Annotated in this window: 42 protein-coding genes (2 of these 42 only partly in view); 21 read left to right on the top strand and 21 right to left on the bottom strand. The window is 71.8% G+C overall.

Going from position 1 to position 42,172, the window contains the following annotated elements:
• Nucleotides 1–102 precede the first annotated feature (102 nt).
• Nucleotides 103–3,123, bottom strand: coding sequence for an excinuclease ABC subunit UvrA (uvrA, locus tag ABZ948_RS20805; protein WP_359761573.1), 3,021 nt, complete (start codon nucleotides 3,121–3,123; stop codon nucleotides 103–105).
• A 222-nt stretch (nucleotides 3,124–3,345) separates the two neighbouring features.
• Between uvrA and ABZ948_RS20800 the strand changes: the two genes are divergently transcribed.
• The 5 genes from ABZ948_RS20800 to ABZ948_RS20780 all read left to right on the top strand — a co-directional run bounded on the left by ABZ948_RS20800 (nucleotide 3,346) and on the right by ABZ948_RS20780 (nucleotide 7,565).
• Nucleotides 3,346–4,035: a maleylpyruvate isomerase family mycothiol-dependent enzyme gene (locus tag ABZ948_RS20800; RefSeq protein ID WP_359761572.1), complete on the top strand. Its 690-nt coding sequence runs from the start codon at nucleotides 3,346–3,348 to the stop codon at nucleotides 4,033–4,035.
• Nucleotides 4,036–4,070: 35 nt separating this feature from the next.
• Nucleotides 4,071–4,727, top strand: a complete 657-nt coding sequence (locus ABZ948_RS20795; RefSeq protein ID WP_359761570.1) for an MBL fold metallo-hydrolase — start codon at nucleotides 4,071–4,073, stop codon at nucleotides 4,725–4,727.
• 323 nt (nucleotides 4,728–5,050) lie between these two features.
• Nucleotides 5,051–5,926 carry an ABC transporter substrate-binding protein gene (locus ABZ948_RS20790; RefSeq protein ID WP_359761568.1) on the top strand — a complete coding sequence of 292 codons (876 nt, stop codon included), beginning with the start codon at nucleotides 5,051–5,053 and terminating at the stop codon, nucleotides 5,924–5,926.
• Entirely contained in the window at nucleotides 5,923–6,816 is an 894-nt protein-coding gene (locus ABZ948_RS20785) for an amino acid ABC transporter permease (protein ID WP_359761566.1), read from the top strand. The genes ABZ948_RS20790 and ABZ948_RS20785 overlap by 4 nt, the downstream gene beginning before the upstream one ends.
• Nucleotides 6,813–7,565 carry an amino acid ABC transporter ATP-binding protein gene (locus tag ABZ948_RS20780; RefSeq protein ID WP_359761564.1) on the top strand — a complete coding sequence of 251 codons (753 nt, stop codon included), beginning with the start codon at nucleotides 6,813–6,815 and terminating at the stop codon, nucleotides 7,563–7,565. The genes ABZ948_RS20785 and ABZ948_RS20780 overlap by 4 nt, the downstream gene beginning before the upstream one ends.
• Nucleotides 7,566–7,655: 90 nt before the next feature.
• Here the strand turns inward: ABZ948_RS20780 and aroQ are convergent, their stop codons facing one another.
• The gene (gene aroQ / locus ABZ948_RS20775) at nucleotides 7,656–8,129 is read right to left on the bottom strand and encodes a type II 3-dehydroquinate dehydratase (protein WP_359761562.1); all 474 of its coding nucleotides are present in this window, start codon (nucleotides 8,127–8,129) and stop codon (nucleotides 7,656–7,658) included.
• 103 nt (nucleotides 8,130–8,232) lie between these two features.
• On the opposite strand from aroQ, the gene ABZ948_RS20770 reads away from it, so the two are divergent.
• Together ABZ948_RS20770 and ABZ948_RS20765 are read left to right on the top strand one after the other, a co-directional pair.
• Complete coding sequence (locus ABZ948_RS20770; RefSeq protein WP_359761560.1) at nucleotides 8,233–9,279, top strand: S66 family peptidase; 1,047 nt, start codon at nucleotides 8,233–8,235, stop codon at nucleotides 9,277–9,279.
• A gap of 94 nt (nucleotides 9,280–9,373) precedes the next feature.
• The gene (locus ABZ948_RS20765) at nucleotides 9,374–10,648 is read left to right on the top strand and encodes an MFS transporter (protein WP_359761558.1); all 1,275 of its coding nucleotides are present in this window, start codon (nucleotides 9,374–9,376) and stop codon (nucleotides 10,646–10,648) included.
• A 52-nt stretch (nucleotides 10,649–10,700) separates the two neighbouring features.
• Here the strand turns inward: ABZ948_RS20765 and ABZ948_RS20760 are convergent, their stop codons facing one another.
• The 7 genes from ABZ948_RS20760 to ABZ948_RS20730 all read right to left on the bottom strand — a co-directional run bounded on the left by ABZ948_RS20760 (nucleotide 10,701) and on the right by ABZ948_RS20730 (nucleotide 19,417).
• Complete coding sequence (locus tag ABZ948_RS20760; protein ID WP_359761556.1) at nucleotides 10,701–11,801, bottom strand: calcium:cation antiporter; 1,101 nt, start codon at nucleotides 11,799–11,801, stop codon at nucleotides 10,701–10,703.
• A gap of 73 nt (nucleotides 11,802–11,874) precedes the next feature.
• Complete coding sequence (locus ABZ948_RS20755; RefSeq protein WP_359761554.1) at nucleotides 11,875–12,177, bottom strand: hypothetical protein; 303 nt, start codon at nucleotides 12,175–12,177, stop codon at nucleotides 11,875–11,877.
• A 130-nt stretch (nucleotides 12,178–12,307) separates the two neighbouring features.
• A complete protein-coding gene (locus tag ABZ948_RS20750) occupies nucleotides 12,308–13,309 on the bottom strand; it encodes a TerC/Alx family metal homeostasis membrane protein (protein WP_359761552.1) in 1,002 nt (333 codons plus the stop codon).
• A 231-nt stretch (nucleotides 13,310–13,540) separates the two neighbouring features.
• Complete coding sequence (locus ABZ948_RS20745; protein WP_359761551.1) at nucleotides 13,541–15,565, bottom strand: TerD family protein; 2,025 nt, start codon at nucleotides 15,563–15,565, stop codon at nucleotides 13,541–13,543.
• A gap of 76 nt (nucleotides 15,566–15,641) precedes the next feature.
• Nucleotides 15,642–16,220, bottom strand: a complete 579-nt coding sequence (locus tag ABZ948_RS20740; RefSeq protein WP_031115582.1) for a TerD family protein — start codon at nucleotides 16,218–16,220, stop codon at nucleotides 15,642–15,644.
• A 139-nt stretch (nucleotides 16,221–16,359) separates the two neighbouring features.
• On the bottom strand, nucleotides 16,360–18,504 hold the full coding sequence (uvrB, locus tag ABZ948_RS20735; protein WP_359761548.1) for an excinuclease ABC subunit UvrB: 2,145 nt from the start codon (nucleotides 18,502–18,504) through the stop codon (nucleotides 16,360–16,362).
• 40 nt (nucleotides 18,505–18,544) lie between these two features.
• Complete coding sequence (locus ABZ948_RS20730) at nucleotides 18,545–19,417, bottom strand: MHYT domain-containing protein (RefSeq protein ID WP_359761546.1); 873 nt, start codon at nucleotides 19,415–19,417, stop codon at nucleotides 18,545–18,547.
• A 287-nt stretch (nucleotides 19,418–19,704) separates the two neighbouring features.
• Between ABZ948_RS20730 and ABZ948_RS20725 the strand changes: the two genes are divergently transcribed.
• Together ABZ948_RS20725 and ABZ948_RS20720 are read left to right on the top strand one after the other, a co-directional pair.
• Complete coding sequence (locus ABZ948_RS20725; RefSeq protein WP_359761545.1) at nucleotides 19,705–20,577, top strand: glycerophosphodiester phosphodiesterase; 873 nt, start codon at nucleotides 19,705–19,707, stop codon at nucleotides 20,575–20,577.
• Between the two features lie 52 nt (nucleotides 20,578–20,629).
• Complete coding sequence (locus ABZ948_RS20720; RefSeq protein WP_359761543.1) at nucleotides 20,630–21,184, top strand: methylated-DNA--[protein]-cysteine S-methyltransferase; 555 nt, start codon at nucleotides 20,630–20,632, stop codon at nucleotides 21,182–21,184.
• 41 nt (nucleotides 21,185–21,225) lie between these two features.
• On the opposite strand, the gene ABZ948_RS20715 is transcribed toward ABZ948_RS20720, so the two are convergent.
• Nucleotides 21,226–21,654: a VOC family protein gene (locus tag ABZ948_RS20715; RefSeq protein ID WP_359761541.1), complete on the bottom strand. Its 429-nt coding sequence runs from the start codon at nucleotides 21,652–21,654 to the stop codon at nucleotides 21,226–21,228.
• Between the two features lie 106 nt (nucleotides 21,655–21,760).
• On the opposite strand from ABZ948_RS20715, the gene ABZ948_RS20710 reads away from it, so the two are divergent.
• Both ABZ948_RS20710 and ABZ948_RS20705 read left to right on the top strand, forming a co-directional pair.
• Nucleotides 21,761–22,669 (top strand): pseudouridine-5'-phosphate glycosidase, encoded by a 909-nt coding sequence (locus tag ABZ948_RS20710; protein WP_359761539.1) that lies wholly within the window; start codon nucleotides 21,761–21,763, stop codon nucleotides 22,667–22,669.
• Nucleotides 22,666–23,697 carry a carbohydrate kinase family protein gene (locus ABZ948_RS20705; RefSeq protein ID WP_435857543.1) on the top strand — a complete coding sequence of 344 codons (1,032 nt, stop codon included), beginning with the start codon at nucleotides 22,666–22,668 and terminating at the stop codon, nucleotides 23,695–23,697. Before ABZ948_RS20710 ends, ABZ948_RS20705 begins: the two co-directional genes overlap by 4 nt.
• Before the next feature lie 195 nt (nucleotides 23,698–23,892).
• On the opposite strand, the gene ABZ948_RS20700 is transcribed toward ABZ948_RS20705, so the two are convergent.
• Entirely contained in the window at nucleotides 23,893–24,684 is a 792-nt protein-coding gene (locus tag ABZ948_RS20700) for a methyltransferase (protein WP_359761535.1), read from the bottom strand.
• A 265-nt stretch (nucleotides 24,685–24,949) separates the two neighbouring features.
• Between ABZ948_RS20700 and ABZ948_RS20695 the strand changes: the two genes are divergently transcribed.
• The gene (locus tag ABZ948_RS20695; RefSeq protein WP_359761533.1) at nucleotides 24,950–26,077 is read left to right on the top strand and encodes a magnesium and cobalt transport protein CorA; all 1,128 of its coding nucleotides are present in this window, start codon (nucleotides 24,950–24,952) and stop codon (nucleotides 26,075–26,077) included.
• A 40-nt stretch (nucleotides 26,078–26,117) separates the two neighbouring features.
• Here the strand turns inward: ABZ948_RS20695 and ABZ948_RS20690 are convergent, their stop codons facing one another.
• Together ABZ948_RS20690 and ABZ948_RS20685 are read right to left on the bottom strand one after the other, a co-directional pair.
• The gene (locus ABZ948_RS20690; protein WP_359761531.1) at nucleotides 26,118–26,543 is read right to left on the bottom strand and encodes a CBS domain-containing protein; all 426 of its coding nucleotides are present in this window, start codon (nucleotides 26,541–26,543) and stop codon (nucleotides 26,118–26,120) included.
• A gap of 146 nt (nucleotides 26,544–26,689) precedes the next feature.
• Complete coding sequence (locus ABZ948_RS20685) at nucleotides 26,690–27,331, bottom strand: nucleoside/nucleotide kinase family protein (RefSeq protein WP_359761529.1); 642 nt, start codon at nucleotides 27,329–27,331, stop codon at nucleotides 26,690–26,692.
• A gap of 93 nt (nucleotides 27,332–27,424) precedes the next feature.
• Between ABZ948_RS20685 and ABZ948_RS20680 the strand changes: the two genes are divergently transcribed.
• The 3 genes from ABZ948_RS20680 to ABZ948_RS20670 all read left to right on the top strand — a co-directional run bounded on the left by ABZ948_RS20680 (nucleotide 27,425) and on the right by ABZ948_RS20670 (nucleotide 30,307).
• Nucleotides 27,425–28,123 (top strand): DUF2293 domain-containing protein, encoded by a 699-nt coding sequence (locus tag ABZ948_RS20680; RefSeq protein ID WP_359761527.1) that lies wholly within the window; start codon nucleotides 27,425–27,427, stop codon nucleotides 28,121–28,123.
• Nucleotides 28,124–28,218: 95 nt separating this feature from the next.
• Nucleotides 28,219–28,698, top strand: coding sequence for an anthrone oxygenase family protein (locus ABZ948_RS20675; protein ID WP_359761526.1), 480 nt, complete (start codon nucleotides 28,219–28,221; stop codon nucleotides 28,696–28,698).
• A 118-nt stretch (nucleotides 28,699–28,816) separates the two neighbouring features.
• Nucleotides 28,817–30,307: a glutamate synthase subunit beta gene (locus tag ABZ948_RS20670; RefSeq protein ID WP_359761524.1), complete on the top strand. Its 1,491-nt coding sequence runs from the start codon at nucleotides 28,817–28,819 to the stop codon at nucleotides 30,305–30,307.
• Nucleotides 30,308–30,472: 165 nt separating this feature from the next.
• Here ABZ948_RS20670 and ABZ948_RS20665 read toward each other — a convergent pair whose 3' ends face one another.
• Nucleotides 30,473–30,958, bottom strand: coding sequence for a carboxymuconolactone decarboxylase family protein (locus ABZ948_RS20665; RefSeq protein ID WP_359761523.1), 486 nt, complete (start codon nucleotides 30,956–30,958; stop codon nucleotides 30,473–30,475).
• Between the two features lie 47 nt (nucleotides 30,959–31,005).
• Here ABZ948_RS20665 and pdxR point away from each other — a divergent pair, with 47 nt between their 5' ends.
• Nucleotides 31,006–32,430: a MocR-like pyridoxine biosynthesis transcription factor PdxR gene (gene pdxR / locus ABZ948_RS20660; RefSeq protein WP_359761521.1), complete on the top strand. Its 1,425-nt coding sequence runs from the start codon at nucleotides 31,006–31,008 to the stop codon at nucleotides 32,428–32,430.
• Between the two features lie 58 nt (nucleotides 32,431–32,488).
• Here the strand turns inward: pdxR and ABZ948_RS20655 are convergent, their stop codons facing one another.
• From ABZ948_RS20655 to ABZ948_RS20645, 3 genes are all read right to left on the bottom strand, one after another.
• Entirely contained in the window at nucleotides 32,489–33,301 is an 813-nt protein-coding gene (locus ABZ948_RS20655; protein ID WP_359761519.1) for an SAM-dependent methyltransferase, read from the bottom strand.
• Between the two features lie 106 nt (nucleotides 33,302–33,407).
• Complete coding sequence (locus ABZ948_RS20650; protein WP_030246665.1) at nucleotides 33,408–33,662, bottom strand: DUF397 domain-containing protein; 255 nt, start codon at nucleotides 33,660–33,662, stop codon at nucleotides 33,408–33,410.
• A complete protein-coding gene (locus ABZ948_RS20645; RefSeq protein WP_359761517.1) occupies nucleotides 33,663–34,523 on the bottom strand; it encodes a Sco1979 family transcriptional regulator in 861 nt (286 codons plus the stop codon).
• A gap of 252 nt (nucleotides 34,524–34,775) precedes the next feature.
• Here ABZ948_RS20645 and ABZ948_RS20640 point away from each other — a divergent pair, with 252 nt between their 5' ends.
• The 3 genes from ABZ948_RS20640 (at nucleotide 34,776) to ABZ948_RS20630 (ending at nucleotide 38,014) form a co-directional block, all read left to right on the top strand.
• Nucleotides 34,776–35,432 (top strand): ATP-binding protein, encoded by a 657-nt coding sequence (locus tag ABZ948_RS20640; RefSeq protein WP_389613883.1) that lies wholly within the window; start codon nucleotides 34,776–34,778, stop codon nucleotides 35,430–35,432.
• On the top strand, nucleotides 35,429–35,863 hold the full coding sequence (locus tag ABZ948_RS20635) for a hypothetical protein (protein WP_359761514.1): 435 nt from the start codon (nucleotides 35,429–35,431) through the stop codon (nucleotides 35,861–35,863). The genes ABZ948_RS20640 and ABZ948_RS20635 overlap by 4 nt, the downstream gene beginning before the upstream one ends.
• 144 nt (nucleotides 35,864–36,007) lie before the next feature.
• The gene (locus ABZ948_RS20630) at nucleotides 36,008–38,014 is read left to right on the top strand and encodes an ABC transporter ATP-binding protein (protein WP_359761512.1); all 2,007 of its coding nucleotides are present in this window, start codon (nucleotides 36,008–36,010) and stop codon (nucleotides 38,012–38,014) included.
• A gap of 9 nt (nucleotides 38,015–38,023) precedes the next feature.
• On the opposite strand, the gene ABZ948_RS20625 is transcribed toward ABZ948_RS20630, so the two are convergent.
• The 3 genes from ABZ948_RS20625 to ABZ948_RS20615 all read right to left on the bottom strand — a co-directional run bounded on the left by ABZ948_RS20625 (nucleotide 38,024) and on the right by ABZ948_RS20615 (nucleotide 40,529).
• On the bottom strand, nucleotides 38,024–38,206 hold the full coding sequence (locus tag ABZ948_RS20625; protein WP_003989511.1) for a DUF8839 family protein: 183 nt from the start codon (nucleotides 38,204–38,206) through the stop codon (nucleotides 38,024–38,026).
• A 155-nt stretch (nucleotides 38,207–38,361) separates the two neighbouring features.
• Entirely contained in the window at nucleotides 38,362–39,051 is a 690-nt protein-coding gene (locus tag ABZ948_RS20620; protein WP_359761510.1) for a DUF899 domain-containing protein, read from the bottom strand.
• A gap of 113 nt (nucleotides 39,052–39,164) precedes the next feature.
• Nucleotides 39,165–40,529, bottom strand: a complete 1,365-nt coding sequence (locus tag ABZ948_RS20615) for an amidohydrolase (RefSeq protein ID WP_359761508.1) — start codon at nucleotides 40,527–40,529, stop codon at nucleotides 39,165–39,167.
• Between the two features lie 133 nt (nucleotides 40,530–40,662).
• Between ABZ948_RS20615 and ABZ948_RS20610 the strand changes: the two genes are divergently transcribed.
• Nucleotides 40,663–41,640, top strand: coding sequence for an endonuclease/exonuclease/phosphatase family protein (locus ABZ948_RS20610; protein WP_359761507.1), 978 nt, complete (start codon nucleotides 40,663–40,665; stop codon nucleotides 41,638–41,640).
• On the top strand, nucleotides 41,619–42,172 hold the 5' portion of the coding sequence (locus ABZ948_RS20605) for a class I SAM-dependent methyltransferase (protein WP_359761506.1). The gene runs 1 nt beyond the window's last position; the window shows 554 of its 555 coding nt (coding positions 1–554); it begins with the start codon at nucleotides 41,619–41,621; only part of the stop codon is in view: it crosses the right edge, with 2 bases visible at nucleotides 42,171–42,172. The genes ABZ948_RS20610 and ABZ948_RS20605 overlap by 22 nt, the downstream gene beginning before the upstream one ends.
• Nucleotides 42,141–42,172 carry the 3' end of an FUSC family protein gene (locus tag ABZ948_RS20600; protein ID WP_359761504.1) on the bottom strand. Its footprint extends 1,915 nt past the window's final position, so 32 of the gene's 1,947 nt are visible here — the last part of the coding sequence; its start codon lies off the right edge, out of view; its stop codon occupies nucleotides 42,141–42,143. The genes ABZ948_RS20605 and ABZ948_RS20600 overlap by 33 nt on opposite strands.

The raw sequence follows: 42,172 nt of genomic DNA, 5'->3' as shown, positions 1-42,172 counted from the left end.
CCTCGTCTGGGAGCACCTGCTGCCCGCCTTCGGGCCCGGGCCGCTGCCCGGCCGGGCCCCACGGGAGCTTCCGTGGGGGCGCGGCGCGTTCGGTGAGAGCCCTCAGCCCTTGGTCGTCCGCGTGGTCTTCTTCGCGGCGGCCTTCGTGGTCTTGGTGGCTGTCTTCTTGGCGGCGGTGCCGCTGACCGTCTTGGTGGCGGTCCTGCCCGCCCTGGCCTGCGCGGGGACCGTCTTCTTCGCCGCCCTGCGCGGTGCCTTCACCGAGGAGGCGTCGCTGATGCGGTCGGCGCCGAGGATCTCCCGGAGGAACTTGCCGGTGTGGCTGGCGGGGACCCCGGCGACCTGCTCGGGTGTGCCCTCGGCGACGACCAGGCCGCCGCCGGCGCCGCCCTCGGGGCCCATGTCGACGATCCAGTCGGCGGTCTTGATCACGTCGAGGTTGTGCTCGATGACGATGACCGTGTTGCCCTTGTCGACCAGGCCGGACAGGACCTTCAGCAGCTTGCTGATGTCCTCGAAGTGCAGACCGGTGGTCGGCTCGTCCAGGACGTAGACCGTGCGGCCGGTGGAGCGCTTCTGCAACTCGCTGGCGAGCTTCACGCGCTGCGCCTCGCCGCCGGACAGGGTGGTCGCGGCCTGGCCGAGCCGGACGTAGCCGAGGCCGACGTCCTTGAGCGTGTTGAGGTGCCGGGCGATGGCGGGGACGGCCTCGAAGAACTCGGTGGCCTCCTCGATCGGCATGTTCAGGACCTCGGCGATGGACTTGCCCTTGTAGTGGACCTCCAGGGTCTCCCGGTTGTACCGGGCGCCGTGGCAGACCTCGCACGGGACGTAGACGTCCGGGAGGAAGTTCATCTCGATCTTGATGGTGCCGTCGCCCGCGCAGTTCTCGCAGCGGCCGCCCTTGACGTTGAAGGAGAAGCGGCCGGGCATGTAGCCGCGGACCTTCGCCTCGGTGGTCTCGGCGAACAGCTTGCGGATGTGGTCGAAGACGCCGGTGTACGTGGCCGGGTTGGAGCGGGGGGTGCGGCCGATGGGCGACTGGTCCACGTGCACGACCTTGTCGACGAGGTCGTCGCCGTCCACGCGCGTGTGCCGCCCGGGCACGCTCCTCGCGCCGTTCAGCTCGCGGGCCAGGTGCGTGTACAGGATGTCGTTGACCAGGGTCGACTTGCCGGAGCCCGAGACGCCGGTGACGGCCGTGAACACGCCCAGCGGGAAGGAGACGTCGATGTCCTGGAGGTTGTTCTCCCGGGCGCCGTGCACCGTGAGCTGCCGGGACGGGTCCAGCGGACGCCGGATGTCGGGCAGCGGGATGGCCTTCCGGCCGGACAGGTACTGGCCGGTCTGCGACTCCTCGTTGGCGAGCAGCTCCTTCAGGGAGCCGCTGTGCACGACCTTGCCGCCGTGCTCACCGGCGCCGGGGCCGATGTCGACGACCCAGTCGGCGGTCTTGATGGTGTCCTCGTCGTGCTCGACGACGATGAGCGTGTTGCCCATGTCCCGGAGCCGGACCAGGGTCTCGATCAGCCGGTGGTTGTCGCGCTGGTGCAGGCCGATGGACGGCTCGTCCAGGACGTACAGGACGCCGACGAGGCCGGAGCCGATCTGCGTGGCCAGGCGGATGCGCTGGGCCTCGCCACCGGAGAGCGTGCCGGCGGCGCGGTTGAGGGAGAGGTAGTCCAGGCCGACGTCGACCAGGAACCGCAGCCGCTCGTTGACCTCCTTCAGCACGCGTTCGGCGATCTTCTTGTCGCGGGCGGTGAGCTTCAGCTCGCCCAGGAAGTCCGCGCAGTCGCTGATGGACATCGCGGATACCTCGGCGATGGACTTGTCCATGATCGTGACCGCGAGGACGATCGGCTTAAGGCGCGTGCCCTCACAGGTGGGGCAGGGCACCTCGCGCATGTAGCCCTCGAAGCGCTCGCGGCTGGCGTCGGACTCGGCCTCGCTGTGCCGGCGCTTGACGAAGGGGACGGCGCCCTCGAAGGCCGTGGTGTACCGGCGCTCACGGCCGTAGCGGTTGCGGTAGCGGACCTCGACCTGGGTCTTGTGGCCGTGGAGCAGGGCCTTCTTGGCGCGCTGCGGCAGGCCGGCGAAGGGGATGTCCGTACGGAAGCCCAGCGCGTCGGCCAGGGCGCCGATGAGGCGGCCGAAGTAGTCCTTGGTGTGGCCGTGCGACCAGGGGTGGATGGCGCCCTCGTCGAGGCTCTTGTCCTCGTCCGGGACGATCAGCTCCGGGTCGACCTCCATGCGCGTGCCGATGCCGGTGCAGTCCGGGCAGGCGCCGAAGGGCGAGTTGAAGGAGAAGGAGCGGGGCTCCAGCTCCTCGAAGGACAGGTCGTCGTACGGGCAGTAGAGGTGCTCCGAGAACATGCGCTCGCGCTCGGGGTCGTCCTCGGGGAGGTCGACGAAGTCGAGCACGACCATGCCGCCGGAGAGGCCGAGGGCGGTCTCCACGGAGTCGGTGAGGCGGCGCTTGGCGCCGTCCTTGACCGTGAGGCGGTCGACGACCACCTCGATGGTGTGCTTCTCCTGCTTCTTCAGCGTCGGCGGGTTGGACAGCTGGATCGTCTCGCCGTCCACGCGCGCGCGGGAGTAGCCCTTGGTCTGGAGGTCGGCGAAGAGATCGACGAACTCGCCCTTGCGCTCGCGCACCAGCGGCGACAGCACCTGGAAGCGGCTGCCCTCGGGCAGCTCCAGGACACGGTCGACGATGGCCTGCGGCGACTGGCGTGAGATCGGGCGGCGGCACTCGGGGCAGTGCGGCTTGCCGATGCGCGCGAAGAGCAGGCGCAGGTAGTCGTAGACCTCGGTGATGGTGCCGACCGTGGAGCGCGGGTTGCGGGAGGTCGACTTCTGGTCGATGGAGACCGCCGGGGAGAGGCCCTCGATGAAGTCGACGTCCGGCTTGTCCATCTGGCCGAGGAACTGCCGGGCGTACGAGGAGAGCGACTCGACGTAGCGCCGCTGCCCCTCGGCGAAGATGGTGTCGAAGGCCAGCGAGGACTTGCCCGACCCCGACAGGCCCGTGAAGACGATGAGCGAGTCGCGCGGGAGGTCGAGCGAGACGTTCTTGAGGTTGTGCTCGCGCGCTCCACGAACGATGAGACGGTCGGCCACGCCGGTCCGCACCTTTCTTGAGAGAAGAGACAGGGGCGGGGCCCCCGTCCTTCTCAGACTAGGGGGAGCCACTGACAACGCCGGTCGGATTCACGGGTTGCCAACAAACCCCGGCTCTCCAGCATGCCCGACGCCACGTCCGACCATATAGCACGTGCTTTCGATTTACGGCACTCCTTCACCACCTTCACCCGAAGGAGTGGCGGAGCTAGGGTCAGCACCATGATTGATCACGCTCATGACCTGGCGTCTGTACGTGACGCGACGGAGCGGCTGCTGACCGCAGTCGGCAAACTGGACAACGCGGCTGTGACGGAGCCGTCACGGCTGCCCGGCTGGAGTCGTGGCCACGTGCTGGCCCACCTCGCCCGCAACGCGGACGCTCTCGTGAACGTCCTGGAGGGCCGCCCCATGTACGTCTCCGGCGAGGCCCGGGACGCCGACATCGAGCGGGACGCCCCGCGCGCCCTCGACGTGCAGCTCGCGGACCTGCGGGAGAGCGCGGCCCGCTTCCAGGCGGCCGGGGACGCCCCGGCGGACTGGTCGCGCACGGTGGAGCTGCGGGGCGGGGTCACCGACTCCGCGGCCCGGGTGCCGTTCCGGCGGTGGGTGGAGGTGGAGCTGCACCACGTGGACCTCGGGATCGGGTACGAGCTGGAGGATCTGCCGGCGGAGTTCGCCGAGCGGGAGATCGACTTCCTCGCCGACCGGTTCTCCGGGCACCCCGACGTGCCGTCCACACGCCTCACGGACGGCACGCGCGCGTGGAGCACGGGACGGGAGGCGGACGACGGGCCCGAGGTGACCGTCACCGGTCCCCCCGCGGACCTGCTGGGCTGGCTCGCGGGCCGGCGCAGCGGAGGCGCTCTGACCGTGACCGGCGGCCCGCTCCCGGCGCTGCCCCCGCTGTAGGACCCGGGCCGCTCCCCCGCTATAGGCTGGCGGACATGACGTACAGCGGACAGGTGACGGTCGGCGGACCTGCCGACGTGCACGAGCTCAAGGACCTGATGATCACCAAGATCGCGGTGGGTCCGATGAACAACAACGCCTATCTGCTGCGCTGCCGCGCCACCGACGAGCAGCTGCTGATCGACGCCGCGAACGAGGCGGCCACGCTGCTCGGCATGATCGGCGACGACGGCATCGCGTCGGTCGTCACGACCCATCGGCACGGCGACCACTGGCAGGCGCTCGCCGAGGTCGTGGCGGCCACCGGCGCCCGCACCTACGCGGGCCGGGACGACGCCGAGGGCATCCCCGTGCGGACCGACGTGCTGGTCGACGACGGCGACACCATCCGGGTCGGGCGCGTGGACCTCACCGCGCGCCACCTGGTCGGTCACACGCCCGGCTCGATCGCCCTCGTCTACGACGACCCGCACGGGCACCCCCATGTGTTCACCGGGGACTGCCTCTTCCCCGGCGGTGTGGGCAACACCCACAAGGACCCGAAGGCGTTCGCCAGTCTCATCCACGACGTCGAGACGAAGATCTTCGATGTCCTCCCGGACGAGACATGGGTCTATCCGGGGCACGGCAACGACACGAGCCTGGGCGCCGAGCGCCCGCAGCTGCCGGAGTGGCACGCGCGCGGGTGGTGAGCCACTGCGCGGGGCGCACGCGTAGGGAGCGGTAGGCCGCGCACGCGCCCCGTGTGAATCATTCGCACACGCCGGGGCCGTACGTACGCTCCCCCCTAGGGGTAGTTGCGCAGTCAACTGGTAGGAGCCCCGCGCAGGATGACGGCTCCTGGGCGGATGGGCCGCCGGCCTGTCGATCCCCGCCCTCGGCCGGCGGCCCCGGCGCCCGCCGAACTCGCGGGTCTGCGGGGCCCGTTCACACGACTGCAACACCCGTTCCCATCATGCGGACATCTGTTGCCGTGACCTCGACAAACGGGAGCGTCGGCTGCCAGTCTCCCGCCATGCATCCTGCCCCGCGTGCCCTGTGCCGCGCTGCCGCCGCCGTCGCCCTCCTCGCCGCCGCCGTGAGCTGCGCCCCGCAGCCGGAGACGTCCTCGGGCAAGCCCTCGGCATCGGCCGGAAACGCCTGTGCTCCGGGCAAGTTGGCCACCGAGACCCCGGGCAAGCTCACGGTCGCCACGGACGAACCCGCCTACGAGCCCTGGTTCCGGGACGACGACCCGGCGAACGGCAAGGGCTTCGAGTCGGCGGTCGCGTACGCCGTCGCCGAGAAGCTCGGGTACGGCGAGGACCGGGTCATCTGGCAGACCGTCCCCTTCAACAAGGCCTTCGCGCCGGGCGAGAAGACGTTCGACTTCGACATCAACCAGGTGTCCGTCAGCGAGGAACGCAGGAAGGCCGTCGACTTCTCCTCCGGCTACTACGACGTCCGGCAGGCCGTCGTCGCGCTGAAGGGCTCCAAGGCCGCGAAGGCGAAGAGCATCGCCGACCTGAAGGGCGTGAAACTGGGCGCCCAGGTGGGCACCACCAGCCTCGACTACATCGACGACGTGGTGCGGCCCACCCGGGAGGCCGCCGTCTACGCCAAGAACGACCAGGCCAAGTCCGCCCTGAAGAACGGCCAGGTCGACGCGATCGTCGTCGACCTGCCCACCGCCTTCTACATCACCGGGGCCGAGATCACCGACGCGACGATCGTCGGTCAGTTCGAGAACCAGGGCGGTACGCCCGAGCAGTTCGGACTCGTGCTCGACAAGGGCAGCCCGCTCACCTCCTGCGTCTCCCGGGCCGTGGACGCGCTGCGCGCGGACGGCACGCTGAAGAAGATCGAGCAGCAGTGGCTCTCGGACGCCGTCGACGCGCCGGTGCTCAAGTGACGGTGGACAAGGAGGAGCTCGCCGAGCGCTCCGACGGGCCCTACGCTTACGTCCCGTCCCGGCGGCGCCTGGACCGTGAGCGCTACCGGCGCGCCCGCGCCCGGCGCGCCACCGCGATCGGCGCGCTGTCGACGCTCGTCACCGGAGCCGTCCTCTACCTGGTCGTCGTCAACGCCCCGGGGTGGCCGCGCACCAAGGAGACCTTCTTCGACTGGGGGTACGCGCGCGAGGCGTTCCCCAAGGTGCTCGAAGGGCTGTGGCTGAACGTCCGGCTGCTGCTGATCTGCGGAGCCGCGGTGCTGGTCCTCGGCATGCTGATCGCCGTCGCCCGGACGCTGCGCGGTCCGGTGTTCTTCCCGCTGCGCGTCCTGGCCGCCGCGTACACGGACTTCTTCCGGGGGCTGCCGCTCATCATCAACCTGATGATCGTCGTCCTCGGCGTCCCGGCGCTGCGGCTCCAGGGCGTGACCGTCGATCCGGTGCTCCTCGGCGGCACCGCGCTCACCCTGACCTACTCGGCGTACGTCGCCGAGGTGTTCCGCGCCGGCATCGAGTCCGTGCACCCCTCGCAGCGCGCCGCGGCCCGGTCGCTCGGCCTCAGCAACCGGCAGGCGCTGCGGCACGTGGTGCTGCCCCAGGCGGTGCGCCGCCAGGTGCCGCCGCTGCTGAACGACCTGGTGTCCCTGCAGAAGGACACCGGGCTCGTCTCGATCGGGGGTGCGGTGGACGCCGTGCGGGCCGCCGACATCATCGTCGGCCGCAGCCTCAACTACACGCCGTACATCGTCGCGGGCCTGGTCTTCGTCGCGCTGACCATCCCCATGACCCGTTTCACGGACTGGGTGACGGCACGCATGGACCGGCGGCGGGCCCAGGGAGGAGCCACATGAGCGAGACGCCCGTGCTGCGGATGGAGTCCGTCCGCAAGACCTTCGGCGGCTCGGTCGTCCTGCGGGACGTGGACCTGGAGGTCGCCCCGCACACGGTCACCGCCCTGATCGGCGCCTCCGGCTCCGGCAAGTCCACGCTGCTGCGGTGCGCGAACCTGCTGGAGGAGATCGACGACGGGGCGATCTGGCTGGACGGCGAGGAGATCACCGACCCGCGCGCCGACCAGGACGCCGTGCGCCGCCGGATCGGCGTGGTCTTCCAGGCGTACAACCTGTTCCCGCACATGACCGTCCTGGAGAACATCACGCTCGCCCCGCGCCGGGTGCACGGCGTGCCCCGGGCCGAGGCCGAGGCACGCGCGCGTGAACTGCTGGAGCGGCTGGGGCTCGGCGGCAGGGCGGGCGAGTACCCGGACCGGCTGAGCGGCGGCCAGCAGCAGCGCGTGGCGATCGTCCGTGCCCTGGCCGTGCGCCCCCGGCTGCTGCTGCTCGACGAGATCACCGCCGCCCTCGATCCCGAGCTGGTCGGCGAGGTCCTCACCGTCGTCCGTGACCTCAAGGACGAGGGCATGACCATGGTGCTGGCCACACACGAGATGGGCTTCGCGCGGGACGTCGCCGACCAGGTGTGCTTCCTGGAGGGCGGCGTGGTGCTGGAACGCGGGAGCGCGGAGCAGGTCTTCGGGGACCCGCGGCAGGAGCGCACGCGGCGCTTCCTGCGGCGGATCGTGGAGGCCGGACGGTTGTAGGGGTGGTGGTGAGGGGCGGCCGTGATGGTGAGGGGCGGCCGTGGCTGTAAGGGGCGACCGTCCCGGTCGGCGGGGCTTACCGCCGGCGGCTCACGTGTCCGCCTGGCCCGCCCCTGCCAGCGCCGCGACCCGTTCGACGCCGAACACGTACCCCTGCACCCCGCAGCCCGCGATCACGCCGTCGGCGCGCAGCGAAACGTAGGAGTGGTGCCGGAACGCCTCACGCTGGTGGATGTTGGAGATGTGGACCTCCAACACCGGCATGCCGTCGCAGGTGTTGAGGGCATCGAGGAGGGCGACGGAGGTGTGCGAGTAGGCGCCCGGGTTGATCACGATGCCGCAGTGGTTCAGACGCGCCTCGTGGATCCAGTCGACCAGCTCGCCCTCGTGGTTGGACTGGCGGAAGTCGACCGTGCCGCCGTGCGCGGCAGCCGCCTTGGCGCACAGGGCCTCGACGTCGGCGAGGGTGTCGGAGCCGTAGATCTCCGGCTGGCGCTGGCCGAGCAGGTTCAGATTGGGGCCGTTGAGGATCATGATCGGGGCGTTGGCCAGGGTGCGGGGCACGGTTCCTCCGGTCCGGTCAGGGTCGGGCGGCCCGTGGCGGACCGCTGCTCACAGCCGGTTTATCACGGTGCGCCGACCGCCTGCCGGGCCGTAGCCTCCCGGCATGACGAGCCTCGTGTACCCGCCCAAGCCGTCCCCCGGGGACCGCATCGCCGTGATCTCGGCCTCCGGAGGCCTGCCGGAACTCTTACCGCTCCCCTACGAACTGGGCCTGGAGCGACTGCGCGAGGAGTACGAGCTGGAGCCGGTCGAGTACCCGGCGACCCGCAGGATGGGCTCGACCCCCCAGGAGCGGGCCGACGACATCCACGCCGCCTTCGCCGACCCGGACATCAAGGCGGTCATCGCGTCCATCGGCGGGGACGACCAGATCACCGTGCTGCCGTATCTGGACCGTGAGTTGATCCGCGCGAACCCGAAGCCGTTCTTCGGGATGAGCGACAACACCAACCTGCTCGCGTTCCTGCGCAACAGCGGCATCGTCGCCTTCCACGGCGGCAGTGTCATGGGCGAGCTGGGCCGCCCCGGGGCCATGCACCCACAGACCGCCGACTCCCTGCGCGCGGCCCTGTTCACGCCCGGCCCGTACGAGCTGCGGCCCGCCGAGCGGTGGCGTGACATCGACCGGGACTGGGCCGACCCTGCGACCTTCGACGCGGAGCCGGAGACCCGGCCCGGGACCGGCTGGACGTGGGTGAACCCCGGCCGGGTGGTCGAGGGCCGCACCTGGGGCGGCTGCCTGGAGATCGTCGGCTGGCTGCTGATGGCCGACCGGGAGATCGCGCGCGACCTGTCCGAGTACGAGGGGGGTGTGCTGCTCCTGGAGACCTCGGAGGAGATGCCGAGCCCCGCGGAGGTCCACCGCACCCTGCGGAACATGGGCGAGCGCGGACTGCTCCAGCGCTTCCCGGCGCTGCTGATGGGGCGCCCGAAGACGTGGTTCTTCAACCGCCCCAACACTCCCGAGGAGGCCGCCCGTTACGCCTCCGAGCAGCGTGAGGCCGTCCTGCGCGCCCTGCGGGACTACGCCCCCGACACCATGATCGTCTTCGACGTGGACTTCGGGCACACCGATCCGCAACTGGTGATCCCGTACGGGGGCACCGTGCGTGTGGACGGACCGGCCCAGCGCATCACGGTCACGTACTGAAGACCCCCAAGCCCTCCGCGCGCCCCCGTAACCGCCCGTCACCGTGGGTAGTTGACGCGGCATGCACGACGTACGCACCGTAAGGGCACCCTCCATGCCGCGCCTCGCGGCAGCCTCGCTCGCCGGCACGGCCATCGAGTTCTACGACTTCTTCGTCTACGGCACCGCGGCGGCCCTGATCCTGGGGCCGCTGTTCTTCCCGACCTTCTCACCGGTGGCGGGGACCCTGGCCGCCTTCGCCACCTTCGGCGTGGGCTTCGTGGCCCGGCCACTGGGGTCAGTGCTGTTCGGGCACATCGGGGACCGGCACGGGCGACGGCCCGTCCTCGTCGCCTCGCTGCTGCTCACCGGCGCTTCCACGGTCGCGGTCGGCTGCGTGCCGACGTACGACACGATCGGCGTGGTCGCTCCCCTGCTGCTTCTGGTGCTGCGCTTCCTGCAGGGGCTGGGCCTCGGCGGCGAATGGGGCGGTGCGGTGCTGCTGACCGTGGAGCACGCGCCCGCCGAGCGGCGCGGGCTGTGGTCGAGCTTCCCCCAGGTCGGGCCCGCCCTGGGGTTCCTGCTCGCCAACGGTGTGGTGCTGGGCCTGTCGACGACGCTGACCGAGGCGCAGTTCGCCGCGTGGGGGTGGCGGGTGCCGTTCTGGGTGGCGGGCGTGCTGGCCGTGGTGGGGCTGTGGCTGCGTTCGTCGCTCGCCGAAAGCCCCAGTTTCCTGGAGATCGACGACCACGCGCGCGTGCCGCTCGCCGAGGTCGTGCGCCACCACTGGCGTCTCCTCCTGCTGACCGGCGGCGCCCTCGCGATCGGCTACGCGATCTTCTACGCCGTGACGACCTGGTCCCTCTCCTACGGCACGGAACGGCTCGGGGTGAGCCGCACCGTCATGCTGACCTGCATCATGGGCGCCGTCCTCGTGAAGGGCGCGCTCACACCGCTGGTGGCGCTGCTCGGGGACCGTTACGGCCGCCGCCCCCTGTGTCTGGCCGGCTGCGCGGCCGCCGCCCTGTGGATGTTCCCGATGGTCGCGCTCCTCGCCACCGGCGCGCCGCTGCCGATGTTCCTGGGCTTCCTCGGGGCGATGCTCGCGTTCATCACGATGTTCGCCGTGATCGCCGCGTATCTGCCGGAGCTGTACGCACCGCGGGTGCGCTGCACCGGTGCCGCCGTCGGCTACAACCTCGGCGGTGTCGTCGGGGGCGCGCTCACGCCGATCGTGGCGACGGCCCTCGCCGAGCAGGGCGGGCGGGTGCCGTGGGGCGTGGCCGCGTATCTCACGGCGGTCGCACTGCTCAGCCTGGGCTGCTTCGCGCTGCTGCCGGAGACACGTCCGGTGCCGGTGGGTGCGGCTGCGGAGGCTGCTTCGGGCTGACCGCCGGCCTAGGGGGTGTCCGTAATGGCAGGCGGGACTTTGCGGACACCCCCTAGGGATTGATCGCCAGTTCCAGGTACGCCGCGAACAGCACCAGATGGACCCCGCCCTGGAGCGGCGTGGCCCGGCCCGGCACCACGGTCAGCGAGGCCACCACCACCGTCAGGGCGAGCAGCACCATGTGCGTGGCGCCCAGGCCGAGCACCAGCGGGCCGGAGAGCCAGACGGACGCGAGCGCCACGGCGGGGATGGTCAGGCCGATGCTCGCCATCGCCGAGCCGAGGGCGAGGTTCAGGCTGGTCTGGACCCGGTCGCGGCGGGCGGAGCGCAGCGCGGCGATGGTCTCCGGGAGCAGCACCAGCAGCGCGATGATCACGCCGACGACGGCGTGGTGCAGCCCGGCGGCCGCCACCCCGGACTCGATGGTGGGCGACACCCCCTTGGCGAGCCCGACCACGCCGATCAGTGCCAGGCCGAGCAGCCCGAGGCTGATCAGTGCGGTACGGGCGGAGGGGGCCGCGGCGTGCTCGTCCGCGGTGATCACCTCGCCCTCCCGGGTGATCGGCAGGAAGTAGTCCCGGTGCCGCACGGTCTGCGTCGCGACGAACAGCCCGTACAGGACCAGCGAGGAGAGCGCCGCGAACGTCAGCTGGACGGTGGAGAACTCCGGGCCGGGCTTGCTCGTGGTGAACGTCGGCAGGACCAGGCTGAGCGTGGCCAGGGTGGCGACGGTCGCGAGCGCCGCGCCGGTGCCCTCGGGGTTGAAGACCGCCGTGCCGTGCCGCAGGGAGGCGACCAGGAGGCAGAGGCCGACGATGCCGTTGCAGGTGATCATGACCGCCGCGAAGACCGTGTCGCGGGCGAGCGTCGAGCTCTTGTCCCCGCCGTCGGCCATCAGGGTGACGATCAGGGCGACTTCGATGATCGTGACGGCGACGGCGAGCACGAGGGAGCCGAACGGTTCGCCGACCCGGTGGGCCACCACCTCGGCGTGGTGCACGGCGGCCAGGACGGCTCCCGCCAGCACCAGGGTCACCAACGCGACGACGCCGGCCGGAAGATCGCGCCCCCAGGTGAGGACCAGCAGGACGGCGGCGAGCAGCGGCACCAGGGTCGTCCACTGTGCCATGAGCGGCCTGCGCGGAGCCATCATGCGGTGATCGTCGCAGACGCGAAGGTGCCCCGCAATCCCGTCGTGCGTGGCCCTTTTCGCGTGTGCGGCCGGGCTACTTGAGGTCCCGTGCGTCCAGGAGGTCGCAGTTGGTGTACACCCGCTCGCCGAGGCAGAGCGCGCCCAGTTGCTCCGCCATCCTGCCGGTCTCGGGGTCGTCGCTGTTGCGCATGGCCTCGTCGTACGACTCGAACTCGATCAGCGCCAGATAGCGGCGCGGGTTGTCACGGTCCTTCAGGAGCATGCGGTGCGTGGGGCCGCCCGCCCGGTCGGCGAAGCGTTGCCCTGCCTCCGCGAGGAGCTGCTCCATCTCCTCCAAGCGCTCGGTCTCGAAGTCGATGATCTGTACGAACTTCATGGCGCCTCCAGCCGGCCTCGGCGTCCCCGGGCCGGGGAACGCGCTCAGGAAACAAGCAAGCACCGGGACCGGCACTCGGCAATTCGCCGAGCACCGGTCCCGGTGATGGTTGTTCCTACGTCCGGCGTGGTCAGACGTCGATGCTGTCCTTCGGAGCGCTTCCGCTCTGCGCCTGCGCCTCCTCGGCCGCCGCCTGTTTCTTGGAAGCCCGCAGGCTGGTGATCGTGGTGACGATCAGGACGGAGCAGATCACGCCGAGCGAGACCGGAATGCTGATCTCGGGGACGTGCACCCCGGACTCGTGCAGGGCGTGCAGCACCAGCTTGACGCCGATGAAGCCGAGGATGATCGACAGGCCGTAGGAGAGGTGGACCAGCTTCTTCAGCAGGCCGCCGATGAGGAAGTACAGCTGGCGCAGACCCATCAGGGCGAACGCGTTGGCCGTGAAGACGATGTACGGGTCCTGCGTCAGGCCGAAGATCGCGGGGATGGAGTCGAGGGCGAACAGCACGTCCGTCATGCCGATCGCGAGCATCACGACCAGCATCGGGGTCATGACCCGCTTGCCGTTCTGCTGGATCCACAGCTTGGTGCCGTGGTAGCGGTCGGCCACGCCGAAGCGGCGCTCCGCGGCCTTGAGGAGCTTGTTCTCCTCCCACTCCTCGTCGTCCTCGTCCGCGCGGGCCTCCTGGATGAGCTTCCAGGCGGTCCAGATGAGGAAGGCGCCGAAGAGGTAGAACACCCACGAGAAGCTGGCGAGGATGGCGGCGCCGGCGGCGATGAAGATAGCGCGCAGGACCAGGGCTATGAGGACACCGATCAGCAGCACGCGCTGCTGGTACTGCGAGGGCACCGCGAACTTCGCCATGATCAGGACGAAGACGAACAGGTTGTCCACGCTCAGTGACTTCTCGGTGATGAAGCCCGCGAAGAACTCACCGGCCGGCTGGCCGCCGCCGAACACCAGCAGGCCGAGCCCGAAGAGCACGGCCAGGACGATCCAGACGACCGTCCAGATCCCGGCTTCCTTGATCGATACGTCGTGCGGCTTGCGGCCGATGAAGAAGTCGACCGCGATGAGGGCCGCCAGGCCCACGATCGTCAGGACCCATAGGGTCACGGAAACATCCACTGCGCCTCCGGCAGTCGTAACGGCAAATGTCAGCGTCGTAGCTGCCGGAGGTCTCTTCCACCCAATGATGGGCCGACGCCCCGGGAGCAGGCCGTATAGACCTGATCCGTATTGACGGGTACGCCGCAGCAGACAGGGAGTACTCCCCTCCGTGCCGACAACAGTACCCAATCACCAAGAACAGGTAAAGCGCTTGGCAAAAGAAAGGCCAAAATCCCTGGTCGGAGGGCTTTACGAGTACTTGGTACGGGCGGCTGCGACCTGGGTGAGCACCTGCTGGAGGACCTGGCTGCCGGGCGGCACGAGCGCCGGCTCGTACGTCCAGGCATGGCCGACCCAGGGGTCGGCGAGGTGGTCGTCGGGCACCGGTGTCAGTCGCAGCAGCGAACGCCACAGCGGGTCGAGCAAAGGTCCGTAGCCCGAGGACTCCTCGCGGTCGGCCACCATCATCAGGTGGACGCCGAAGGCGGGCCCCTCGTCGGCGAGGTAGCGCAGCTGGTTCACGGCCCGGTCGTCGAAGCCGTGGGGGAAGTCGTTGACGATCAGCAGCTGCTGTGCGGTGTCGAAGCCGGGCGGGAGGGAGTCGGCGGCGCCTCCCCGGACCGCCATCTGCACCAGGTCGACCCGCTGGGTGAGCCGGGTCAGCACGTCCGCCACCCCGGCGGCGCCGAGCGCGGGCGGGGCCGCGAGCACGCCGGTCTGCACGAGGGGGGCCAGGGGCAGCGCGCCCGAGCCGGCCGGGTCGATGACGTGGACGGTGAACTCGCCCGCCGGATGGACGGCGAGCAGCCGGGCCGCGTGCGCGACCGCCGTCTCCATGGCGAGACGCCCCAGGGCGTGCGCGTCGGTGAACAGTCCCTCGGTCGACTCGGTCCGTCCGCTGTCGATCCACAGACCCCGCTCCAGCGGCAGCCGGACCAGCATCGGGATGCGGATCCGGTCGGCCTCGGGGAGATGCAGGTCGCCCAGGCGCAGGGCCATGGGCATCTCCATGGGCACCCGGTAGGCATGCCACACGGGGTTGTCCCAGCGGGCGTAGGCCGGTGGCAGGGCGGGTTCGACGACGTCGGCCTCGGCCTTGAGCTGGGTGAGGTCCCGGTCGAGGGCTTCCCTGGCCTGGTCGACGAGCTGGGCGTGCCGGGCGTGGGCCGCCTCGCGGGCGGCGTCGCCCTGTCCGCCGATCCGGCTGCGCGGGTCGGACAGGACCTGTTCGAGTTCCTTGTCCATACGGGACTCGGCGAAGTCGACGGCGCTGCGGTAGGCGGCGGTGGTGCGGGCGAGGTCCTCGAACATGCCCCAGACCTGGTTGTACAGCCGCTCCTCCATGGACCAGCCGGTCGCGTCGCCCGCGACGGGCTGCGCGGGCTGTCCGGGTGCGGCCGGGGGCGCGGTCGGCGGGGGCGGGGGCGGAGTGGCGTTCCGGCGGCGCGGGTGGCTGTAGTCAATGGGGCCGCCGCCCGCGGTGGGGGCGGCGGGCTGGGTGACGGCCGAGGGGTCCGGAGCGGCGCCCGGATACTCCGGCGGCTGCCCCTGCCCGCCGGAGGTCTGCCCGCCGGACGTCTGGCCGCCGTACGGGGACACCGGTGGTACCGGGCCGGGCTGGGGCGCGATGCCGCCGTGGTCCGGGCCGAGGGCGGGGGCCGCCGCCTGCCGGGAGCGGTCGCCGTCCGCCGTGCGCGGCGGGGGCGCCTGCACCGAGCGGGCCAGCCCCTGGGCCACCGCGTCGTTGATGCTGCCGGCGAGCTGCCGCGCCTGCGGCAGCCCCTGGTCGGTGAGGAGTTCGGCGAGGCCGCCCGCGTAGCCCTGGCCGACGGCGCGCACCTTCCAGGCGCCCTGCCGGCGGTACAGCTCCAGGGCGACGACGGCCGACTCGGCGTCGAGGCCGGTGATGGTGTAGCTGGCGACCTCGGCGCCGTCGAGGCCGGTGACGGCGACGAACGGGGCGGCCACGGCTCCGAAACGGACCGGGCCCGCCCCGCCGACGGGCAGGGCGAGCAGCACACTGACACGGTGGACGGTCTCCGGCATGGCGTCCAGGTCCACCGCGAGACGGTGGTCGGCGGCGGCCTGCCGGGAGACCTCGAGACCCGGCTGGGTGGGCGCGCCCGGATGGGCCACCCACTCCACGCCGTGGATCCTGCCGGTCTCGTCGCTGAGCGCGGCCACGGCCACGATCGGCGTGCCGGCCGAGACCCGGATCTCGAGACGGACCTGGGAGAGCGGGTGATTCTGCCCCCGCACCAGCTCGGCCGTCATCGCCTTCGTCCCCCTGTGTCGTTGTGTGGTGTCGTGTGCCGCTCGCCGGCTCCTGCCGTGCGAGCCCCGGCCGTTCTCAGAGAAGCGGCAGGATGGACGGCATCAGGTCCTGGAAGGTACGGCCGTTGGCCGGGTTGCCCAGGGCCGTCATCGTCCAGCCCGAACCCGAGCGGTGCACCTTCGCCATGATCTGGGCCGTGTACTGGCCGCCACCGGCGAGGGTGTAGCGGGCGAGCTCCTGGCCGTTGGTCTCGTCGACCAGGCGGCAGAACGCGTTCTGCACCTCCTGGAAGGTCTGGCCCGTGAAGGAGTTCACGGTGAAGACGATCTGGTCGATGTGGACCGGGATGCGCGCGAGGTCGACGAGGATCGCCTCGTCGTCGCCGCCCTGGCCGACACCGCCGACGAGGTTGTCCCCGGTGTGGCGCACCGAGCCGTCGTCGCTCACCAGGTGGCGGAAGAAGACCACGTCGACCGGTTGCTTGTCCGCGAACAGGACGGCCGAGGCGTCGAGGTCGATCTCTCGCGTACGCGAGCCGAACAGGCCGCGCCGGGGAGCCGCCTGCCAGCCGAGACCCATGCGCACCGCGGTCAGGCTGCCGCCGTCGTTCTTCTGCAGACTGATGGCCTGACCCTTGGTCATGTTGACGGTCACGCGCTGATTCCCCTCTCGAACGTCCCCTGTTGCCGCGCAGTCGCGGTTGTCCTGAACACTACGCAGCGGCACTGACAGCGACGTAGTCCGGCCCGCACTTTGTGTCGGTCTTGCAACACTGCGCGTACGCGGTCCGCTGTCAGGCCAGTCCGGCCTCCTTCATCTGGCGCAGTTCCTTCTTCATCTCGGAGACCTCGTCGCGCAGTCGGGCCGCGATCTCGAACTGGAGGTCCGCGGCGGCGGCCCGCATGCGCGTGGTGAGCTCCTCGATCTGTTCGGCGAGTTCGGCCGCGGGGCGGTCGGTCGGCACCGTCTCCTTGGCCTTGCCCTTGCCCTTGGCGGGCTTGGCCATCTCGGCCGCCTTGCCGAGGGAGGGCACGGGCGCCTTGGTGCCGCCGCCGTCCTTCCTGGACTTGCGGTAGCCGGAGCCGAGCAGCTGCTCGGTGTCGATGTCCTCGCGGGCGATCTGGGCGACGATGTCGTTGATCTTCTTGCGGAGGGGCTGGGGGTCGATGCCCTTCTCCTTGTTGTACGCGATCTGCTTCTCCCGGCGGCGGTTGGTCTCGTCGATGGCCTTCGCCATCGCCGGGGTGATCTTGTCGGCGTACATGTGGACCTGGCCGGAGACGTTGCGCGCGGCGCGGCCGATGGTCTGGATCAGGGACGTCCCGGAGCGCAGGAAGCCCTCCTTGTCGGCGTCCAGGATCGCCACCAGGGACACCTCGGGCAGGTCGAGGCCCTCGCGCAGGAGGTTGATGCCGACCAGCACGTCGTACTCGCCGGCGCGCAGTTCACGCAGCAGTTCGACGCGGCGCAGGGTGTCGACGTCGCTGTGCAGGTAGCGCACCTGGATGCCGAGCTCCAGGAAGTAGTCCGTGAGGTCCTCGGCCATCTTCTTCGTGAGCGTGGTGACCAGGACGCGCTCGTCCTTCTCCGTGCGCTGCCGGATCTCGTGGACCAGGTCGTCGATCTGGCCCTCGGTGGGCTTGACGACCACCTCCGGGTCGACGAGGCCGGTGGGGCGGATGATCTGCTCGACGACGCCGTCCGAGCGGGACATCTCGTAGGTGCCCGGGGTGGCCGACAGGTAGACCGTCTGGCCGATGCGCTCCTGGAACTCCTCCCACTTCAGGGGGCGGTTGTCCAGGGCGGAGGGCAGCCGGAAGCCGTGGTCGACGAGGGTGCGCTTGCGGGAGGCATCGCCCTCGTACATGGCGCCGATCTGCGGGACCGTGACGTGCGACTCGTCGATGACGAGGAGGAAGTCGTCCGGGAAGTAGTCCAGCAGCGTGTTGGGCGGGGAGCCGGGGAGCCGGCCGTCGAAGTGCATCGAGTAGTTCTCCACGCCGGAGCAGGTGCCGATCTGGCGGAGCATCTCGATGTCGTACGTGGTGCGCATCCGCAGGCGCTGGGCCTCCAGGAGCTTGCCCTGCTTCTCCAGCTCCGCGAGGCGCTCGGCCAGCTCCTTCTCGATGTCGTTGACGGCCCGCTCCATGCGCTCGGGGCCGGCGACGTAGTGGGAGGCGGGGAAGACGTAGAGCTGCTGGTCGTCGCTGATGATCTCGCCGGTGAGCGGGTGGAGGGTGGAGAGCGCCTCGATCTCGTCGCCGAACATCTCGATGCGGACGGCGAGCTCCTCGTAGACCGGGAAGATCTCGATGGTGTCGCCGCGGACGCGGAAGGTGCCGCGGGTGAACGCCATGTCGTTGCGCGTGTACTGGATGTCCACGAAGCGGCGCAGCAGCTCGTCTCGGTCGATCTCCTCGCCGACGCGGAGGGGGACCATGCGGTCCACGTACTCCTGCGGGGTGCCGAGGCCGTAGATGCAGGAGACCGAGGCGACCACGACGACGTCGCGGCGGGTGAGCAGCGAGTTCGTCGCGGAGTGGCGCAGGCGCTCGACCTCCTCGTTGATCGAGGAGTCCTTCTCGATGTAGGTGTCCGACTGCGGGACGTAGGCCTCGGGCTGGTAGTAGTCGTAGTACGAGACGAAGTACTCGACGGCGTTGTTCGGCAGCAGCTCGCGGAACTCGTTCGCCAGCTGGGCGGCCAGGGTCTTGTTCGGCGCCATCACGAGCGTGGGGCGCTGGAGCTTCTCGATCATCCACGCGGTGGTGGCGGACTTGCCGGTGCCGGTCGCGCCGAGCAGGACGACGTCCTTCTCGCCTGCCTCGACGCGCCGGGCGAGCTCGGCGATGGCCGTCGGCTGGTCGCCGTTCGGCTGGTAGGGGCTGACGACCTCGAAGGGCGCCACCGTGCGTTCGATCTGGGAAACGGGCCGCATGGAATCCACCGTACGACCCCGCACTGACAACGCGCTCCGATCAGCGGTTCTGCGGGGTGCGGGATCCTCTGTGCTCCACGGGGCGGCGGGGGCGGAACCGCAGGCGGTGCGCGGAGTGCTGGACGGTGGTGTGGGTGTGGGCGGGGATGCCGGGCCGGTGCTCGACGGGGGCGACGGTGGGCTTCCCCATGACCATCAGCGGGTCGAACATCACCACGACACCCGCGAGCAGCAGGAAGGCGAGAGGACCGACCAGCATGGGCGCGAGCAGGGCCGCGGGCGACTCTCCCGTGGCGGGTTCGGCCGTGCCGTGGAGGTGGACGCTGAGCGCGGCCATCCCGGTGTAGTGCATGCCGCTGACGGCGAGTCCCATGACGAGGCTGGCGCCCACGCTCCACAGGAATCCCCTGACCTGGCCGGCCGCCCACAGGGCGGCGGTGGCGGCGCCCATGGCGATCACGACGGAGGCGCCGACGGTGAAGGTGTTGTACTCCAGCTTTCCGTCCAGGCGCATGCTGGCCATGCCGAGGTAGTGCATCGACGCGATGCCCAGGCCGGTGATCGTGCCCCCGGTGAACAGGGCCGTTCCCCGGGCGCCCCGGTACCCGACGATGAAGATCCCGATTCCCACCATCACGATCGCGACGGCGAGGCTCGCGAAGGTCATCGACTTGTCGTAGTGGATCGGGGTGCCGTGCACCGTGAACCCCATCATCGCGATGAAGTGCATGGTCCATATGCCGGAGCCGATGGCGGCCGAGCCGAGGGCGAGCCAGCCGGGGCGCCAGGACTGGGCGACGAGCATGGATCTGGTGGTGCAGCGCAGGCCCAGAGCACCGCCCAGGCAGGCCATGAGGTAGGCCACCAGGGGTGTGACCAGGCCGTAGCTGAATCCGTCGACCGTGCCCTGCATGCGCGGCTGCCCTTCCCGCCCTTTGCGTCCCGGAATTCCTGATGTGCGCCCCCTCCCAGGACCGCACGAGCGGTCAGGGTTGACGCAGAGAGTATGACCCCCACCGGAATGGTCGAACGACTTTCCGGCAAAGAAACACGGCCTTGCCGCAGTTGTGCGGCACCAGTGAGCGGAGTTGGGTCACTTCCGTTCAACGTGTGGCCATCCTGTACCCCTCTCGCGTTGACCCTCTGCTGTCACAGTGGTGCTGTCTGTGACGTAGTGATCGCTCGACGCGAGGAGTACGCATGCACGCGCGCGCCGTTGCCGCCTCGACCACCGCACTCCTGGGGACCGCCGCCCTCCTCTTCCCCGTCTCCCCCGCGCGGGCGGCCGGCGGCGGTGCCTCGCCCCTGGTCATCGCGCACCGGGGGGCCTCCGCGTACGCGCCCGAGAACACACTGGCGGCCGTGGACAAGGCGGCGGAGCTGGGCATCAGATGGGTTGAGAACGACGTCCAGCGGACCCGGGACGGCGAGCTCGTCGTCCTCCACGACGACAACCTGCGGCGCACCACCGACGTCGAGGAGGTCTTCCCCGGCCGGGCTCCCTGGAAGGTGAGGGACTTCACCGCCGCCGAGATCGCCCGTCTCGACGCGGGCAGCTGGTTCGGCCCCGCGTACGCGGGCGCGCGCGTGCCGACGCTGGAGCAGTTCGTGCACCGGGTCGAGCACCACCACCAGAAGCTCCTCCTGGAGATCAAGAACCCGGAGCTGTACCCGGGCATCGAGCGGCAGACGCTGAAGGTCCTCAGCAACGAGGGCTGGCTCGACCGGCGTCATCTGGCGGGCCGGCTGATCGTGCAGAGCTTCAGCGCGGACAGCGTGCGGACGGTGCACGCGCTGAAGCCGGGCGTGAAGACCGGTTTCCTGGGGACGCCGCCCGTGTCGGACCTGCTGGACTACGCCGGCTTCGCCGACCAGATCAACCCGTCGCACCGCTCGCTCTCCCCCGCCTACGTGGCCTCGGTGCAGGCGTTCGACGGGCCGCACGGCAGGCCGATGGAGGTCTTCACCTGGACGGTCGACGACGCGGCGACAGCCCAGCGGGTCGCCGGGTACGGCGTCGACGGGATCATCACGAACAAGCCGGACGTGGTGCGCAAGGCCGTGCGCGGCTGATCCGTCGCCCCGTCGGGACGGCGTTGTCAGTGGCGGGTCGTACCGTGGGCGCATGGACAGTCAGGAGCGGGGCGAGCCGCGGGTCGTGTGGGCGGTCGTGGAGAGCGCGATCGGGCCGTTGCTGCTGGCCGCCGGCCCGGGCGGCCTGGTCAACGTTGTGTTCCACGCCACGGACGAGGTGCGGGACCGGGCGGTCGAGCGGCTGGCGGCGCGGCTCGGCACCGAGCCCGTCGAGGCGCCCGGCTCCCCGCTGCTGGCCGAGGCGATACGGCAGTTCGAGGCGTACTTCGCGGGTGAGCGACGCGACTTCGACCTCCCGCTGGACTGGTCGCTGATCTCGGGCTTCAACCGCGAGGTCCTGCGCGAGCTCGCCTCGGGCGTGCCGTACGGCACGGTCGTCGGGTACGGCGATCTGGCCGGGCGGGTCGGTCAGCCCGGCGCCGCCCAGGCCGTGGGCATGGCGATGGGCGCCAATCCGCTGCCGGTGGTGGTGCCCTGTCACCGGGTCGTCGAGAGCGGCGGCGGCATCGGCGGTTTCGGGGGCGGGCTGGAGACCAAGCGGAAGCTGCTCGCCCTGGAAGGGGTGCTGCCCGAGCCTCTGTTCTGAGGCCCGGGCCGGGGAGGCCCGGGCCTGGGGCACGGGCCTGGTCAGTCGTAGTGCCGCGCCTCGAAGACGTTGCCGTCCGGGTCGCGGAAGTAGAAGCTGCGCGTCGCCTTGCCCCGGGCTCCGAAGGAGTCGTACGAGAGGTCCGACACCGGTACGGAGCGTTCCTCCAAGCGTCCGAGGAGGGCGTCGAAGTCGCCGCGGGGCAGCGACAGGCAGACGTGGTTGACGGGGTGCCCCGCGCTGTCGGCGGCGCCGGGGAGCATCGTCATGCGGGCCGCGAAGGTCAGCGGCATGAGGTCGAGGATGGTCGCGTCGTTGACGCGGACGGAGGGGAACGGCACCTCGCCTGCGGCGAACTCGGGGAGCCTGAGCGCCTCCAGGCCGACGGCCTTCTCGTAGAAGTCGGCGGCGGCGAGCGGGTCGCGCACCCAGAGGACGACGTGGTCGAGGCGTGCTGTGTGGTCCGTCATGCACCCCAGGCTCGTGAGGTCCGCGACAGCCCGCAAGGGTTTGGCCCGGCGCGCCGCCCGCCAGAGATGAGGAAGACCGACTGACCGACTGACAGGAGGCGGGCGCGTGGTGCTGGTGGTGTCCGAAGAAGTGCGGGAGGCGCTCGACGCGCGTCGGCCCGTGGTGGCCCTGGAGTCCACGATCATCGCCCATGGGCTGCCCCGGCCCCGCAACCTGCAGGTGGCGCTGGAGCTGGAGACGGCCGTGCGGCAGGAGGGCGCGGTGCCCGCGACCATCGCCGTCCTCGACGGGCGGCCCCATGTCGGGCTGGACAAGGAGCAGCTGGAGCGGGTCGCGAACGAGGACGGCATCCGCAAGCTGGGCCACCGCGATCTGCCGCTGGCGGTGGCGTCCGGGGCGAGCGGGGCGACCACGGTGTCGGCGACGGCGCTGCTGGCCGCGCTGGCCGGCGTACGGGTGTTCGCGACGGGTGGGCTCGGCGGGGTGCACCGCGAGTGGACGGTGACGCAGGACGAGTCGGCCGACCTGGGGCTGCTGGCGCGGACGCGGATCACGGTGGTGTGTGCCGGGGTGAAGTCGATCCTGGACGTGCCGGCGACCCTGCAGCGGCTGGAGACGCTGGGTGTCGCGGTGGCGGGTTACGGCACCGACCGGTTCCCGGGCTTCTACCTGTCGGACTCGGGGCATCCGGTGGACTGGACGCTGCGGACGCCGGAGCAGGTGGCGGGCGTGATGCGGGCCCAGGACGCGCTCGACGGGCCCGAGTCGGCCCTGATCGTCGCCAACCCCGTCCCGGTGGAGGAGCAGCTCGACCCGGAGCTGCACGCGCGCGTGCTCGCGGACGCGCTGCACGCGTGTGAGGAGGAGGGGATCACCGGCCAGGCGGTCACCCCGTTCCTCCTCGACTATCTGGTCCGGCACACCGACGGCGCCTCCCTGAGCGCCAACCTGGCGGCGGTCCGCGGCAACGTGCGCCTTGCGGCGCGGATCGCGGCGGCCTGGGCCCAGGGATGAACGGGGCCGGGGGCCGGGCCGGGGCCGGCGACGGGGAACGCGGAGGGCTCGGAGGGCGCTGGGCCGAGGACAGCGGGAGATCGACGGAGCCTGGCGCGGATTCGGTGGCGGCTCGGGCGTTGCTCGTCGTCGGGGACGTCGTCACCGATGTCGTCGCCCGTCATCGCGGACCGCTCGCGGTGGGCACGGACACGGCTGCCTCCATCCGCACGGTGCCGGGCGGGGCGGGCGCCAACGTGGCGTGCTGGGCCGCGCAGCGGGGCGCCGCGGAGGTGCGGCTGCTCGGGCGGGTGGGAGCGGAGGCAGCCGCCTGGCACGAGCGTGAGCTGATGGCCCAGGGCGTGCGCCCCCGGCTCGTCGTCGACCCGCAGGCGCCGACCGGGACGGTGATCTGCCTGGTGGACAGGGGTGCCTCGGCGGAGCGGACGTTCCTCACCGACAGCGGCGCGTCGCTGCGGCTCGAACCAGCCGACTGGTCGGACACCCTGCTCGACGGGGTCGCCCGGCTCCATCTGTCGGGCTACCTGCTGTTCTCCGAGCCGAGCCGTGCCCTGGTGAGGGTGGTGCTGGACGCCGCACGCGCGCGTGGCGTGCCGGTGAGTCTGGACCCGGCGTCGGCCGGCTTCCTCAAGGAGCTCGGCGTCGAGCGGTTCCTGGCGCTCGTCGAGGGCGTGGACGTACTGCTGCCCAGCCGGGACGAGGCGTGCCTGCTGACCGGTCTGACCGACGCGACCGAGGCGGCTGCCGAACTGAGCCTGCGCATTCCGCTGGTCGTCGCCAAGCAGGGCCACGACGGAGCGCTCGTGGCCCGCTCCGGGGAGGTGTGCGCCCGGGTCCCCGCCGTACCGGCCACGGCACGGGACACCACCGGTGCCGGGGACGCCTTCACGGGTGCCTTCCTCGCCGCGCTGCTCGCGGGGGCGGATCCGGAGGAGGCCGCGGCGGAGGGCTGTCGGGCGGGAGCGCTGGCGGTGGAGCGGGTGGGCGGCAGACCGCCCATGCCGGGCAGACCGCCCTTGCCGGGCTGACGGCCGTTGCCGGGCAGACCGCACCTGCCGGGCAGACCGCACCTGCCGGGCTGGCGGCGCTTGCGGGGCTGGCGGCGGTTCCCGGGTTGACGGCGCTTGCCGGGCAGACCGCACCTGCCGGACAGACGGCGGTTGCTCGACCGGCAGGGCGTACGCGACGACTGGGCGAGGCGGCCGGCCCGGTTCACGTCGCCCCTACTGCTTGCGCCCCCATGCCGAGATCATCGGTGCCGTCGTCAGATCGAGCGCTCCGGACGTGACGTTCGCGAGGTGCCGGTCGATCTCCTGGTCGGTGGCGAGGCCGGCCGTCACGAGCTGGTCGCGGATCTGGCGGATCGTGACGGACTCCAGGGCCGCGCAGGCAGGCGAGACGAGAGGGAAGAACGCGTCCGCGTGGACACGGGTCAGGCCGGCCTCCCGGAGCAGGCGCGGGAGGGTGCGGCCGCAGGGGAGCTCGGTCCCGCGGTCGGCGAGCAGCTTGCGGAAGCCCTGCCGCAGCCGGTTCGCGAGCTGCTGCTCGGGGCCGTACTCGTCGGGGCAGAGCAGGGGCTGGAGGCCGGGGTCGGCGTCCTCGACGAGGAGCCGCCCGCCGGGGCGCAGGGCCGTGACCATGGAGCGCAGGGCCCGCTCCCGGTCGGAGACGTGGACGAGCGCGAGGCGGGCGTGCACCAGGTCGAAGCCCTCCCCCGGCGGGTCCTGAGCGCCGAGGTCGTGGAGACGCACCTCGACGGGCGGCCGGGCGGCCGGGGCGAGCCGGGCGGTGTCGGTGTCGGTCGCGACGACGCGTCCGGTCGGCCCGACCTTCTTCGCCAGCCAGGACACCACGGAGGTGCCGGCACCGACCTCCCAGCACCGCCAGCCGGATCCGATGCCGAGCGCTTCGAGATGCCGGAACGTCGTGGGGTCGAAGAGGGCGGCGAAGGCACTGAAGTGCTCCGCCGCCTCGGGCCGCCGGTTGTCGAGGAGGTGCCCATCGGTTCGCGTCATGCCGCGATCATCCCAGTTGCCCCACTTGTCGGTAATGGTCGACGCACCGGTATGAAGAACTGCGTCGGCGCTCGGCAGGCACACCCGGTCCGCCTGTCCGCCTGTCCGTCTGTCCGTCTGTCCGCTCGTCCGTTGGTTCGTCCACAGCCGGGAACCAAGCGGAACGAGTCGTTTCCACAGGCTTACCCGCAGCTCACGTCGGCCTGGCAGACTGACGCGCCAAGGCGCAGGAACGGCGCGAGGAGTTCCACGCAAGGAGATCCGGATGTCCATGGCAGGGAATCTGCGGAAGGTCACGAGCCTCGGCGGGGTCGGCGGCCTGCGCAGAGTGGCTCGGCTGGCCCGGCGGCGCCCGCGCGTCGATCTGAGCCACCCGGCCCGGTCCCCGCTGGGCTCCTCGGTGGTGAACTGCGTGACGTACCGGGACGGCGTCCGCACCTCCGCGCGCGGCGATCTGGTGGACGTCGTGGAGCGGGTGCGCAAGAGCCGGGACGGCTTCGTCTGGCTCGGTCTGCACGAGCCGACCGACCGGGAGTTCGCGGGCATCGCCGAACTCTTCGACCTCCACCCGCTGGCGGTGGAGGACGCCGTCGAGGCCCACCAGCGCCCCAAGCTGGAGCGCTACGGCGAGACGCTCTTCGCCGTGTTCAAGACGGTCTGCTACGTGGAGCACGAGGAACTCACGGCCACCAGCGAGGTGGTGAACACCGGCGAGATCATGGTGTTCGTCGGCGAGGACTTCGTGATCACGGTGCGGCACGGGCGGCACGGCTCGCTGGGCCCGCTGCGCGAGGAGCTGGAGTCCGACCCCCAGCAGCTGGCCAAGGGCCCGTCCGCGGTGCTGCACGCCATCGCGGACCATGTGGTCGACGACTATCTGACCGTCACGGACTCGGTGCACGAGGACATCGACCAGGTCGAGGCGGACGTGTTCGCGGAGAACGGCGCGCGGGCGGATCCGGGGCGCATCTACCAGCTCAAGCGTGAACTGCTCGAATTGAAGCGGGCGGTGGTGCCGCTCAGCCGGCCGCTGGAGGATCTCGCCACCCGCCCGATCCGCGCGGTCGACCCCGAGATACAGGCGTACTTCCGCGATGTCTCGGACCACCTGCTACGGGCGAAGGAGCAGATCGCCGCCTTCGACGAACTGCTCAACTCCATCCTGCAGGCACACCTCGCGCAGGTCACGGTCGCGCAGAACGAGGACATGCGGAAGATCACGGCATGGGCCGCGATCATCGCCGTGCCGACGATGGTGTGCGGGGTGTACGGCATGAACTTCGACCACATGCCGGAGCTGCACTGGCGGTACGGCTACGGCATGGTCATCGGCGTGATATCCGTGGCGTGCCTGGTGCTGTACCGGGGGTTCCGGCGCAGCGGATGGCTCTGACGAGGGTGGGTGACCTGCGCGGGAGCCCTGCGGGGGTGGGCTAGGACGTGCTCTTGGCGTAGACGCTCTCGGCCCAGGAGGCGATCTGGTCGTTCGCCAGGTGCCGGGCGAGGTCGGCTTCGCTGATCATGCCGACCAGGCGCTTGTCCCGGATGACGGGCAGCCGGCGGATCCGGTGTTCCTGCATCTCTCGGAGCACCTCGCTGACATCGGCGTCCTCGTCGATCCAGCGGGGGGTGCCCTTGGCCATCTCGCCGGCGGTGACCCTGGCGGGGTCGTGGCCCATGGCGACGCAGCCGACGACGATGTCGCGGTCGGTGAGGATGCCGCAGAGCCGCTCGTTCTCGTCGCTGATGGGCAGGGCGCCGACGTTCAGTTCGCGCATGAGCTGGGCGGCGCGGTCGAGGGTTTCGTGGGCGGGGATCCACTGGGCGCCGCGGTGCATGATGTCTCCGGCGGTGGTCATGGGGTACCTCCCGGTGCCGGACGGCCGGCGCGGCGCCGGACGCACCGCGAGTCCCGGCGCCCTTCATTCTCGCCGTGCCACCGGATGCCCGCACACGGGACGCCGTCCCCACGCCGAGCGGCACACCGACGGGGCCGTGCGGTCGCTCAGCCTCCCCACGCGGGATGACGAGGGTCGTCGGCCCGTACCAGGACGTCGGCCGTGGCCGCCGGGTCGGTCTCCCGCTCGTAGCGCTCGAAGGCCGGCAGGGTCCAGTGCTCGGCCTCGGGTGTGCGGCGGCGCAGGGCGCCCGGGGAGAGCAGGACGTGGACACTCAGATCGAGGGGGAACCAGTGCCGGAGAAGGAAGGGCCCGTGCAGCAACAGCACGCCGCCGGGCGGGAGTTGGACGTACGGGCTGCGGGTCGCCCGGTCGGCGGCCGGGTCCCACAGGTCGGGCAGGACGCGGCCGTCGCCGTCGGCGTCGAGGGGTCCGAACACCTCGCGCCACAGGGCGCCGGTGTCGTACCAGCCGCTGTAGTAGGCCTCGATGTCCCGGTGGCCGTACTCCAGGCGCACGGAGGCGGGGCGCAGGAAGCCGTCCGTCCCCACCACGAGCGAGGAGCGGCCGCGCACGCGCAGCGCTTCCGAGACCCGCTGGGCGAGGTCGCCCGGGCGGGCGGCCGGGGCGCCGTCGAAGGCGATGCGCGGCCAGGGACTGCCGTCGGCGGGCTTCAGGTCGAGCAGGCGCTCGGCGAGCAGGTCGCCGAGCCGGTCCCAGGTGATCGCTTCGAGTCGCACACGGCCCATGATGCGTCAGGCCGCGGCGGGACGTCCCCGGGGTCGTCGCCGGATCCCGCGGCGCACGTGGTGCGTGCTGTCGTCAGGGGGAATGAACCCCGTATGGTCCCTCGCGCACCGCTCCCGCCCCATCCCGGACTGCTCGTCTTCCAGCCCCTGAAGCGGCGGCAGTGCGCCGAATGCCGGCGGGGGCCGCTGGCCCTGCTCGTCCTGGAGGACAGTGCCCCGCGCTGCCTCGACTGCGCCGACCTCGGGCATCTGGTGTTCCTGCCGCGTGGTGACACGGCGCTGACGCGCAGGGCGCGGGAGGAGAGCGCGCTGTCGGCGGTGGTCGTGCGGTTCAACCGGCGCAAGAGCCGTTACGAGCGGCAGGGCGTCCTGGTCGAGGAGGCGGCGCTCGCCAGGGCCGAGCAGCGGTGCCTGGCGGACGCCGAGGCGCGACGGCGGCGCCGGATACGGGACGCGCGGCGGCGGGAGGCTCAGGACGAACTGTTCGCCCAGGCGTTCGCGACGGAGATACGGCGGCTGTTCCCGGGCTGCCCGCCCGACCGGGCGCGGGCCATCGCCGCGCACGCCTCGGAGCGGGGCAGCGGCCGGGTGGGCCGCAGCGCGGCGGGGCGCGCGCTCAGCGAGGGGGCGGTGATCTCGGCGGTGGTGGCGTCCGTACGGCATCTGGACACGCCGTACGACCGGCTGCTGATGAGCGGCGTGCCGCGGCACGAGGCGCGGCGGCGGATCTCGGCGGCGGTGGAGACGGTGCTGAGGGGGTGGACCGGCGCGGGCCTCGGTTCCGCGGGATGAGGTGAGGGCGCGAGGTGAGGTGAGAGGCGAGATTTCACTTGTGGTGAGGCAGGGCGCCGGGCAGGATCCCGGCTCGACGGGCGGGAGAGACTGACATGATCGACGGACCGTACTTCGTGCTGACGGTGCTGGGTGTGCTCGGGACCGGCCTGGTGGCCGGGGTGTTCTGCGGCTTCTCGACGTTCGTCATGCGGGGTCTGGCCGCGCTGCCGCCCGCGCAAGGGGTCGCCGCGATGCGCGCGATCAACGTGGCCGCGGTGACACCGCCCTTCATGGCCGTGTTCCTCGGCTCGGCCGTGCTGTGCGCGGTGATCGCCGTGGTGACGTTCGTGCTGTGGCCCGAGGAGGGGACGGTGGAGCTGCTGGTGGGCAGTGTGCTGTACCTGTTCGGTTCCTTCGGGGTGACGATGGTCGCGAACGTGCCGCGCAACGACGCGCTGGCCAAGCTGGAGCCGGGCACCTCGGAGGCGGCCGCGTACTGGCCGGCGTACGTGCGCGAGTGGACGATGTGGAACCACGTCCGCACGGTCGCCTCGGCCGGGGCGGCCCTGGCGTACGTGCTGGCTCTCACCTGACGCCCAGGCCCCGCGCCGCACGGCGACAGGCACCGGCCCGGAGGCGGACGTATCGTGGCGAAAGGAGTGCCGCCCGACGACGCACGGCCTGTCATACGCGCACGCAAGGAAGACGGCCATGGCCGATCCCAAGGGTTTCATGACCACGCCCCGCCAGGACTGGCCGCGCAGGCCGGTCGAGGAGCGGGTGCGGGACTGGGACGAGGTGTACGTCCCCGGGGCGCTGCTGCCGATCATCGGCAAGCAGGCCGATCGCTGCATGGACTGCGGCATCCCCTTCTGCCACGAGGCGTGTCCGCTGGGCAATCTGATCCCGGAGTGGAACGACCTGGTGTCGCGGGAGGACTGGCGGGCCGCCGCCGACCGGCTGCACGCCACGAACAACTTCCCCGAGTTCACGGGCCGGTTGTGCCCGGCCCCCTGCGAGGCGGGGTGCGTACTGGCGATCAACCAGCCGGCCGTCACGATCAAGAACGTCGAGTGCGCGATCGCCGACCGGGCCTGGGAGGAGGGCTTCGCGCCGCCGCGTCCGCCGGAGCGGCTGTCCGGCAAGACGGTCGCGGTGATCGGTTCGGGCCCCACCGGGCTGGCCGCGGCCCAGCAGCTGACCCGGGCCGGGCACACGGTCGCGGTGTACGAGCGGGACGACCGGCTCGGCGGGCTGATGCGGTACGGCATCCCCGCGTTCAAGATGGAGAAGCACCATCTGGAGCGGCGGCTGGAGCAGATGCGCGCCGAGGGGACCAAGTTCCGCACGTCGACGGTGGTCGGGCGGGACATCGGGGCCGACGAGCTGCGGACCCGCTACGACGCCGTGGTGATCGCGACCGGGGCGACGGCCTGGCGGGAACTGCCCGTCCCCGGTCGGGAGCTGACGGGGGTTCACCAGGCGATGGAGTACCTGCCGCTGGCCAACCGGGTCTGCGAGGGCGACCTGGAGTCGTCACCGCTGTCGGCCGCCGGGAGGCACGTCGTCATCGTCGGCGGCGGCGACACCGGGGCGGACTGCCTGGGCACGGCCGTACGGGAGGGCGCCGCGTCCGTGACCCAGGTGGACATCTACGCGCTGCCGGGCGTCGAGCGGGACGAGGACGCCGAGCCCTGGCCGACGTATCCGGTGCGGCTCTACCGGCTGTCCGCCGCGCACGAGGAGGCGCGTGACCTGCGGACCGCTCCGGTGGCCGACGCGGACGCGCGGCTGTTCGCGGCGTCCACGCTGCGCTTCGAGGGCGACGCGGAGGGGCATGTGCGGTCGCTGCACCTGGTCGAGGTGGACGCGCGGCGCCGCCCGGTGGACGGCACCGGGCGGACACTCCCCGCCGACCTCGTGCTGCTCGCCCTCGGCTTCACCGGGCCCGACCGGCAGGACGGGCTCGTCGACCAGCTGGGGCTGGAACTGGAGCCCCGCGGCACCATCGCGCGGGACGCCGCGTTCGCCACCAACGTGCCCGGCGTGTTCGCCGCGGGGGACGCCGCCCGGGGCCAGTCGCTCATCGTCTGGGCGATCGCCGAGGGGCGGGCGGTGGCGGCAGCCGTCGACCGTCATCTGATGGGCAGTTCGACGCTGCCGGCCCCGATCGGCCCGTACGACCGCCCCATGGCGGTGTAGCCGCCGACCGGCCTCTACAGCCGCCCCACGGCGGGTAGCCGCCGACCGGCCCGTACAGCCACCCCACGGCGGTGTAGCCGCCGACCGGCCCGTACGGCCGGCCCTTGGGCTGTTCAGCCGCCGATCAGCCCATGCGACCGCCCATGACCGTGTAGCCGCCCCGGGTCACCTCTCGTCCGTCCCCGCCACCTTCCCCGTGGACAGCGCCACCCGGTTCCAGGTGTTGATCGTGAAGATCAGGGCGAGTACCTGCGCCAGTTCCCGCTCGTCGAACCGCGCGGCGGCCTCGGCGTAGACGTCGTCCGGGACACCGGTGTCGGCGACCAGGGTCACCGCCTCCGTGAGGGCGAGGGCCGCCTGCTCCCGCTCGGTGAAGAAGTGGCGGGCCTCGCGCCACACGGCGACCATGTGCAGCCGGTCCTCGCTCTCGCCGGCCTTGCGGGCGTCGTTGGTGTGCATGTGGAGGCAGTACGCGCAGTGGTTGAGGTGCGAGGCGCGGATCTGGATCAGTTCGACCAGGGCCGGGTCGAGGCCGTCCCGGGCGGCGGCGTCGAAGGCGATGAGGGCCCGGAAGGCCTTCGGGGCGGACTTCGCGAACTCCAGCCGGGGCGCCTTCGCGAGGGTGGTGTCGGTGCTCGTGTGCGTCGTCATGTCCTTCAACCTACGGGCCGGAAAGACCCACTGTAGGGTGCATTTCCATGGCGGATTCATGGGTCAATTCGTGGGTCGATTCGGCAGAGCGGATCGGGTCCGACCTGCATCTGGAGCTGACCGGTCCGGGCGGCCGGCGCGCGGCGCTGATCCGGGCCCTGCGCGAGGCCGTGCGCAGTGGGCGGCTCGCCCCGGGCACGCGGCTGCCGCCGTACCGCTCGCTCGCCGCCGACCTCGGCGTGGCCCGCAACACGGTCGCCGACGCGTACGCCGAACTCGTCGCGGAGGGCTGGCTGACCGCCCGGCAGGGCTCGGGCACGCGGGTCGCGGAGCGGGCCGAACCGCTGCGGCCCGCCGCCCGCGTGCCCAAGAAGTCACCGCAACGCGCGCGGGGCCCCCGGCACGACCTGACGCAGGGCACGCCGGACGCCTCGGCGTTCCCGCGGACCGCCTGGCTGGCCTCCTACCGCAGGGCGCTGCAGCAGGCGCCCAGCGAGGTGTTCGGGCCGGGCGACCCCGCCGGGCGGGTCGAGCTGCGTCAGGCGCTCACGGAGTACCTGGCCCGCGCGCGGGGCGTGCGGACCGAGCCGGGCAGGATCGTGATCTGCTCCGGCTTCGCGCACGCGCTGCGGCTGCTGTTCGGAGGGGGCGTCCTGCGCGGGCCCCTCGCGGTGGAGGCGTACGGGCTCGGGTTCCACCGGGAGGTCCTCGCCGCCGCCGGTGTGCGGACCGTGCCGCTGCCCCTGGACGAACACGGCGCCCGGGTCGACCGGTTGGGGCGCGAGCGGGCGGTGCTGCTCACGCCGGCGCACCAGTTCCCGACCGGCGGCCCGCTGCACCCCGCGCGCCGGGCCGCCGTCGTCGACTGGGCACGCGCGCGGGGCGGGCTGGTCCTGGAGGACGACTACGATGGGGAGTTCCGCTACGACCGCAAGCCGGTCGGCGCCGTCCAGGGGCTCGATCCCGAGCGCGTGATCCACATCGGCTCGGTCAGCAAGAGCCTGTCGCCGGCGGTGCGGCTGGGCTGGATGGTGCTCCCGGAGCGGTACGTCGACGCCGTGCGGGCCGCCAAGGGAGAGCGGGAGGCGTGGGCGAGCGTCCTCGACCAGCTGTGCCTGGCGGACTTCCTCACGTCGGGGTCGTACGACCGGCACGTACGGCGGATGCGGCAGCGGTACCGGGGCCGCCGGGACCGGCTCGTCGCGGCGCTCGCCGAGCACGCGCCGCACATCGAGGCCACCGGTGTCGCGGCAGGCCTGCACGCGGTGCTGCGGCTCCCGCCCGGCACCGAGGCGTCGGCGGTCAAGGCCGCGGCGTGGCAGGGCATCGCCCTCGACGGCCTCGCCGCGTTCCGGCACCCGGAGACGGACATGCCGGCGGTCGACGGTCTCGTCGTCGGGTACGCGACGCCCTCGGAGCATGCCTACGGGCCGGCCCTGGAGGCGCTGTGCGGTGCACTGCCGCCGCCGTGACCGGCCCGTCAAGCAACGGGGAGCTACGGAGGGGACTACCGGGGGGACTACGGGGGGGCTACGGCTTGCGCGCCACCGCCCCGTACCCGGGGATCACCCCGTCGTCCTGCCCGGGCACGGGCTCGCCCAGCTCGGGGTGCCAGCGGTGGGGCACCTCGACGCCGGGCTCGACGAGGTCAAGGCCGTGGAAGAAACGGGTGAACTCCGCGCGGGAGCGCAGGGCCAGGGTGACGCCGGCGGCGCGGAGCTTCTCGGTGGCGGCCTTCGACTCCTCCGGGGTGAAGTCGGCCGTCGCGTGGGTGATCACCAGGTAGCTGCCGGAGGGCAGTTCGGCGAGCAGCCGGCCGACCAGGTCGTGCGCGCCGTCCTCGTCGGAGACGAAGTGCAGCAGCGCGATCAGCGACAGCGCGACGGGCCGGGTGAAGTCCAGGACCTTCCTGGCGCCCTCCAGGATGGCGTCCGGGTCGCGGACGTCGGCCTGGAGGTACTCGGTCGCCCCCTCGTCCGTGCCGCGCAGCAGGGCCGCCGCGTGGGCCAGCACGATGGGGTCGTTGTCGCAGTAGACGATCCGGGCGTCGGGGGCGGTCTCCTGGGCGACCTGGTGGAGGTTGGGTTCGGTCGGGATGCCCGTGCCGATGTCCAGGAACTGCCGTACGCCGTTGCCGGCCAGCCAGCGTGTGGCCCGGTGCATGAACGCGCGGTTGACGCGCGCCATCACCGGCACCCTGGGGTCGAGGCCGAGCATCTGACGGCCCATCTCCTCGTCGACCGGGTAGTTGTCCTTGCCGCCGAGGTACCAGTCGTACATCCGCGCGGGATGGGGTCTGGTCGTGTCGATCCTGACGGCCGACGTGGGGTCCTGCCCGGTCATGAGGCACTCCGTAAGGCACAAAGGGTGGTCAATTCAGCACCAGCGATTCAGCACGAGCGGTAGAGGTCGAGCAAGAGAAGGTCCGGCGAGAGCAACGGCAAGCACGTCAGGACAGCAGGAAGTCCGCCTCCCCCGCCTTCGCCCCCTCGATGAAGGCGGTCATCTCGGCGGTGGTGTAGATCAGCGCCGGACCGTCCGGGTCGGTGGACTGACGGACGGCGATCCGGCCGTCGGCGAGCTTCATCGCCTCCAGGCAGTTGCCTCCGTTCCCCCCGCTCCACGGCTTGTGCCAGCCTTCACTGCCCAAGTCGCGCGCGGGCATGCCGTTGTAGACGTGTTTGCGCGGCTTGATGCGATCCATTCACAGCTCCTTGCGGAGATCCCGGAGGATCTCCTTCGTGCGATGTGCCGTAGCGGCCTGCGCCGCCATGCGGTCCATGACCTCGAGGTGGGTCGCCACCTCGGCGCGCGCGTCGAGATAGACCGCGCCGGTCAGGTACTCGCTGTAGACCATGTCCGGCAGTTCGGGCATGGCGAATCGGAACAGCACGAACGGCCCGTACGTGCCCGGGTGCGGCCCATTGGCGAACGGGGCGATCTGCAGCGTGACGTTGGGCAGCTTCGTGGCCTCGAGCAGCTTGTCGATCTGGGCACGCATCACCTCCGGTCCGCCGACCGGCCGCCGCAGCGCGGTCTCGTCCATCACGACCCACAGCCGGGGCGCGTCCTCGCGGGTGAGCAGGTCCTGGCGCTGCATGCGCAGGGCGACATGGCGCTCGATGTCCTCGGGGCTGGTCTGGCCGATGGCGCCGGAGCGGAGCACTCCGCGCGCGTACTCCTCGGTCTGCAACAGGCCGGGGACGAAATGCGGTTCATAGCTGCGGATGACTCCGGCCGCGCCCTCGAGGCTCACGTACATCGAGAACCAGCCGGGCAGGATGTCGTGGAAGCGCTGCCACCAGCCGGGTTTGTTCGCTTCCTCGGCCAGCTGGACGAAGGCGTCGGCCTCGTCGTCACGGATTCCGTAGGCCTTCAGCAGCAGTTGCAGGTACGGGATTTTGAGCGCGACCTCGGCCATCTCCATACGGCGGACCGTGGCGGGGGCGACGCGGAGGATGCGGGCGGCTTCCTCGCGCTTCATCCCGGCGCGTTCCCGCAGGTCCAGCAGGCGCCGACCGAGGACGACCTGCCCGACAGTCGGCGCGGACCGCGGTTCGCTCACGCTCCACCTCCACCAAGAGTTCTGACGAGCCGGCCACAAAAGAACGCTGACAGCCCTGCGGCGCCATTCGAAGACCTTTTCGAAGAACTGATCCGAACAAGCGTTTCGAACGAATCTTCGACGATCTCAACTGGCGCCGCGCGGGGTGCTGTTGCGAGCAGTGTGCCACGGCCTTCCAGACCGTCACACAGCACTCTGCAATTTTCAGAGTGACACTTGCCAAGTGTTCTCGGCGGGGCGATAGTGGCAAGCGTGATTCCGTCCGCGCCCTTAGGAACAGACGCCGCCGCAGGCCTTCCCGGCCTCGGTGCCGGAGACGGTCCCCTCGGGACCGCCGCCGAGCGCCGGTTCCGTTTCGAGCTGGCCGCACACCCGGGTTCCCCCGCACAGGCCAGACGGCTGACGCGGGCCCGGCTGACCGGCTGGTCGGTGTGCGAGGACACGTGCGACAGCGCGGCCCTGGTGGTGTCCGAGCTGGTCACCAACGCCATCGTGCACACGGCGAGCACGCACATAGTGTGCGAACTGCACGACGGCGACGACCTGGTGCGGATAGCCGTGCGCGACGAGGGCTGCGCCCCGGGCCAGCCCCACGCCGCCGCCCGGACCCGGCCCGAGGAGGAGCACGGGAGGGGGCTGCTCCTCGTCGACGCCCTCTGCCATGCCTGGGGGGCACACGAACACGGCCCCGGGCTGCTGGTCTGGGCCGAGCTGCCGCGCACGGCGGACGCTCCGCACGACCCCGCCGAACCCCGGAACGACCTGGGCTGGGGCACCCGCCCGAAGCCCGGTCCCTCCGACGAGTCGGGCGACCCGGACCGGAACCGGGCGCGCAACGCGCAGGGCACGCCGGAGGCGGCCTCCGCGGTCCCGGCTCAGGAACGACACCGAGAGCGGGGGCCGGCATGAGGCCAGGCCCCGGTGGCCGCGTGCTGAATCTGGACACCCTGGCCCGCCTCCGCCGCGGGCTGCGCACGCCGGGCCCGGCCCTGCGCCTGCCGGTGCCCGAGGGCATGACCGCCCCGCTCGGCTGCGACGCGGTCGCGGTGCCCGCCCGTTTCGGCCCGCTGGTCATGCCCCGGCTGCCCCGTGTCGGCTGTGTCTACGCCGACGGGACGACCTGGTGGTGGCTGGTGCCGTCGGACTCCGACCACGCCCTGGAATGGCCGGCCCCCGTGCACTACGCCACCGGCGCGGTCGTCCCGGACGCCCCCGAGATCCCCGACCTCATCCACCGCCCCGACGGCACGCTCCCGTACACCCCGCCGATACCGCTGTACCTGGCCCTGTGCCGGGTGACCGGGACGTCTCCGGCCTGGTCGCGGTCGGTCAGCGCGTGAGCGCGGGCGCGTACACGTAACCCACCCCACGACCACGCGCCGTTCCGTGTGGCCTTCGGCCGGGTCGTGCGCCCGCGCGCATCCGGCGCCCCGGGCTGCGCCCTGCCCGTGCGGGCACCGCACCGCAATAGTGACCGTTCATCCATGAACGGGCCACGAGCGGGAGGTCGGTCGACGGTGGCGAAGAAGCGGACCGCGCCGGAGGTGTCCGAGTCGGAGCGGCTGCTCTTCGGCGGGCCGCTGCGCTACGACATGGGCTGGAACCAGCACGCCGACGCGTTCCTCGAGCTGAACTTCCGTGCCATGATCACGCGGCTGCCGTCCCTGCTGGCGTCCAGCCTCCGGCTCGCCCGGCAGGCTGACCGGGGCGCCGCGCGGGTCGTCCTGGCCGCCGAGGCCGGCCGGGGTGTGGCGCAGGCGGTGAGCCTGCTCGCGGTGAACAGCGTGCTGGCCCGGCTGATGGGCGGCGGCCCCATCGAGGACCGGCTGCGCGGAGCCCTCCCCGCGCTGGTGACGGTGGCCGTCGTCATGCTGCTCGCGGCCCTGCTGCGGGCCGCCAGCACGTACGCCACCGGCCGCCTGGAGCCGAAGGTGGAGCGGGTCGCGACCGAGCAGTACCTGGAGCGGGCCGCGGCCGTGGAGCTGGCCGCGATCGAGGACCACGCCTTCCACAAGCTGCTGGACACCGCGCAGTACGGCGCCGCCTCCGCGCGCCGCATGATCGCGTACGGGACACGTGTGATCAACGCGATGATCTCGCTGGTCGCGGCCGCCGGTGTGCTGACCGTGCTGCACCCCGCCCTGCTGCCGCTGCTGGTCACGATGACGCTGCCGAGCGCCTGGAGCGCGCTGACCGTCGCCCGGCGGCGCTACGAGTCCTTCCACGCCTGGGTGCAGCACGCCCGCGCCGGACGGCTGCTCGGCAACCTGCTCATCGAGCCCGAGGCGGCCCCCGAGATCCGGGTGCACGGAGTGGGTTCCTTCCTGCTGCGGCACTTCCGCGCGATGTCGGAGACGGCGGAGGCCGAGCAGGCCCGCCTCGCCCGGCTGGCCGCCCGCACCGGCCTGATCGCGGCGGCGTGGACGGGCCTGGCCACGGTGGCGACGTACGCGACCCTCGGCGGGCTGCTGCTGGCGGGCGCGATGGCCCTGTCGGTGGCGGGTACGGCCGTGATCGCGATCCGGACCGGTTCGCAGAGCCTCGACACGCTCGTGGTGGAGGTGAACGCGCTGCACGAGGAGGCGCTCTTCGTCGGCGACCTGCACCGGCTGTACTCGGAGGCGGCTCAGCGGGCGATCCCCGAGGGCGGCCGGCCCCTGCCGGAGAACCCGCGGGAGATCCGCTTCGAGAACGTCACGTTCCGCTACCCCGGCGACTCCGCGCGTCCCGCCCTCGACGACGTGACCCTCACCCTCCCGCTGGGCCGGATCGTGGCGCTGGTCGGGGAGAACGGCTCCGGCAAGACGACCCTGGTCAAGCTGCTCGCCGGGCTCTACACCCCGGAGAAGGGGCGGATCCTGTGGGACGACGTGGACGCGGCGGACGCCGACCGGCACCTGCTGGCCGAGCGGATCGCGATGGTGGCGCAGGACTTCAAGAGGTGGCCGTTCACGGCCCGGGTGAACGTCGCCCTGGGGCGGACGTCGGCGCCCGTCTGCGAGGAGCGGCTGGCCGCGTCGATCGCGGAGGCCGGGGCGGAGACGGTGGTCGCCGATCTGCCGCGCGGGCTGGACACGCTGCTGGCCCGCAACTTCAGCGGCGGACACGAGCTGTCGGGCGGCCAGTGGCAGCGGCTGGGCATCGCCCGGGCGGCCTACCGCAGGGGGCGCATCCTGATCGTCGACGAGCCGACGGCGGCCCTGGACGCCCGGGCCGAGCTGGAGGTCTTCGAGCGGATCCGCGCCCTGGCCGACAGCGGCCAGACGGTCGTGCTGATCACGCACCGGCTGGCGTCCGTGCGCCACGCGGATCTGGTGCACGTCCTGGACCAGGGGCGGCTCGTGGAGTCCGGGACGCCGGACGAGCTGCTCGCCACCGGCGGGCTCTACGCCGAGCTGTACGCGCTCCAGGCGGAGCAGTTCGCCAAGGCCCCCACGGCGGTCACGCCGGCCGCGCCGGTCCCGAAGGTGCCGGCGCCGAAGGCGGGCTGAGCCGGCACGTCACGCCGTGGCGTCGGCGCCGTCCCCGCTGCGCACGATCACCAGGAACATGTCCGTCGCGAGGTCCATGACGACCTCGGCAGGCAGGCCCTCCAGACGCCGCGCCTGCGCGAACTCCTCCGCCGGCCAGGAGCCACGCGGCCCGCCGGCGGGAAAGCGCTCGAGCACCGTTCGCCCGTTCACCCTGCACCTCCCTGTAGCGCTGTACTCGTAGAGTTAAACGCCAACCATGGGGTGAACGGCTCGCGAAGTGACGGTTCTGAGACGTAGTTGACACGCGTTCACCGTCAAGTGTGAGCAAACTCTCAGCCGCTTGGCTTATTTCCTCACTTTGCGTGTCAGTCGTCGTACTCGTCGTGATAGCGGATGCGCTCACTTCCCGCAGGCGCCCCAAGAGCCGACGCGCGCCCCTTGGGCTCCTCCCACTCCTCCTGGCGGCCCAGTGCGGTGAGGTCGAGCAGGCTGGCGGTCGAGCCGAGGCCGTCGAGGCCGCGCTCGTACGTCGAGTACGTGTGGAAGATCCGGTCGCGGTCCCGCAGGAAGCAGCTGAGGCCGGGGCGCTCGACGAGTTCGCCGTCGCGTTCCAGCGTCACCTCGAAGTCGCGGTTGAAGTCACTGCCGCAGGAGGAGTACCAGGGGACCGTCCAGCCCATCCGGGCCTTGAACGGCAGGAGCTTCGGGTACGGGGCCCGGGACACGGCCGCGAACGACGTCCCCCGCGCCGCGAGATGGGCGAGATGCCCTATTTGATCCAGGAATGCGGAGCAGCTGCAGCAGCCCGCCTCCCACTCCGGCGCGAACATGAAGTGGTAGACGACCAGCTGCTGCCGGCCGTCGAACAGATCGAGCAGGGTGGCCTTGCCGTCCCCGCCCTCGAAGACGTACTCCTCCTCGACCTCCACCATGGGCAGTCCGCGCCGCTCGGCATTGAGCGCGTCCCGCGCGCGGGTGACGGCCTTCTCCTTGACCAGCAGTTCCGCGCGCGCCGCGCGCCACTGCTCGCGCGAGACGATCTCCGGAAGCGACATGGGCCCTCCTGTGACAACGGTCCGTCCGGGGTGGTGACCGGCGGGAGGCGCGGAACTCATCGCTGTCCGGGAGGATTCCTCGCGGAGATTCCTCGCGACCGGTTCCCGGGGCGTCAGGTGTCGTACTCCTGGACGCGCCGGCCGTGGCCGCGGTCGACCAGCGCGGGCAGGCGCTTCCGGAGCTCCCCCACCACCGCCGCCACGTCGATCGTCAGCAGCTCCCGGTCCCGCATCAGGATCCGTCCGTCGACGATCGTGGTGCGGACGTCGGCGGAGCGGGCGCTGTGCACGAGGGTGGCGGCGAGGTCGTGGACGGGCTGCGTGTGCGGTCCGGTGAGGTCGACCAGGACGATGTCCGCCCGGCGGCCCGGCGCGATGCTGCCAATGCTCTCCCCCAGCCCCACGGCCCTGGCGCTCTGCAGCGTGGCGTGGTGCAGGGCCTCGCGGGAGGTCAGCCAACGGGGATCGCCCTCGGCCGACTTCTGCACCAGTGAGGTGAGGGCCATCGACTCCCACACGTCGAGGGAGTTGTTGGAGGCGGCCCCGTCGGTGGCGAGCCCGACGTCGACGCCGATGCCGCGCAGGGCGCGGACGGGTGTGGTGTCCGGCCAGGCGAACTTGAGGTAGCCGCGGGGCGCGGTGGCCACGGCCGTACGACCGTCCGCCCGCTCCAGGAGGGGCAGGTCGCGGTCGGTGATGCCGGTGCCGTGGGCGAGGAGCAGGTCCGTGTGGAGGATCGTCGTGCGGTCCAGGACCTCGATCGGGGTGACCCCGTGGCGGGCGAGGCTGGTGTCGGTCTGGTCCCGGTTCTCGGCGGCGTGGACGTGCACGGGCAGGCCGTGCGTACGGGCCAGCTCGGCGGTGGCCGCGAGGTCGTCGTCGACGACGGTGTAGGGGGCGTGGGGGGCGAGGGCGGTGGTGACGCGGCCGTCTGCCGTGTCGCGGTGGCGCAGCGCGAACTCCAGTGACCGTTCCCGGCCTTCGGGCCCCTGCGAGGAGAAGAAGGCCTCCCCGAGCAGGGCCCGCATGCCGCTCTCCGCCACGACGTTCGCCACCGCGTCCATCGCGAAGTAGTGGTCGGCGAAGCAGGTGACGCCGCCGCGGATCATCTCGGCGCAGGCGAGCCGCGCCCCCAACTCGACGTGCTCGGCCGTGAGGTTGGACTCGACCGGCCAGACGACGTCGTTGAACCACTCCAGCGTGGGCAGGTCCTCGGCGAGGCCGCGCAGCGCCACCATCGGCGCGTGCGTGTGGCAGTTGATCAGGCCGGGCAGGGCGACCTGGCCGCGGGCCTCGATCCGCTCGGCGGCGGGCAGGCCGGCGACAGCGGCGGTGGTCGTGACCGCCTCGACGAGCCCGTTCCGTACGACGATCGCGGCGTCCTCCGCGAACCCGATCCGCTCTTGATCGTCGTGCACGAGGACGGTACATGCGCTGATGATGAGCTCGGCGGGACTGTCCGCGGCAGAAGGCGTCATCACGCCAACGTACGACGACGTCGTAGGGCGGCTGAGCCGAACCGCACATCCCGTCGCGGCTCTGTCGCGGGGCCGGCCGGGCAGGCACCCTGGCCTGACCACCCCGCCTGTCGGCTTCGGAAAGGAGCCCGGCATGCTCCTCGGCACCTGGAACCTGGAGAACCTCTACCGGCCCGGCGGCCCGTACGGCCCGGAGGACGACGCCGCGTACGGAAGGAAGCTCGCCGCGCTGGCCGCCGTGATCACGGAACTCGACCCGGCGCTGCTGGGCGTGCAGGAGGTCGGCGACCCCGAGGCCCTGAAGGACCTGGCCGGGATGCTCGACGACGACTGGCATGTCGCCCTCTCCGAGCACGCGGACAGCCGGGGCATACGGGTCGGGTTCCTGAGCCGTGCGCCCCTGACGGTCGTGGCGGACACGGTGGCGTTCCCGGCGGGGCTGCGTCCCGTGCAGGTGGACGACTCGGGGCTGACGGTGGCACAGGCGGGGCGGGGCCTGCTGGCCGTGGAGGCCGGGGACGGGCCGCCGGGGGACGGGGCTTCGCCGGACGGGCCGCTGCGGGTGGCCGTCTGTCACCTCAAGTCGAAGCTGCTGTCGTACCCGGACGGCCGGTTCCAGCCGCGCGACGAGGGCGAACGGGCCCGCTACGGCGCCTACGCCCTGTACCGGCGGGCCGCGGAGGCGACGGCCCTGCGCGCCCTCGCGGACGACTTGCTGGAGGGCGACGGGCGGGCCCGGGACGTGGCGGTCCTGGGCGACCTGAACGACGAGACGCAGGCGGCGACCACGCAGATCCTGCTCGGCCCGCCCGGCTCGGAGATCGGCACGCCCGGGTACGACAGGCCCGACCGGGGCGACGCGGCGCGGCTGTGGGACGTGGCCCCGCTCATCCCCGCCGGACAGCGCTGGTCCCGCGTCAACTCCGGGCGGCGCGAGCTGATCGACCACATACTGCTCAGCCACCGGCTGGTCCGGCGCGTGACGGCGGCGGGCACGGGCCTGCCCGGCGAGGGCCCGCCCGGCCTGCCGTCGGTCGGCCCCGACCCGGCGGAGCGACGCGGCGCGCCCGGCTCGGACCACGCGCCGGTGTGGGTACGGATCGGCGGCTGAGGGCCATCGACGCCCCGGAGCGGCTGAGGTGGGCGGTGCGCGTCCTCGACCCCGCCCCCGGCGACCGCGTGCTGGAGATCGGCTGCGGCCGCGGGGTCGCGGTCGCGTTGCTCAGCGACCGCCTCACCACGGGGACCGTCACCGCCGTCGACCGCTCCGCCACGGCCGTGGCGGCGGCCCGGCGCCGCAACGGCGAGGCGGTCGCGGCCGGGAGGGCCGCCTTCCACGTCCTGTCCCTGGAGGACGCCGACTTCGCCCCTGGATCCTTCGACAAGGTCCTGGCGGTGAACGTGAACCTGTTCTGGACGCGCCCGGCGGACGCGGAACTGACGGCGCTGCGACGCTGGCTGGCACCGGGAGGTCTGCTCTGCCTGTGCTGGGAACCGCCGGACGAGAGGCGGGCCGCGGAGATCGCCGGGGTGGTGGAGCGGGCGGTCGCGGAGCACGGGTTCGCGACGAGGGCCCTGCGGGACGGCGGGCTGGTCGCGGTGCTGGGCGTGCTAGCCGGCGAGGGGTGTCCGGGGCAGCCGTA

It is taken from the genome of Streptomyces olindensis (assembly GCF_040645895.1).
GTDB classification, from domain to species: domain Bacteria; phylum Actinomycetota; class Actinomycetes; order Streptomycetales; family Streptomycetaceae; genus Streptomyces; species Streptomyces olindensis.
Note: the sequence above shows the minus strand (reverse complement) of the source record. Positions and strands in the feature narration are given on the sequence as shown.

What these genes read in the sequence shown, in the direction of transcription:
- ABZ948_RS20755 (WP_359761554.1), bottom strand. Translation starts at nt 12,177, where the DNA reads ATGAAGTTCGTACAGATCATCGACTTCGAGACCGAGCGCTTGGAGGAG.
- ABZ948_RS20690 (WP_359761531.1), bottom strand. Translation starts at nt 26,543, where the DNA reads ATGACCACCGCCGGAGACATCATGCACCGCGGCGCCCAGTGGATCCCC.
- ABZ948_RS20745 (WP_359761551.1), bottom strand. Translation starts at nt 15,565, where the DNA reads ATGACGGCCGAGCTGGTGCGGGGGCAGAATCACCCGCTCTCCCAGGTC.
- ABZ948_RS20675 (WP_359761526.1), top strand. Translation starts at nt 28,219, where the DNA reads ATGATCGACGGACCGTACTTCGTGCTGACGGTGCTGGGTGTGCTCGGG.
- uvrB (WP_359761548.1), bottom strand. Translation starts at nt 18,504, where the DNA reads ATGCGGCCCGTTTCCCAGATCGAACGCACGGTGGCGCCCTTCGAGGTC.
- ABZ948_RS20670 (WP_359761524.1), top strand. Translation starts at nt 28,817, where the DNA reads ATGGCCGATCCCAAGGGTTTCATGACCACGCCCCGCCAGGACTGGCCG.
- ABZ948_RS20800 (WP_359761572.1), top strand. Translation starts at nt 3,346, where the DNA reads ATGATTGATCACGCTCATGACCTGGCGTCTGTACGTGACGCGACGGAG.
- ABZ948_RS20620 (WP_359761510.1), bottom strand. Translation starts at nt 39,051, where the DNA reads ATGTCGCTTCCGGAGATCGTCTCGCGCGAGCAGTGGCGCGCGGCGCGC.
- ABZ948_RS20765 (WP_359761558.1), top strand. Translation starts at nt 9,374, where the DNA reads ATGCCGCGCCTCGCGGCAGCCTCGCTCGCCGGCACGGCCATCGAGTTC.
- ABZ948_RS20780 (WP_359761564.1), top strand. Translation starts at nt 6,813, where the DNA reads ATGAGCGAGACGCCCGTGCTGCGGATGGAGTCCGTCCGCAAGACCTTC.
- ABZ948_RS20770 (WP_359761560.1), top strand. Translation starts at nt 8,233, where the DNA reads ATGACGAGCCTCGTGTACCCGCCCAAGCCGTCCCCCGGGGACCGCATC.
- ABZ948_RS20700 (WP_359761535.1), bottom strand. Translation starts at nt 24,684, where the DNA reads ATGACGCGAACCGATGGGCACCTCCTCGACAACCGGCGGCCCGAGGCG.
- ABZ948_RS20695 (WP_359761533.1), top strand. Translation starts at nt 24,950, where the DNA reads ATGTCCATGGCAGGGAATCTGCGGAAGGTCACGAGCCTCGGCGGGGTC.
- ABZ948_RS20715 (WP_359761541.1), bottom strand. Translation starts at nt 21,654, where the DNA reads ATGACGGACCACACAGCACGCCTCGACCACGTCGTCCTCTGGGTGCGC.
- ABZ948_RS20705 (WP_435857543.1), top strand. Translation starts at nt 22,666, where the DNA reads ATGAACGGGGCCGGGGGCCGGGCCGGGGCCGGCGACGGGGAACGCGGA.
- ABZ948_RS20650 (WP_030246665.1), bottom strand. Translation starts at nt 33,662, where the DNA reads ATGGATCGCATCAAGCCGCGCAAACACGTCTACAACGGCATGCCCGCG.
- ABZ948_RS20615 (WP_359761508.1), bottom strand. Translation starts at nt 40,529, where the DNA reads ATGACGCCTTCTGCCGCGGACAGTCCCGCCGAGCTCATCATCAGCGCA.
- ABZ948_RS20685 (WP_359761529.1), bottom strand. Translation starts at nt 27,331, where the DNA reads ATGGGCCGTGTGCGACTCGAAGCGATCACCTGGGACCGGCTCGGCGAC.
- ABZ948_RS20665 (WP_359761523.1), bottom strand. Translation starts at nt 30,958, where the DNA reads ATGACGACGCACACGAGCACCGACACCACCCTCGCGAAGGCGCCCCGG.
- ABZ948_RS20760 (WP_359761556.1), bottom strand. Translation starts at nt 11,801, where the DNA reads ATGATGGCTCCGCGCAGGCCGCTCATGGCACAGTGGACGACCCTGGTG.
- ABZ948_RS20730 (WP_359761546.1), bottom strand. Translation starts at nt 19,417, where the DNA reads ATGCAGGGCACGGTCGACGGATTCAGCTACGGCCTGGTCACACCCCTG.
- ABZ948_RS20680 (WP_359761527.1), top strand. Translation starts at nt 27,425, where the DNA reads ATGGTCCCTCGCGCACCGCTCCCGCCCCATCCCGGACTGCTCGTCTTC.
- pdxR (WP_359761521.1), top strand. Translation starts at nt 31,006, where the DNA reads ATGGCGGATTCATGGGTCAATTCGTGGGTCGATTCGGCAGAGCGGATC.
- ABZ948_RS20720 (WP_359761543.1), top strand. Translation starts at nt 20,630, where the DNA reads ATGGACAGTCAGGAGCGGGGCGAGCCGCGGGTCGTGTGGGCGGTCGTG.
- ABZ948_RS20725 (WP_359761545.1), top strand. Translation starts at nt 19,705, where the DNA reads ATGCACGCGCGCGCCGTTGCCGCCTCGACCACCGCACTCCTGGGGACC.
- ABZ948_RS20795 (WP_359761570.1), top strand. Translation starts at nt 4,071, where the DNA reads ATGACGTACAGCGGACAGGTGACGGTCGGCGGACCTGCCGACGTGCAC.
- ABZ948_RS20635 (WP_359761514.1), top strand. Translation starts at nt 35,429, where the DNA reads ATGAGGCCAGGCCCCGGTGGCCGCGTGCTGAATCTGGACACCCTGGCC.
- ABZ948_RS20610 (WP_359761507.1), top strand. Translation starts at nt 40,663, where the DNA reads ATGCTCCTCGGCACCTGGAACCTGGAGAACCTCTACCGGCCCGGCGGC.
- ABZ948_RS20630 (WP_359761512.1), top strand. Translation starts at nt 36,008, where the DNA reads ATGAACGGGCCACGAGCGGGAGGTCGGTCGACGGTGGCGAAGAAGCGG.
- ABZ948_RS20655 (WP_359761519.1), bottom strand. Translation starts at nt 33,301, where the DNA reads ATGACCGGGCAGGACCCCACGTCGGCCGTCAGGATCGACACGACCAGA.
- ABZ948_RS20790 (WP_359761568.1), top strand. Translation starts at nt 5,051, where the DNA reads ATGCATCCTGCCCCGCGTGCCCTGTGCCGCGCTGCCGCCGCCGTCGCC.